This window comes from Alteromonas sp. 4NH20-0104 (genome assembly GCF_057547795.1).
In genome coordinates this window covers 1-57,671 of record NZ_BAAJLP010000018.1, presented here as the reverse complement: position 1 = coordinate 57,671, position 57,671 = coordinate 1, and the positions used below count along the sequence as shown (strand labels likewise).

The 57,671-nt window shown below is 49.7% G+C and carries 52 protein-coding genes, 1 pseudogene and 1 riboswitch (1 of these 54 running past the window's edge); of the genes and pseudogenes, 35 read left to right on the top strand and 18 right to left on the bottom strand.

The features are described 5' to 3' along the window. From AC27IB_RS13815 to AC27IB_RS13770, 10 genes are all read left to right on the top strand, one after another. Positions 1-235 carry the end of an EAL domain-containing protein gene (locus tag AC27IB_RS13815; RefSeq protein ID WP_487121605.1) on the top strand. 1,457 nt of this gene lie to the left of the window's left edge, so 235 of the gene's 1,692 nt are visible here — the last part of the coding sequence; its start codon lies beyond the left edge, outside the window; it ends in the stop codon at positions 233-235. Positions 236-416: 181 nt separating this feature from the next. Then, the gene (locus AC27IB_RS13810; protein WP_296043438.1) at positions 417-878 is read left to right on the top strand and encodes an Hsp20/alpha crystallin family protein; all 462 of its coding nucleotides are present in this window, start codon (positions 417-419) and stop codon (positions 876-878) included. Between the two features lie 186 nt (positions 879-1,064). After that, positions 1,065-3,110, top strand: a complete 2,046-nt coding sequence (prlC, locus tag AC27IB_RS13805) for an oligopeptidase A (protein ID WP_487121603.1) — start codon at positions 1,065-1,067, stop codon at positions 3,108-3,110. Then, a complete protein-coding gene (locus AC27IB_RS13800; RefSeq protein WP_487121601.1) occupies positions 3,110-3,796 on the top strand; it encodes a DNA-3-methyladenine glycosylase I in 687 nt (228 codons plus the stop codon). The genes prlC and AC27IB_RS13800 overlap by 1 nt, the downstream gene beginning before the upstream one ends. Positions 3,797-3,827: 31 nt before the next feature. Continuing rightward, positions 3,828-4,508, top strand: coding sequence for a phosphoglycolate phosphatase (locus AC27IB_RS13795; protein ID WP_487121599.1), 681 nt, complete (start codon positions 3,828-3,830; stop codon positions 4,506-4,508). A 139-nt stretch (positions 4,509-4,647) separates the two neighbouring features. After that, a complete protein-coding gene (ubiE, locus tag AC27IB_RS13790) occupies positions 4,648-5,433 on the top strand; it encodes a bifunctional demethylmenaquinone methyltransferase/2-methoxy-6-polyprenyl-1,4-benzoquinol methylase UbiE (protein WP_296043449.1) in 786 nt (261 codons plus the stop codon). Continuing rightward, positions 5,433-6,056, top strand: a complete 624-nt coding sequence (locus AC27IB_RS13785) for a ubiquinone biosynthesis accessory factor UbiJ (protein WP_487121597.1) — start codon at positions 5,433-5,435, stop codon at positions 6,054-6,056. Before ubiE ends, AC27IB_RS13785 begins: the two co-directional genes overlap by 1 nt. Before the next feature lie 5 nt (positions 6,057-6,061). Continuing rightward, positions 6,062-7,693 (top strand): ubiquinone biosynthesis regulatory protein kinase UbiB, encoded by a 1,632-nt coding sequence (gene ubiB / locus AC27IB_RS13780; RefSeq protein WP_487121595.1) that lies wholly within the window; start codon positions 6,062-6,064, stop codon positions 7,691-7,693. Positions 7,694-8,008: 315 nt separating this feature from the next. Further along, positions 8,009-8,218, top strand: coding sequence for a transcription antiterminator/RNA stability regulator CspE (gene cspE, locus AC27IB_RS13775; protein ID WP_296043460.1), 210 nt, complete (start codon positions 8,009-8,011; stop codon positions 8,216-8,218). A gap of 145 nt (positions 8,219-8,363) precedes the next feature. Then, positions 8,364-8,972 carry a hypothetical protein gene (locus AC27IB_RS13770; protein ID WP_487121593.1) on the top strand — a complete coding sequence of 203 codons (609 nt, stop codon included), beginning with the start codon at positions 8,364-8,366 and terminating at the stop codon, positions 8,970-8,972. Positions 8,973-8,974: 2 nt separating this feature from the next. Here AC27IB_RS13770 and cysK read toward each other — a convergent pair whose 3' ends face one another. Continuing rightward, on the bottom strand, positions 8,975-9,931 hold the full coding sequence (cysK, locus tag AC27IB_RS13765) for a cysteine synthase A (protein WP_487121591.1): 957 nt from the start codon (positions 9,929-9,931) through the stop codon (positions 8,975-8,977). A 139-nt stretch (positions 9,932-10,070) separates the two neighbouring features. Between cysK and AC27IB_RS13760 the strand changes: the two genes are divergently transcribed. The 4 genes from AC27IB_RS13760 to AC27IB_RS13745 all read left to right on the top strand — a co-directional run bounded on the left by AC27IB_RS13760 (position 10,071) and on the right by AC27IB_RS13745 (position 12,955). Then, complete coding sequence (locus tag AC27IB_RS13760; RefSeq protein ID WP_487121660.1) at positions 10,071-10,529, top strand: Lrp/AsnC family transcriptional regulator; 459 nt, start codon at positions 10,071-10,073, stop codon at positions 10,527-10,529. 100 nt (positions 10,530-10,629) lie between these two features. After that, positions 10,630-11,808 carry an acyl-CoA dehydrogenase gene (locus tag AC27IB_RS13755; protein WP_487121589.1) on the top strand — a complete coding sequence of 393 codons (1,179 nt, stop codon included), beginning with the start codon at positions 10,630-10,632 and terminating at the stop codon, positions 11,806-11,808. A 63-nt stretch (positions 11,809-11,871) separates the two neighbouring features. Next, positions 11,872-12,087: a hypothetical protein gene (locus tag AC27IB_RS13750; RefSeq protein ID WP_296043475.1), complete on the top strand. Its 216-nt coding sequence runs from the start codon at positions 11,872-11,874 to the stop codon at positions 12,085-12,087. Positions 12,088-12,196: 109 nt separating this feature from the next. Then, positions 12,197-12,955, top strand: coding sequence for a hypothetical protein (locus tag AC27IB_RS13745; RefSeq protein ID WP_487121587.1), 759 nt, complete (start codon positions 12,197-12,199; stop codon positions 12,953-12,955). 71 nt (positions 12,956-13,026) lie between these two features. On the opposite strand, the gene AC27IB_RS13740 is transcribed toward AC27IB_RS13745, so the two are convergent. From AC27IB_RS13740 to ubiD, 5 genes are all read right to left on the bottom strand, one after another. Further along, on the bottom strand, positions 13,027-14,439 hold the full coding sequence (locus tag AC27IB_RS13740; RefSeq protein ID WP_296043480.1) for a diguanylate cyclase: 1,413 nt from the start codon (positions 14,437-14,439) through the stop codon (positions 13,027-13,029). A gap of 138 nt (positions 14,440-14,577) precedes the next feature. Then, positions 14,578-15,579, bottom strand: a complete 1,002-nt coding sequence (locus AC27IB_RS13735) for a substrate-binding periplasmic protein (protein WP_296043482.1) — start codon at positions 15,577-15,579, stop codon at positions 14,578-14,580. A 22-nt stretch (positions 15,580-15,601) separates the two neighbouring features. Then, the gene (locus AC27IB_RS13730; protein ID WP_487121658.1) at positions 15,602-16,927 is read right to left on the bottom strand and encodes a M28 family metallopeptidase; all 1,326 of its coding nucleotides are present in this window, start codon (positions 16,925-16,927) and stop codon (positions 15,602-15,604) included. A 69-nt stretch (positions 16,928-16,996) separates the two neighbouring features. Further along, complete coding sequence (gene fre / locus AC27IB_RS13725; RefSeq protein ID WP_296043485.1) at positions 16,997-17,692, bottom strand: NAD(P)H-flavin reductase; 696 nt, start codon at positions 17,690-17,692, stop codon at positions 16,997-16,999. 34 nt (positions 17,693-17,726) lie between these two features. Further along, positions 17,727-19,214 (bottom strand): 4-hydroxy-3-polyprenylbenzoate decarboxylase, encoded by a 1,488-nt coding sequence (ubiD, locus tag AC27IB_RS13720; RefSeq protein ID WP_487121584.1) that lies wholly within the window; start codon positions 19,212-19,214, stop codon positions 17,727-17,729. 296 nt (positions 19,215-19,510) lie between these two features. On the opposite strand from ubiD, the gene AC27IB_RS13715 reads away from it, so the two are divergent. From AC27IB_RS13715 to AC27IB_RS13705, 3 genes are all read left to right on the top strand, one after another. Beyond that, positions 19,511-19,753 carry a TIGR02647 family protein gene (locus tag AC27IB_RS13715; RefSeq protein WP_105932794.1) on the top strand — a complete coding sequence of 81 codons (243 nt, stop codon included), beginning with the start codon at positions 19,511-19,513 and terminating at the stop codon, positions 19,751-19,753. 61 nt (positions 19,754-19,814) lie between these two features. Next, positions 19,815-20,447 (top strand): tetratricopeptide repeat protein, encoded by a 633-nt coding sequence (locus tag AC27IB_RS13710; RefSeq protein WP_296043494.1) that lies wholly within the window; start codon positions 19,815-19,817, stop codon positions 20,445-20,447. A 111-nt stretch (positions 20,448-20,558) separates the two neighbouring features. Beyond that, positions 20,559-21,629, top strand: a complete 1,071-nt coding sequence (locus AC27IB_RS13705; protein ID WP_487121582.1) for a hypothetical protein — start codon at positions 20,559-20,561, stop codon at positions 21,627-21,629. 49 nt (positions 21,630-21,678) lie between these two features. Here AC27IB_RS13705 and AC27IB_RS13700 read toward each other — a convergent pair whose 3' ends face one another. Beyond that, on the bottom strand, positions 21,679-23,358 hold the full coding sequence (locus AC27IB_RS13700) for an alkaline phosphatase D family protein (RefSeq protein WP_487121580.1): 1,680 nt from the start codon (positions 23,356-23,358) through the stop codon (positions 21,679-21,681). Positions 23,359-23,507: 149 nt separating this feature from the next. Here AC27IB_RS13700 and AC27IB_RS13695 point away from each other — a divergent pair, with 149 nt between their 5' ends. From AC27IB_RS13695 to AC27IB_RS13665, 7 genes are all read left to right on the top strand, one after another. After that, positions 23,508-23,879 carry a VOC family protein gene (locus AC27IB_RS13695; protein ID WP_487121578.1) on the top strand — a complete coding sequence of 124 codons (372 nt, stop codon included), beginning with the start codon at positions 23,508-23,510 and terminating at the stop codon, positions 23,877-23,879. Positions 23,880-24,086: 207 nt separating this feature from the next. Continuing rightward, on the top strand, positions 24,087-26,957 hold the full coding sequence (locus tag AC27IB_RS13690) for an insulinase family protein (protein ID WP_487121576.1): 2,871 nt from the start codon (positions 24,087-24,089) through the stop codon (positions 26,955-26,957). A 168-nt stretch (positions 26,958-27,125) separates the two neighbouring features. Further along, positions 27,126-29,513 carry a ribonuclease R gene (gene rnr / locus AC27IB_RS13685; protein ID WP_487121574.1) on the top strand — a complete coding sequence of 796 codons (2,388 nt, stop codon included), beginning with the start codon at positions 27,126-27,128 and terminating at the stop codon, positions 29,511-29,513. Beyond that, positions 29,513-30,253, top strand: coding sequence for a 23S rRNA (guanosine(2251)-2'-O)-methyltransferase RlmB (gene rlmB / locus AC27IB_RS13680; protein WP_487121572.1), 741 nt, complete (start codon positions 29,513-29,515; stop codon positions 30,251-30,253). Before rnr ends, rlmB begins: the two co-directional genes overlap by 1 nt. Positions 30,254-30,264: 11 nt before the next feature. Beyond that, positions 30,265-30,894 (top strand): gamma-glutamylcyclotransferase, encoded by a 630-nt coding sequence (locus AC27IB_RS13675; RefSeq protein WP_296045567.1) that lies wholly within the window; start codon positions 30,265-30,267, stop codon positions 30,892-30,894. Continuing rightward, positions 30,894-31,415 (top strand): GNAT family N-acetyltransferase, encoded by a 522-nt coding sequence (locus AC27IB_RS13670; RefSeq protein WP_296045570.1) that lies wholly within the window; start codon positions 30,894-30,896, stop codon positions 31,413-31,415. The genes AC27IB_RS13675 and AC27IB_RS13670 overlap by 1 nt, the downstream gene beginning before the upstream one ends. Before the next feature lie 116 nt (positions 31,416-31,531). Beyond that, a complete protein-coding gene (locus AC27IB_RS13665; protein WP_296045575.1) occupies positions 31,532-33,070 on the top strand; it encodes a diguanylate cyclase domain-containing protein in 1,539 nt (512 codons plus the stop codon). Here the strand turns inward: AC27IB_RS13665 and AC27IB_RS13660 are convergent. After that, entirely contained in the window at positions 33,061-33,663 is a 603-nt protein-coding gene (locus tag AC27IB_RS13660) for a peptidylprolyl isomerase (RefSeq protein WP_296045579.1), read from the bottom strand. The genes AC27IB_RS13665 and AC27IB_RS13660 overlap by 10 nt on opposite strands. Before the next feature lie 9 nt (positions 33,664-33,672). Then, a complete protein-coding gene (locus tag AC27IB_RS13655) occupies positions 33,673-34,836 on the bottom strand; it encodes a methyltransferase (protein WP_487121569.1) in 1,164 nt (387 codons plus the stop codon). A 29-nt stretch (positions 34,837-34,865) separates the two neighbouring features. Between AC27IB_RS13655 and AC27IB_RS13650 the strand changes: the two genes are divergently transcribed. Together AC27IB_RS13650 and AC27IB_RS13645 are read left to right on the top strand one after the other, a co-directional pair. Then, positions 34,866-35,507, top strand: coding sequence for an alpha-ketoglutarate-dependent dioxygenase AlkB family protein (locus AC27IB_RS13650; RefSeq protein ID WP_487121567.1), 642 nt, complete (start codon positions 34,866-34,868; stop codon positions 35,505-35,507). A 3-nt stretch (positions 35,508-35,510) separates the two neighbouring features. Then, positions 35,511-35,828 (top strand): BolA family protein, encoded by a 318-nt coding sequence (locus AC27IB_RS13645; RefSeq protein ID WP_487121656.1) that lies wholly within the window; start codon positions 35,511-35,513, stop codon positions 35,826-35,828. A gap of 13 nt (positions 35,829-35,841) precedes the next feature. Here the strand turns inward: AC27IB_RS13645 and AC27IB_RS13640 are convergent, their stop codons facing one another. After that, complete coding sequence (locus AC27IB_RS13640; RefSeq protein WP_487121565.1) at positions 35,842-36,786, bottom strand: AEC family transporter; 945 nt, start codon at positions 36,784-36,786, stop codon at positions 35,842-35,844. Between the two features lie 211 nt (positions 36,787-36,997). Between AC27IB_RS13640 and AC27IB_RS13635 the strand changes: the two are divergent. Both AC27IB_RS13635 and AC27IB_RS13630 read left to right on the top strand, forming a co-directional pair. Then, positions 36,998-37,690 (top strand): annotated as a pseudogene (locus AC27IB_RS13635) (methyl-accepting chemotaxis protein); the annotation flags it as partial. Between the two features lie 6 nt (positions 37,691-37,696). Further along, positions 37,697-38,092 carry a CZB domain-containing protein gene (locus AC27IB_RS13630; RefSeq protein WP_487121654.1) on the top strand — a complete coding sequence of 132 codons (396 nt, stop codon included), beginning with the start codon at positions 37,697-37,699 and terminating at the stop codon, positions 38,090-38,092. Here AC27IB_RS13630 and AC27IB_RS13625 read toward each other — a convergent pair. Beyond that, a complete protein-coding gene (locus AC27IB_RS13625; RefSeq protein ID WP_296045594.1) occupies positions 38,079-38,417 on the bottom strand; it encodes a MerC domain-containing protein in 339 nt (112 codons plus the stop codon). The genes AC27IB_RS13630 and AC27IB_RS13625 overlap by 14 nt on opposite strands. A 62-nt stretch (positions 38,418-38,479) precedes the next feature. Further along, positions 38,480-39,094, bottom strand: a complete 615-nt coding sequence (locus AC27IB_RS13620; protein ID WP_296045596.1) for a TetR/AcrR family transcriptional regulator — start codon at positions 39,092-39,094, stop codon at positions 38,480-38,482. Between the two features lie 191 nt (positions 39,095-39,285). Between AC27IB_RS13620 and AC27IB_RS13615 the strand changes: the two genes are divergently transcribed. Beyond that, the gene (locus tag AC27IB_RS13615; RefSeq protein ID WP_296045599.1) at positions 39,286-40,851 is read left to right on the top strand and encodes a SulP family inorganic anion transporter; all 1,566 of its coding nucleotides are present in this window, start codon (positions 39,286-39,288) and stop codon (positions 40,849-40,851) included. Between the two features lie 103 nt (positions 40,852-40,954). On the opposite strand, the gene AC27IB_RS13610 is transcribed toward AC27IB_RS13615, so the two are convergent. From AC27IB_RS13610 to AC27IB_RS13600, 3 genes are all read right to left on the bottom strand, one after another. After that, positions 40,955-41,581 carry a thiol:disulfide interchange protein DsbA/DsbL gene (locus AC27IB_RS13610; protein WP_296045603.1) on the bottom strand — a complete coding sequence of 209 codons (627 nt, stop codon included), beginning with the start codon at positions 41,579-41,581 and terminating at the stop codon, positions 40,955-40,957. Positions 41,582-41,683: 102 nt separating this feature from the next. Next, positions 41,684-43,582 carry a TonB-dependent receptor plug domain-containing protein gene (locus AC27IB_RS13605; RefSeq protein WP_487121562.1) on the bottom strand — a complete coding sequence of 633 codons (1,899 nt, stop codon included), beginning with the start codon at positions 43,580-43,582 and terminating at the stop codon, positions 41,684-41,686. 73 nt (positions 43,583-43,655) lie between these two features. Next, positions 43,656-43,859, bottom strand: a riboswitch (cobalamin riboswitch). A gap of 80 nt (positions 43,860-43,939) precedes the next feature. Next, a complete protein-coding gene (locus AC27IB_RS13600; protein ID WP_487121560.1) occupies positions 43,940-46,264 on the bottom strand; it encodes a CocE/NonD family hydrolase in 2,325 nt (774 codons plus the stop codon). Positions 46,265-46,424: 160 nt separating this feature from the next. Here AC27IB_RS13600 and AC27IB_RS13595 point away from each other — a divergent pair, with 160 nt between their 5' ends. Next, positions 46,425-48,491, top strand: a complete 2,067-nt coding sequence (locus AC27IB_RS13595; RefSeq protein WP_487121558.1) for a winged helix-turn-helix domain-containing protein — start codon at positions 46,425-46,427, stop codon at positions 48,489-48,491. Between the two features lie 76 nt (positions 48,492-48,567). Here the strand turns inward: AC27IB_RS13595 and fucP are convergent, their stop codons facing one another. After that, on the bottom strand, positions 48,568-49,887 hold the full coding sequence (fucP, locus tag AC27IB_RS13590; RefSeq protein WP_487121556.1) for an L-fucose:H+ symporter permease: 1,320 nt from the start codon (positions 49,885-49,887) through the stop codon (positions 48,568-48,570). 199 nt (positions 49,888-50,086) lie between these two features. On the opposite strand from fucP, the gene AC27IB_RS13585 reads away from it, so the two are divergent. The 3 genes from AC27IB_RS13585 to AC27IB_RS13575 all read left to right on the top strand — a co-directional run bounded on the left by AC27IB_RS13585 (position 50,087) and on the right by AC27IB_RS13575 (position 53,756). Continuing rightward, a complete protein-coding gene (locus AC27IB_RS13585; protein WP_296045611.1) occupies positions 50,087-51,286 on the top strand; it encodes an ROK family transcriptional regulator in 1,200 nt (399 codons plus the stop codon). Between the two features lie 121 nt (positions 51,287-51,407). Beyond that, positions 51,408-52,736, top strand: coding sequence for a carbohydrate porin (locus AC27IB_RS13580; protein WP_487121554.1), 1,329 nt, complete (start codon positions 51,408-51,410; stop codon positions 52,734-52,736). A gap of 36 nt (positions 52,737-52,772) precedes the next feature. Further along, complete coding sequence (locus AC27IB_RS13575; protein WP_487121552.1) at positions 52,773-53,756, top strand: carbohydrate kinase family protein; 984 nt, start codon at positions 52,773-52,775, stop codon at positions 53,754-53,756. Between the two features lie 53 nt (positions 53,757-53,809). On the opposite strand, the gene AC27IB_RS13570 is transcribed toward AC27IB_RS13575, so the two are convergent. Together AC27IB_RS13570 and ccoG are read right to left on the bottom strand one after the other, a co-directional pair. Continuing rightward, positions 53,810-54,784 carry a serine/threonine protein kinase gene (locus AC27IB_RS13570; protein ID WP_487121550.1) on the bottom strand — a complete coding sequence of 325 codons (975 nt, stop codon included), beginning with the start codon at positions 54,782-54,784 and terminating at the stop codon, positions 53,810-53,812. Positions 54,785-54,796: 12 nt separating this feature from the next. Beyond that, the gene (gene ccoG, locus AC27IB_RS13565) at positions 54,797-56,230 is read right to left on the bottom strand and encodes a cytochrome c oxidase accessory protein CcoG (RefSeq protein ID WP_296045619.1); all 1,434 of its coding nucleotides are present in this window, start codon (positions 56,228-56,230) and stop codon (positions 54,797-54,799) included. A 285-nt stretch (positions 56,231-56,515) separates the two neighbouring features. Here ccoG and AC27IB_RS13560 point away from each other — a divergent pair, with 285 nt between their 5' ends. Together AC27IB_RS13560 and AC27IB_RS13555 are read left to right on the top strand one after the other, a co-directional pair. Next, on the top strand, positions 56,516-56,890 hold the full coding sequence (locus AC27IB_RS13560; RefSeq protein WP_487121548.1) for a hypothetical protein: 375 nt from the start codon (positions 56,516-56,518) through the stop codon (positions 56,888-56,890). Between the two features lie 146 nt (positions 56,891-57,036). Beyond that, on the top strand, positions 57,037-57,579 hold the full coding sequence (locus AC27IB_RS13555; protein ID WP_487121547.1) for a DUF3016 domain-containing protein: 543 nt from the start codon (positions 57,037-57,039) through the stop codon (positions 57,577-57,579). Positions 57,580-57,671 lie beyond the last annotated feature (92 nt).

Below are 57,671 nucleotides of genomic sequence, written 5' to 3'. Positions count from 1 at the left end.
TGACAGTCACCGACAGGAGTTTATTCATAACCTGATTGTCAGTTGTAAAAAACTGGGGATTGAAGTGGTTGCCGAGGGCGTTGAGGAAGAGGCTGACCTACGCTGTCTTGAAGCCATGCGTTGCGACAAAGTTCAGGGCTATATTTACAGCCCGGCGGTCTCCCGTCAGGAGTTTGAGAAACTCATGATTCGCCAACCCTTCTATGCCAGGTTCAAGCATCAGCAAATGAGCTGAACAGGCGGGTTAAAAAAACTTGATGTAGCGCAATAATTGACCTGCAGATGGCTTGAAACTACGCAGTTGGTTAACCATATTTAGGATGCAGGGAGCAAGAAATTTCGCCATCACGTAAAGATGACGGAATGGTACCTGAGGACAGGTTAGCCAACTATCGGTATCGATTAAGGAGGGGGTTATGAGTTTATTCCCAAGTGTGTTTGGTCGTAATCACCCTGGTGCATTAAAAGGCGAAATTGATCGTGTTTTTGATGATTTCTTTGCGGGCTTCCCGGCCATGACAGGTTGGTCATCCGGTGATACTGGCTATATGCCGGCGCTGGATCTGAAAGAAACTAAAGAAGGGCTTGAGTTAACCGCAGACTTGCCAGCTATGAAAAGAGACGATATTCATCTTGAAATCCGGCAAGACCGATTAATGCTCTCAGGTATGCGTAATCAGGAACAAGAGTCCAGAACAGACGAAGGCTTTCATGTCAGAGAACGTCACAGCGGCAGTTTCAGGCGGGTTATCGCCTTACCTTTCGCCGTTAATGACAATGCTGATGTGGTAGCACGGTATGACAACGGTGTGCTACGGGTTCTTATCCCTCGTCCGGCAACCCCGGCACAAAATACGCAGCGTGTCATAATCAGTTAGGCCGGCCCCAAGGGCATTTATTTTCGCGCGAATGTCAGCGCCATAAACCGAGATGCCAGCGACTGAACCAAATTGATAAAATCACGTAAAAAGTACAGGCCCCCGCTAGCTGCGGGGCTTGTTTTTTTAGCCGGTGAACCCCATCACTACTGCAATAATAAACTGGCAACGGATCCTAAAACCACTATGACTACACTTGCACTCGAACAGGTAGACAGCCTGCCTCTTTTTTCTCAAATAACCCCTGATCAGATAAAGCCTGCCGTCACTAAAGCGATAGATGATTGTAAGCAAACCATCGAGGCGGTAGTCGCCAGTGGCGATTATTCTTATGCCAATGTGGTTAGCAAAATTGATGAGGCGGATGATGTGCTGGGCAAAATATGGTCACCGGTTTCGCACATGAACTCGGTTGTCAGCAGTGATGAATTGCGAGAGGCTCACGATGCCTGCCTGCCGCTGTTATCGGAATACGGGACCTGGGTGGGTCAGCATGAAGGTTTATTCCAGGCTTATAAAGCGCTACGCGACAGTGAAGAATACCTCCAGCTAGAGGAGTCCGAGCGTAAGGTAATTGATAACACGCTGCGCGATTTCACCTTGTCAGGCGTGGCTCTGCCGGGTGACAAGAAACAGCGCTTTGCTGAGATCCAGGCCCGATTATCTGAACTGTCTTCAACGTTCAGTAACAACGTGATGGACGCCACCATGGGGTGGACCAAACACATCACTGATGAGGCGGAGTTGGCCGGGTTACCCGAATCGGCGCTGGACGCAGCCCAACAAGCGGCTCATCAAAAAGATCTGCAGGGCTGGCTGTTTACACTGGATATCCCCAGTTACCTGCCGGTGATGTTATATGCCGATAACCGCGAACTGCGCGAAGAAATGTATCGTGCCTACGCAACCCGCGCGTCCGATCAGGGGCCTAATGCAGGGCAGTGGGATAACACCTCGATTATTAACGAGACGCTGGCATTGCGCTCAGAAATTGCCACATTGCTGGGATTTGCGAGCTACGCAGAGCGTTCTCTGGCCACCAAGATGGCCACGTCTACCGGTCAGGTAGTCGGGTTCCTGCGCGATCTCGCCGCAAAATCCAAACCGCAAGCCGAAAAAGAATTGGCGGAAGTGCGAGCCTATGCTGCCCAGAAGCATCAGATGGATGAACTTGAATCCTGGGATGTGCCGTACTACAGCGAAAAGCTTAAGCAGGAGCGCTACAGTATTTCTGACGAAATACTGCGCCCTTATTTCCCCGAGAGTAAAGCCCTGGCCGGATTGTTTAGCGTAGTGGAAAAGCTCTACGGGCTGAATATTACGGAAGTCGAAAACGCCGATACGTGGCATAAAGATGTACGCCTGTTCTCCATTACCGACCGGGATGGCACCCTGCGTGGCCAGTTCTATCTTGATTTGTACGCCCGCCCTAAAAAGCGTGGTGGCGCGTGGATGGACGAATGCCGAGTGCGCCGTTTTCAGGCTTCTGGCGAGTTACAAACGCCGGTGGCTTACCTTACCTGTAACTTTAACGGGCCGGTAGGCAACAAGCCGGCGTTGTTTACACACGACGAAGTCGTAACGTTATTCCATGAGTTTGGCCATGGTATTCACCATATGCTTACTCAAATGTCGGTGCCGGGTGTGTCGGGTATTAACGGTGTACCCTGGGATGCCGTTGAGTTGCCCAGCCAGTTTCTGGAAAACTGGTGCTGGCAGGAAGAAGCGCTGGGCTTTATTTCCGGTCACTACGAAAGCGGTGAGCCCTTACCTAAAGAGCTCTTGGATAAAATGTTGGCGGCCCGCGACTATCAGGCTGCGATGCAGATGATTCGTCAGCTCGAATTCAGCTTATTTGACTTCCTGCTGCACATGGAAAACACCGGACAGGTAGACGTTCAGCAGGTACTTTCTCAGGTACGTGATGAAGTCGCGGTGATTCAGCCGCCCTCGTTTAACCGTTTCCAGCACAGTTTCGGACACATATTTGCCGGCGGTTATGCTGCGGGTTATTACAGCTATAAATGGGCTGAAGTGTTGTCGGCTGATGCATTTAGCCGATTCGAAGAGGAAGGGATCTTCAACCCACAAACCGGTGCCGATTTCCTGCACAACATTCTTGAAATGGGCGGCAGTCGCGAGCCGATGGATTTATTCGTGGCGTTCAGAGGACGAGAGCCCAAAGTCGATGCGCTGCTGCGCCATAACGGTATTGTGGCAACGGAGGCCTGATGGCAGCGGAAACCTTTGCCGCTATCTACGCTCGTGCGGCTGAAAGAAAAGGCGGCGAGCGAGGCCTCGAATCGATTGTCAGTCAGCCTTTGCCGGCGGCTGGCGTTAAGGCGCTGAGCGACGACCGGGTGTTGTCGGCGGTGACTAAAAAAGTATTCCAGTCGGGATTTGTCTGGCGGGTTATCGAACAAAAATGGCCGGAGTTTGAAGCGTTGTTTTTCAACTTCGACGTTGAGAAAGTACTGTTGATGTCAGACGAAATGCTAGAACAACGGGCTACCGATAAACGCATTGTCCGAAATCTTAAAAAAGTCATGACAATCCGTGATAATGCTTTGATGCTTAACGATATCCGGATCTCCCACGGGAGCTTCGGGCAGTTTGCCTGTCAGTTTACCGGTGCCGGTATCATTGACCTGTGGGCTCACCTCAAAAAACACGGGGCAAGACTGGGAGGCAATACCGGGCCTTATGCGCTGCGTGCGCTGGGGATAGATACGTTTTTGCTCAGCCGGGACGTAGAAGGGTACTTTCGCGCCTATGACCTGATCAGTGGTGGTCTCACCTCCAAACAAAGTCTGACTACCATTGCCACCACATTTGCCGACTGGCAGGCGCAAAGCGGTCGGAGTTTGCAGGAGTTGAGTCAAATACTCGCTTATAGCTGTGGCGACAACCGGGTTTAAACAACGCAAATACGCAAACAAGGCTATATCCATGGAAGACAAGCAATATCCTTATGTGTTATTCGACCTCGACGGTACGCTGGTAGACAGCGTGCCCGATCTCGCTTACTGCGTTGATGAGGCTATGCTGGCGGCGGGGCTGCCTGCACGAGGCATCGAAGCGGTTCGATGTTGGGTTGGCAATGGCATTGAAAAGCTCATGAAGCGGGCCGTGACGGGAACCATGGAGGATGAGCCTGAACCCCATTTGTTTAACCAGGCTTATCAGGCTTTCCTGACTGCTTATAAAGCCCATAACGCTAAACGCAGCACGGTTTACGAGGGCGTGCAGCCAACCCTTGAATGGCTCTGTGCGAACGGTTATCAGCTTGCGTGCGTAACCAATAAAGCCGAAGCGTTTACACTACCGTTGCTAGCCGAAAAAGGCCTCGCCGGTTATTTTTCTGTGGTGGTCAGTGGCGATACCTGTACCCATAAAAAACCTCACCCACAACCACTACTGTTTGCCCTCGATAAACTGGGCGGAGAACCTTCCAAGGCGCTGATGATCGGTGATTCTAAATCCGATATTTATGCCGCCAGAGCCGCCGGTTGTGCGGTATTTGCCCTGCCTTACGGTTATAATCACGGTGAAGATATTGAGGATTATCATCCGGACCGGGTGTTAGATTCGCTGGCCGAACTACCGGCTGTGTTTGTCACCGGTCAATAACACTGGCAGTGACATTATGAACAGGATGGTAAGCGCCCACGGTTTTGGTTACACTTGCCGCATTGCATCAGCCGGCTCATCATTCTCTCTCACGCAATAAAGAAGTGAGAACCCGGACTCTAAAAAGAAGAACTTACCCATGTCAGAACAACAAACACCAAACAGTGATGAAACCCGCCCATCTGAACAGTCGACCCATTTCGGGTTTAAAACTGTTGAGCGCACCCAAAAGGCGTCAATGGTGGCAGGTGTCTTTGATTCCGTAGCGGCTAAATACGATGTAATGAACGACTTTATGTCGATGGGGATTCATCGGTTATGGAAACGCTATACCATTGACTGTAGTGGTATTAAAAGCGGTCAAAAGGTCCTCGATCTGGCAGGTGGAACTGGCGATTTGGCTGCCCGGTTTTCTCGTCTGGTCGGCCCGTCCGGTCAGGTGGTTCTGGCCGATATCAACCATTCCATGCTGTCGGTAGGCCGCGACAAACTTCGCGACAAAGGCGTAGTGGGGAACGTGGATTATGTGCAGGCCAACGCCGAAGCCCTGCCATTCCCGGATAATCACTTTGATTTAGTCACCATGGCTTTTGGCCTGCGCAACGTGACCGACAAAGACAAAGCGCTGGCGTCTATATTCAGAATTCTGAAGCCGGGCGGACGTTTGCTGGTGCTGGAATTTTCTAAGCCAACCAATGAGATGGTTTCGAAAACCTATGACTGGTATTCGTTTAATGTACTACCAACCATGGGGCAACTGGTGGCTAATGATCGCGAGAGTTATCAGTACCTGGCTGAGTCTATTCGCATGCACCCGGATCAGGAAACCCTGAAATCCATGTTTGAAAACGCCGGTTTCGAGCGCTGCGACTACCAAAACCTGACCGGCGGGATTGTCGCTCTGCACCGGGGTTATAAATTTTAATGCCAGCGGCTCCTCTTTTTACGGCCACCATCGAAGCGGCGCTGAACAAAGTACTGTCGCTGGATCCTGATGCGACAGCAAAACTGAGTCGCCTGCAGGGCAAACGCCTGGTTGTCGAACTTGAAGACCTCAAACAGCGCTATGCGTTGGTTTTTTCAAGCAAGGTGGATGTGCTGGCGCTGACCGACGTTGAGGATGAGGTGAATCAGGATGAATGCCTGATAAAGACTCGTCTGAGCGTTCTGCCTCAGTTGCGGGACACCAGTCAGTTAACCCGTTTAATTAAAAGCGGTGAGCTGGAAGTGAAGGGTGAGCTGGCCATCGCCCAGGCGTTTTCCGGACTATTACAGTCGTTGAACATTGATTTGGAAGAGCAACTGGCAGTGCGAACCAATGACGTTGTGGCTCATGAGGTATTTTCTCTTGCTGCAAAAGTGCAGGCACAGCTAAAAAAAGCCGGTCTCAAAGCCGAGGCCATTCTGGGCAGTACATTAACTGATGAGAAGCAACTGGCAGCCCATAAGCTGGCGGTGATGCATTTTTCTGATCAGGTCAGCAGTCTGCGCGATGACAGCGAACGTTTTGAGGCGCGTCTTGAGCGGCTGGAACGGAGTAAACAGTAGGGACTATGCAGTTACTGAGGATTTACCATATTAATCGGGTCATGCTGGAGCATGGTCTGGACGAATTGATCCCTGCTAAATGGTTGCCCTGGTATGTGCGCCTGATGCGGACGAGTATCTTTTGGATACGTAACCAGCATAAAGAGAAAAATGCTGGTGCCCGTTTAACCCTGGCTTTGCAGGCTCTGGGGCCGGTATTTATTAAATTCGGCCAGATGCTTTCCACCCGCCGCGATTTACTGCCACCGGAAATAGCCAACGAGCTGGCCATGTTGCAGGACCGGGTCAAACCTTTCGACAGCCAGCGAGCCCAGGCCATTATTCTCAAAGCGCTGAATGTCCCGTCTCTCGATAAGGTATTCAGCGAATTCAGTGAAACACCGCTGGCCTCGGCAAGTATCGCCCAGGTGCACGCGGCCAGATTGAAAGACTGCAATACCGACGTGGTCGTGAAAGTATTACGGCCGGATATTCGTAAAACCATTAAAGCCGATACGGAACTGATGCTCACCTTTGCCAAAGTGCTGCAGAAGTGGTTACCCGACGGTAAGCGTTTACGCCCGGTTGAGGTGGTGAAAGAATACGAAAAAACCATCGTTGATGAACTGGATCTCAACCGGGAAGCGGCCAATGGCATGCAACTCGGACGCAATTTTGAAGGCTCCGAAGCGCTTTATGTACCGAAAATCTACAGTGATTTTTGTACTAAAAATGTGCTGGTGATGGAACGTATTTACGGCATCCCCATCTCCAATATTGAAGCTTTGATTGAGCAGGATACAAATTTACGCATTCTGGCAGAGCGTGGTGTAGAGGTATTCTTTACGCAGGTTTTCCGCGACAGCTTTTTTCATGCCGATATGCACCCTGGCAACATTTTTGTGTCACGGGAAAACCCACAAAACCCGCAGTATATTGCCATTGATTTTGGCATAGTCGGCACGCTGAACCAGGAAGACAAGCGGTACCTGGCCGAGAACTTTATTGCGTTTTTCAATCGTGACTATCGAAAAGTCGCGCAATTACATGCCGATTCTGGCTGGGTACCCTCGGATACCAATATCGATGAATTCGAGGTGGCTATCCGTACAGTTTGCGAACCGATTTTCCAAAAGCCGCTGGCCGAAATTTCGTTTGGCAATGTGCTGGTGCAGCTGTTTAATACTGCACGGCGTTTTAATATGGTGGTGCAGCCACAACTGGTACTGTTGCAAAAAACACTGCTCTATATAGAAGGCCTGGGCCGCCAGTTATACCCCCAGCTGGACTTATGGCAGACCGCCAAACCTTTCCTGGAAAACTGGATGCGCGAGCAAATAGGCGTGCGGGCGATGTTTTCTAAGGTGAAGTCTAACCTGCCTTACTGGAGTGAAAAGCTGCCGGATATGCCGGACTTGCTTTACGACACACTGAAACAGGTTAAACACTTTCCGGAAAAACAGCAGCAGGCTAATGCCGCGCTGTTGCAGCAACAAAAACGTGCGCAAAAAGCATTGCACTTTAGCATTGTGGGCGCCACGTTAATTATTGTAGCGGCCATTTTGCCATTATATCCGGCTCACTGGAGCTTGTCGGCGGGGCTTACCTTGCTCGGTTCCGGCTGTTGGTTTGTTGCCTGGTGGAAGGGCCGGCGCTGAGCTCTCGCGCTGACTGACAGGCCTTTTTTTGTAGGCGAATCAGTTATTTCAATATGAGCTTAAAATTAATTTTTAATGAAATTATAAGAGTTTGGATGATTTTTAGTATCAATTTACTCAGCGTGTGGTTATAGTGGTATTGTTCTTTAAATAGTTGTGCTTTCGTTCGTTACTAACGTCGCGCAGTTATAAACGCTAACGAAAGTTAGCGCTGTATGACCTGTTTGATAGTTTTGCCGTGAGTCACCCCTAGTTAAAGAAGCAAGTTCGTGTCACATGGCACAAAGGTTTTACAGAGTTTTTTTTGAGGTTTTCATGTCTAAAGTAACTGGTACCGTTAAGTGGTTTAATGCTGAAAAAGGGTATGGCTTTTTAACGCAGGACGACGGCGGTAAAGACGTATTTGTTCATTTTCGTGCGATCGTCTCTGATGGGTACAAAACCCTGGTAGAAGGTCAGAAAGTTCAATTTGAAGTTGAACAAGGACAAAAAGGTCTGCAGGCGGCTAACGTACAAGCCATCTAAATGATTTGTGAGGCCCCTGCTGAAAGGTAGGGGCCTTCTCTATTCAAAATCACTTTTCTGGTGATTTACTAGTAACCAATCACACTTGCGGTGAGCGGTACGCTTACGTCCGGCATGGCGAATGTGGCTAAAGAGCATACTGACCATGAAGCGCGTTTTACAATTTTTCCTGTTTCTTACCTGTTTTTTTCAGCTAACCCAGTCTTTGGCAAACGATGATCCCGTTGTATCTATCGCTTCTCATACGCTAACTGAAAGCGACTTTGAACCCACTCCCGAAGAGTTGAAAAATCTGCAGGATGATCCCATGGGCTCAGAGCGCCGTGAGATGCAAAATTTTTCGACTATTGTGGAGTTTGTTCAGCATCATTTCGTGCTCGACTTCGCCAAAGAAAATAACCTGACGGCGGCGCCTGAATTTGTCGCTTCGTTTAAAGCCGCTTTTGGCAATGAGTCGCTAAGCAGCGAAAAGCTCGACGAACTAGCCCACTTTGCCGCGCTGCAGTTTGCTGTGGATGCCTATTTGTACCAAACTTATGGTGGCCGTGTGGTGTTCGATCAGAGCCATCCTATGTTTCCGATTGAAGCTTATTTTAATGCCTACAAAGCTTACACGGAAAGCCAGCAACTGGTGTTTTACGATGACGAGCTAGCCAATATCTGGTGGCTTGGGTTTGTAAGGCCCAATGCCATTGAAATTGCTGCCGACGAGATTGATTTTAGCGTTCCATGGTGGCACTCACTCGGCTCGTAGCCCTATTCAAACAGAGCGGTTGAATAATACCGTTCAGCACCATCTGCGAGTATAGCGACAATAGTTTTGCCCTGAAATTCCGGCCGGCTGGCCAGTGCCAGAGCCGCCGTCACAGTGGCTCCCGATGATATGCCCGCAGCGATTCCTTCCTTACGGGCGAGTAATCTGGCCGTCTCTATAGCCTGTTGGCAATCAACGGTCAGCACTTCGTCAATCAGGCTGCGATCGAGTCCTTTAGGGATGTGTCCCGGATTAATCCCCTGAATAGCGTGTTCACCACCTTGCCCTTGACTTAATAACGGACAGGCACTCGGTTCCGCCGCAATAATGTTAACCGCGGGGTGGTGTGCTTTCAGGAAGCGGGCCATGCCGGTAAGGGTGCCCCCGGTGCCCATACAGGCGACGAGCGCATCGATGTGACCGCCGGTTTGCTGCCAAACCTCACTTGCCGTTGTGTGTTGGTGCGCGGCTGCGTTAGCCGGGTTTTCAAACTGATTCATCGACACTGCGCCGTCTATCTTGTGCAGCAGAGCTTCAGCATGAGCGATTGCGCCGGGCATGCCTTTGGCACGTTCAGTGGTTATCAGCTGGGCACCATAATGACGAATCATCAGCTGTCTTTCCTTCGACATATGCTCGGGCATCACAATAGTCACCGGTATACCATACACCGCACCCAGCCAGGCGCAGGCTACGCCGCTGTTACCGGAAGTGGCTTCAATAACATGCGTGATGTGACCATTATGCTGACGCAGTAAATCCTCAAGCATCGATAAAGCCGCTCGGTCTTTAATTGACCCCGCCGGATTAAAATACTCCAGTTTGAGCAGTACCCTGGCTTTCGTCGCCGGCGCGTCTGCCAGGCGGTTAAGCTGAACCATCGGCGTATTGCCGATGGTTTGAGTGATACAGTGATGAAAGGTTGCAGGCTGAGCAAAGACCGGGGCTGAATCAAACATATTAATGGCGACCTGGAGTAACAATAAGAGGCTAAAGTATGTTCTGAAAGCCATAGAATACGTTGCTAAAATTTTCGATAAATGCCATTTTAGTAGAATTATAAACCTCAAATTTATTGGTATTGTGAAAAATAATTCTATGGATGAGACGGATAAAAAAATTCTGGCGCTTTTGCAACGTGACTGTGAAATAGCCGTACAGGATATCGCCGAACAGGTTGGACTGACGACCACACCCTGTTGGCGACGTATTCAGCGTTTGCAGCAACAGGGGCCTATAACGCGTAAAGTGGCATTGTTGGATGCTCAGACTCTGGGATTAAAACTAACCGTGTTTGTACAGGTCAAGGCCGGTCGGCATGATGAGAAGTGGTTAACGGAATTTGCCCGGCATTGCAGCGCCTTTGATGAAGTTGTGGAGTTTTACCGAATGTCCGGTGAGTATGATTACTTACTCAAAGTCATGGTAGCCGATATGCAAAGCTTTGATCACTTTTATAAAAGGTTGATCAAAAACATGCCTATGGGCGATGTCACCTCAAGTTTTGCGATGGAACAAATAAAGTACACAACTTCGCTGCCTTTAAACGGGATTTAATCAGGCTACAGGCAGTAAAGTGTATAATGTTACCCACAAAAGCTAACAATAAAAGCTTATTAGAAAGCTACCCTACAAACACAATAAACAGGAGATGAGGATGTCGGTTAACCCTTATTGGCAGGATATGTTAATGCTGGATACTCAGCTGAGTGATGAGGAGCGTATGCTACGCGATGCAGCCCATCAGTTTTGTCAGGAAACCTTGCAGCCGGGGATTTTACAGGCTAACCGCCAGGGCCGTTTTGACCCGCAAATCATGCGTCAGTTTGGCGAGATGGGCTTATTGGGCGCCACTATAAAGGGTTATGGTTGTGCCGGTGTCAGCTATATTGGATACGGCTTAATAGCCCGTGAAGTTGAACGCGTGGACAGCAGTTACCGCAGCGCTATGAGCGTGCAATCGTCGTTGGTGATGCATCCTATTTATCAGTTTGGTAGCCAAGAGCAAAAGCAACAGTATCTGCCAAAGCTGGCCACTGGCGAGATGATAGGGTGTTTTGGTTTAACCGAACCTAACGCCGGCTCGGATCCGGCCAGCATGGAAACCCGGGCTGAACCGGTTGACGGCGGCTATCGTATAAGTGGCAGCAAGATGTGGATCACGAACTCACCCATTGCTGATATTTGTGTGGTGTGGGCGAAGAATAGCGCTATGGATAACGCGATTTGTGGTTTTATTCTGGAGCGGGGAATGCCGGGTCTGTCAACACCTGAAATTAGCGGCAAGTTGTCGCTTAAAGCTTCGATCACCGGCGAAATAGTCATGGATGAGGTATTTGTTCCTGAGCAAAATAGGCTACCCGGGGTAAGCGGTCTGAAAGGGCCTTTCAGCTGTTTGAATATGGCCCGTTATGGCATCGCCTGGGGAGCCATGGGGGCGGCAGAGTTTTGCTGGCATGCAGCACGACAATACGGGCTTGACCGAAAGCAGTTTGGCAAGCCGCTGGCGCAAACCCAGTTGTTTCAAACTAAACTGGCGGATATGCAAACGGAGATCACATTAGGTTTACAGGCGGCGTTTCGGGTAGGACAATTGATCGATGCAGGGCAGTTTGATCCGGCAATGATCTCCCTGATAAAGCGCAATAACTGCAGTAAAGCGCTGGAAATTGCCAGAAAATCACGGGATATGCACGGTGGTAATGGGATCTCTGACGAATACCACATTATGCGCCACATGCTGAATCTGGAAACAGTGAATACCTACGAAGGGACTTACGATATTCATGGCCTGATACTCGGCCGTGCGCAAACTGGCTTACAGTCATTTTTTTAACGTTGAAAGTAAATGGCAGTCAGCACGGTCTGTTAAAATGAACCAATCATAAAGGCAAGCACCATGTCACAAACGTACTCACAAGGTACAGTGCAACAAAGCGTATCAACCCGACTAAAACTTATTGCCGGCCCCGACACCAAAGGGACCTACGTGTTTGAAGACAGTCGCGGCGAGTACCGGTTGTTTATGGCTACCACTACTGCGCCCTTCAGCAGTGTGGAAGAAATCCTGCAAAATGGCGAGTGGGTGGGTCAGTGGCGTGGCTCGCAGTGGTAAACCTTCTTTCTAACTTTTTTGAAGTACTGCTTTCAAATTGCTAATCGATTGACAAATAGCTCCTTTTGCCGATACTGGCGTTTAAACTTCATAATAAAAAGGAATTCTTGTGAAGCAATTAGGGGCATTTATCCTGTCAGCGTATCTGGCCACAGCCAGTGTTGCTAATGCTATCTCGCTTACCAGCGAGCACGCAAACAGCGAAGAGAGTGCTTGCGGACAGCATCCTACCGAGTTACTTAATTCATTAGAGAGGCGGCAAACCGTTTTCCAGCAAATTACTCAGGGCATTCTGGTCAGAATGGATGGCAGGAGCTGGAGCAGGTTTGTTGATAAAGCCTTTGCCCACCAACCGTCATTTGAGCTTTCGCTGGCTGATGGCTCGTTTTTTATTAGTCCTGATCCAACCAGACAAACGCTAAGAGCGACCAGAATCTATGGGAAAGGAAATGCTATCACCTTTGAAGTCTCTGCTGCGGGCGGGTTTAATCCCTCGAGCCAAAATCCTGAATTAGATTTTAAGATACATCCCTTGCTTTCCAGCATTGATGGTGTTCAGTTTTCTCACCTGCTGGTAGCAAACAGAGTCAAGTCTCTTGACGACACATTGATGTCGAACTGCTGGCGGTCGTTCATTGAGACAAAAGGTGCCTTAGTGGCACCCCACCCATCCGATCCATCAGAAGGTGACGGGTCATTTACCGATCCGTTCAAAGGCCCGCACAGAACAGCGAAAACCGCAGGGTGGTGTGTGAATACTTATAAACTTTGTTTATCTTTAGATGATGTAAATTCAAATTCAACGTCTTTAGCTTGCGAGCCACCGTTTTATATTACTGCAAAGGCACAGTGTGGGAGCGACTTTTAAGTGCTTTGGTTTATCATTGACTATACTCATTTAGCAATGTAAAGAATATTCATCGCAACGAGTGGATAGAACTAGTCGATGTAGTACCGGTTTTTACCGGTTTGCTTGGCTTTATACATTAAAGAGTCTGCGTTTCTGTAAAGTTCATGCTCGTTCTCGATATTTTCTGCTAACGTCGTAAACACGCCAATACTGGCGGTAATCGTGATATTTGATTCTTCTAGTTGGTATTGGGTACCTCTGATTGCCTGAAGAAGACGATCACAAGCTTGTTCGGCCTGGTCTTTTTGATTGATAATGATAGAGAAAGCAAATTCCTCTCCGCCGTAGCGGCAGATAGCATCTTCATGTCGGAATAGGTCGCTGATGATCTCTGCCAACTCCTTTAATACTTTGTCTCCTGCACTATGTCCGAATGTATCGTTAATCGACTTGAAATTGTCGATATCTATCAGGCCAAGCGCTACCATTTCCTTGCGACGTTTTGCTGCAGCAATGAGCTTACTCAAATGTATGCTGAAAAAGCGTCGGTTTGGTATCTGGGTAAGTGGATCGAAGTAAGCCATACTCTCTAATTGGGTTTTCGCCTGCTGGTGTGATAGCGTTCTTTCCCGCACTCTTTTTTCTAAGTTGGCTTTTAAAGCTTTTAGATCGTTGTTTCTGTTGGCTAGCTGCTCCTGATGAAACTTAATTTGTGATATATCTCGTTCAATAGCTGCGAAATGGGTAACCTGGCCAGAGTTATTCTTTAAAGGGATAATGTTCATATCTATCCAGTACGGGCGGCCGGATTTATCATAATTCAGTAGAGTTTGACTGACGCACTGTTTGTTTTTGAGCGCTTGATGAATAGACTTTCTGGCTTCTTTATCAGTGAGTGAGCCTTGCAGTATACGTGGTGACTCGCCAATAACTTCATCTTTAGTGTAACCCGTAAGTTTTTCGAATGCCCGGTTTACGTATACTATCTTGGGGCCTTCCGGGTACTCGATATTGTCAGCTTCTGTGACAATTATAATGTCCTGAGCATTCTCCAGTATGTCCTCTGCTGAAAAGGGTTTTACCCGTTCGGTAATGTCCGAAAAGGTGACTACGATAAAGCAGTTCTTTGCCCCCACATGCCCTTCCATGTAAGCGTTCACCATAAACCAGGCAATGTCTTTACTGGTATGGTCAATTAAGCCAATCGTCTTGTTCTCGATCCGCTGTTTAGAATTTAGCACCTGGTTTACAGGGTATTTACTGAGCTCCAGTGGTAAGCCATTTTCATCAACAAAAGCCCACTGCGGATCATAAGAATCTTTGCCTATTAACTGATCGTAAGATAGATTAAGTAGTTGAATTGCAGCTGGGTTTGCATAAACAACAGACGTATCGGCGCGATGAATAATCACGCCGATATGAGCATGTTCCAGTATATTTTTTATGTTTAAGTTGTCGATATCTATTATTGCGCTGTTCATCACAATATCCCGAATAGTCATTAATTAAACTTTAGTTTAAATTTCGGAATTTGAGAGGATTTTATTATTGCAGCTATTTAGCGCTTAGCTAACAAAGCAAGGGGAGAGTCTTTCATCGTGGTATTAAGTTGTAGATTAGGTGCGATAATGACTCCAGGTTTACCAACGCTGCAGCATACGCTTGTAGATTTCGCGATCCAATAGAGTGGGGCGGGGCAGAACCGGTTGGTCGTTAAGCTTTGCCTGGGCATCAGGCCAGCTAGTGAATTGCTCACCATCGATTACAAACAAAGAGGCTTCACCCGGTTGGGTTTTATCCAGTGGCAGCACACCCTTTTGCGACATGGGCGGTACATCGTCATGGTGCATTTGCGCACTGGTTATCCAGTCTGCTGTGCCGTCACCATTGATATCCATGCTGGTCCAGCCAACTGCCATAGCTTGGTTAAACCGGCCATCACGCTGGATATCACGAATGTAACTGTCAAAGCTATCCAGCACTTGCTGAGCGTTGGGATAGTCTTTGCGCAGACTGAGCACCATCGCTGATGACACCAGTGGATTAGGCGAAACAAACAGCGGTTTTTCACCATCATTGGTGAGCATGCGGTTAAATTCAGTAAGCACCAGCCAATCTTCAAAAACATAGTCAGCCCGTTTTTCCGAAAGCTGACTGAACATGTCATAGAGAGTCGGGTTACGTACCCATGAGACGGCCTTTATATTACGCATAGCCGGTGTATTGGCAATTCGGTTGGTCGTTGCAACCCGGCTGTTACGGATATGAGAAAATTGGGTAACGTCGTCGAGTGGATATTTCCGACTGGCAACGTAGAGCAGTGCTGGCAGGTAGGCTTTGCTGTAGAGCAGGTTATTGCGACGTTCCTGCAAACCAAAATGGGCAAACTCACCGTCGTATTTACCTGTCAGCAGGCCACTGCCGGAAAAGGCGGGGCGATCGACGGCCAATTCAACGTTTACTCCCAGTTCGATAAATGCCTGCTCAACCAGTTGATTGAGCCTGGCATTTTCGGACCCTTCGCTAACCAGGGTGGGTAACGGATTAGCGACCAGCGTGATAGGGGATTGTGCCCCGGCAGAAAAGGTTAGCAACACTAACCCAACTGAAACGAGGCTTCTCACCACACCACTAATTTGCATACTTACTAAACCCCATTATTGATTACTCACCAAATGCACCTGCTGCACCAGGGAAAACGACCGGGCTTTCAAAGCCATCCTTACTGACACTGGCTACACCGAAGAAGTAATTATCAATCACTACGTTTTCTAAGGTGAATTCGGTCACATCGCCGACAAAACGGCTAAATTGCCACTGCGGGGCATCGGTGTACCGCCAGTATATTTTGTAACCGGCCAGGTGTGGGTTCTGGGTTTTATCCAATGCCTGCCAGCTCAAAGTGGTTGAAGGCTCTACTGCCCCTTTAATACTAACGTCAACAGGCGGGTTCGGTGCCCATGCCATGCTTGCCAGGCTGACAGCATTCAGTGCAGTGAGCTTAGCGGCATAATCAAAGTTTACGCCATCAATGGTATCGCCATAGGTAATGCCGTTTTCGGTACGTAGATCCTGATGCTGGCGCACGTAATTCTCGTTGGTTTCCATGATGCGTACACCGGGAAAGCCAAGATCGTTAAAGGGTCGGTGATGACCCCCGCGCCCGAATCTGTCGAGACGGTATACCACCATGGTATCCAGGTTAGGAATGTAGCGATCAGCGACTAAATCAATGTAGCGGGCCAGGTTTCGACTCGGCGAGTCCACCTCACCGCCGGTGAAACGGCGTATAGTACCTTCGCGGTCAGTTTCTGTCTGACGCGTGCCTTCGGCAAAAATACGTGCCGTGGTGTTGTTAATAACCCCGTTGATCCCTTCGATGTTGCCAATCATGTCGTTATTCAGCACGGCCTTTAAACGCCAGCCATCTTTAACCGCTTGCTCGGCCAGAATTTTACCGCCAAACAACCCCTGTTCTTCGCCAGACAGGGCGGCATAAACAATGCTGCCATTAAAACGATACTGACTGAGCACCCGGGCGGCTTCCAGTGTACCGGCAACCCCTGAAGCATTGTCGTTGGCACCAGGCGAATCTGAGGTAGCATCCATCACATCAGACACCCGGGAATCTATATCACCCGACATTAATACATATCGGCCAGGATCGCTCACGCCGCGCTGTACTGCGATAACGCTGACCACTTCAACCGGATCGGGAATTCGTTTTTCACCACTGATGGTGGCTGAGCTGTAATACACCTCCAGGCAGTTGCCACAGGCGGCAGAGATGCGTTCAAACTCGGCTTTTATCCAGCGTCGCGCGGCTCCGATGCCACGAGTATCCGATTCTGTTTCAGACAGGGTGTGGCGGGTACCGAAACCCACAAGCTTTTCAATATCCTGCTCGATTCGCTCGGCAGAAATAGTGGCTGCAATGTCGTGTAACTGGGGTTGATCAACATACTCAAGCTGAGCGGCCTGCAATGACATGCAGCCGCTTAGCGCCAGTAAGGTAAGTGGACGTATTATTTTCATTATAACCACCGTTAGTGCGTAAATTTAAATAAAGGCGTAGGCGTCGCCAAACAGATTTTCTTTGCTCAGACCGCGTTCGAAGAAGTCGTCGCGTGCCACTTTAGCCATGTCGAAACGGCCGGCAATATAGACCTGGACGCCTGATAGGTCTGCGTAATCTGCGAGCACCGCATGGTGGACCCAGCCTTTGCGGCCTTCCCAGTCATCTCCGGCGTTTTCGACCACCGGAATATAAGTCATGTGAGGGTGATGCGCTGCCAGCGAAATCAGTTCTTTATGATAATACAGGTCTTCCAGGTGCTTACCGCCCCAGTACAGCGTGATTTCGCGGTTTGGATTGACCTTCAGTGATTGCATCAAAATGGAATAGGTGTACGAAAAGCCGGTCCCACCTGCCACCAGGATCATTGGCGTATCACCATCCTGCAAGGTTGCCTGACCATGGCCGCCAGAGATAAATATGGCTTTTTCCTGACGCATACGCTCAAGCACTTCACCGGCATAACTGTTGCCGGGCTCTGCACCAATGTGCAATTCCAGGCGATTGTTATCGTGCGCCGCGTTGGCGATAGAAAAAGGCCGTTTATCATCTTCAGCCATGTGTACTAAAACGTACTGGCCTGATTGAAAGTCGAGAGAAACATCGGGGGTCAGGTCGACCCGATAAACCGTCTTGGTCAGTGGTGCTATACCTTCAACCTGGCATCTAATTTGTGACATGTATACAGAATCTCTTAATGTTTGTAGGTTTACTTTATTGTCCGGAATTTGCGCCGTTCATGATACCGAGTTCATCCCAGATTGCATCCACCCGGTCTTTTACCGCTTGCTCCATTACGATGGGTTCACCCCATTCGCGGTCGGTCTCGCCGGGCATTTTATTGGTGGCATCCAAGCCCATTTTTGACCCCAGTCCTGATACCGGCGAGGCGAAATCAAGATAGTCGATGGGCGTGTTTTCTATCATTACTGTATCACGGGCGGGATCCATTCGGGTAGTGATCGCCCAAATCACATCCTGCCAGTCGCGAGCGTTGACGTCGTCATCGCAGACCACCACAAATTTTGTGTACATAAACTGACGTAAAAACGACCAAACGCCCATCATTACGCGTTTAGCGTGTCCGGGATATTGTTTTTTCATAGTGACCACCGCCATGCGATAGGAGCAGCCTTCGGGGGGCAGATAAAAATCTACAATCTCCGGAAATTGTTTTTGCAAAATGGGCACAAAAACTTCATTCAGCGCCACGCCCAGTACCGCAGGTTCATCCGGTGGCCGGCCGGTATACGTGGAATGATAAATCGGCTCTTTGCGATGGGTGATGTGAGTCACCGTAAAGACCGGGAATTCATCAACCTCATTATAGTAACCCGTGTGGTCGCCATAAGGGCCTTCCGGCGCCGTTTCGTCCTGGGCTATATAGCCTTCCAACACGAATTCTGTACTGGCCGGTACCTGCAGATCATTACTGATTGATTTTACCACTTCGGTTTTATCGCCCCGCAACAGCCCGGCGAAAGCATATTCAGACAGGGTATCCGGCACTGGGGTTACTGCCCCCAAAATGGTTGCCGGATCCGCGCCTAAAGCAACGGAAACCGGATAGGGTTCGCCCGGGTGCGTTTGACACCATTCACGAAAATCCAGCGCCCCGCCACGGTGCGACAACCAGCGCATAATCAGCTTGTTCTTACCCAGTACCTGTTGGCGATAAATGCCCAGGTTTTGACGCTTCTTGTGCGGGCCTCTGGTAACAGTCAGGCCCCAGGTAATCAAAGGCGCAGCATCGCCCGGCCAGCAGTGCTGCACCGGCAGGCGTGTGAGATCTACCTCATCGCCGCTTAAGATGATTTCCTGGCAGGGGGCTTTGCGGACTTCTTTCGCCGGCATATTGAGTACTTGCTTGAAGACCGGTAGCTTTTCCCAGAGATCTTTAAGCCCTTTAGGCGGTTCGGGTTCTTTCAGGTAAGCCAGTAACTTGCCGACTTCGCGCAACGCCGAAACGGAGCTTTGTCCCATGCCTAAGGCAACACGTTCGGGGGTTCCAAACAGATTCATTAATACCGGGATATCAAAATCAACCGGATTTTCAAATAACAGGGCGGGCCCGCCGGCGCGTAGGGTGCGGTCGGCAATTTCTGTCATTTCCAGTTTCGTACTGACTGGCTTTGTGATGCGGACCAAATCGCCGTTTTTTTCTAACTGACTGATAAAGTCGCGTAAATCTTTATATTTCATACCGCGTGGCTACCCCAACAGCGTGCTATGGGTTATTTGATACCCAACAAAACAGGATTATTATCAGAAGTATACCATTAAAGAGACTGAGCCGATCACTCCTGGACGTGGATTCAACGCATTCTGGCAGGCACAGTCACGACCCGGTTGCGTTTTGGTGCATAAGGGTATTATATAAACACTGAATGGATGGTTCTAAAAACCGGTCGGTGAGCGCTAAATATCATCATGACTTGTTGGCTAAACAAGCGCATACTGGCTATATAAATAAAAGAGAATAGTTGCCTGGAGTCCCTATGGCTTTTTCACATGACGTCATCGAAGAGCTAAACCTGTTATTAAAATTTCCTGCTGAAAGCCTGATGCAGGGGTTAAAAATTCATCACGATGCGACGCAGTCCATTGTTGAAGCTGCCGCAAGGTTGTATTCCAAAGGGTTGATAACCCAGGTAGACGGAGGATACCTCACCGACCTGGGGATTGATGTGGTAGAGCATACCCGTCGTATCAACAGCGCCATGAACATTAAATTTAATTAGGTTTTCGCCCCACTGGCCGATAAAACGCCTAGAGGCGGAGAGTTAGCTGGAAGAATGTGATATGCAAATCAAAGGTGGTTTTTTACTGTTACTGTCGGTCCTGTGGTTGAATGGCGGCCAGACCACACAGGCGCAGGAGATAAAAGCGGTACAGCTTTATACTCAGGACGAGTTGATCAATATGATCAATCGTAATGAGCATCTCGACAGAGTCGTGATGGATCGATGCCAGTTAAATCAGGACATTGAAGCCAGAGCGGAAGTCTTAAAAGTACCAGCCTATCAGTTTTTATGGGGCGATATGCTTGCCTGGGGAGTCTGCGTTGATGCCGACCCGGAACGGGGCATCGATTTTATGCGTCAGGCGGCAGACCAGGGAATGCCTGCGGCTCTTGAGCAATTAGGCCGTTATTACAGCAAGGGCACGCTGGTGCAGCAAGATCGCAAACGTGCCGTTATATTTCTACGTGAAGCCTCGGCGCTGGGGAATCTTAAAGCCCAGATGCAACTGGCCAGACTGTTTATCGACGGTTATGGCTCTCCCTATGATTATCAGGATGCTTACCAGTGGTTGTATAACGCGGTAACCGCCGATAAACAAACCCACCAAACCATCGCGAACTACCTTGAACAGCTCGAGAAACTCATGCATCCAAGGGCTGTCAGAGCTGCGCGGAAGCCGTTGGACTCTTAAGCACGAGGCGGCAAACTGCCTTGCAGAAGAAATTACTTCAGCCCCTTCTATATCCTGTATACTTTTGTAAAATCATAGGATTAGCTGATATTTGCAGCAAGGGATGAGGCAATGCAGGTACAACAACAAGAAATCGACGCCGTTGAAGCGAAACTTGACGGACAAAATGGTTTTAAAGCGGCGCTGGCGACTGTTTTTTGGTCTGTCCCCTTGCTGGTGTTGTGGTATTGGTTATATCTGTTTGACGATCGCTTTGCACCCGTCATGCTTGCCCTCAGCGGGGCGATGGTCGGTATTGTGGTGCGTCTGTATGGCCGCGGTTATTTACTTTCCTTTGCTATCATCGCTTTCCTGGCGCACCTGTTGGTGGTTATTGCGGCCTTTATGTTTGGCCTGAGCCTTGGCGAGGGGCAGTCAGTGCGGGCATTTATTCTGGTTGGTTTGTATGGCATAGGGGCCTGGTCGGCGGCATATTTGGGCCGGGTCACCATTCCATTTGAGCAGCACAGAGTGTTTTATCTGCTCACCGAACAAGCCTCACATAAAAGCAGTCAGCGGCTGAAGAACCGATGGTTTTTGATTGTCCCTGTAGCGGTTCTTGGCGGCTGCCTGAGCCTGTCTGCAACCTTATTCGGGTTAACTGGTTTTGAGATGTTCAGAGCATCACAGTCTCACCACGAGAACCGCATGGCAGAGCGCGAAGCTTATGAAGCCCGCGCCATAGACGTTTCCTCTCCCTACCTTAACACCCTGTCGACAGAAGACGCCCTGCGCCATGCTTTTGCTTTTTTTTCCGGGCATCTGCCAAATAAAAGTGGTAACCGCTACACCCGTTACCCTAAGTCTGACTACAAGGCAAAGCGCGTGCTGTCTTACCTCAGCGAAGAGCGCGGTAACGTAAGAGCGAAGTTTATTCTGGGCCGGCTTACCTATAACGAAAATGGCTTATCCCTGATTCAGCAAGCCGCCAACGAAGGCGATATCTATGCAAAGATTCACGTGGCGACTGAGTTTGGTTGTTATGGCGAGCCTGATAAAGCCACACAACTACTTAATATGCTGGCGAAGACTACTGATGAGAAGCGCGCACTGGAGGAGATTTATTCTATTTTAAGTGTCAGCTTTGAGCAGATTTGCGCCGAGTACCGGACTCCGGATTTTGCGCAGATGTACATTCGTTAATACTGGTGAAAGTCAGCAGGCAGGGGCCGCAGCCCCTGGTTGAGAGGGGTTAGTCTACAAAGCGCTCAGTGTGACGGGTATACACTGTATAGTTTTCGTTGGTGATGTTACTCACATAGTGCCATTGGGTGGTTACCATGGAGAGGGTAAATGACATGGTCATGTAGCCGCGTTCGTGCAGGTTGCAATAGCTGAGATCATCAATCAGCAAGGGCAGTGCTTCTGCCAGTCGTCTGGCCTGACTATCATCCATCCCGACATAGTCTTCCATACCCGGCGAGGACACGCTGGGTGTCGCATATTCCATCGCCAGTGTTTCACCGCTGTTATCGGTAAGTGTATTAACCCAGCCATTGTGGGTGTCACCGGCAATCACCAGTAACGATTTCCCCGCTTCGGAAAACAGTTTCAGCACCTTTTCACGTTCTGCAGCATAGCCATCCCAGGCATCCAGGTTATAGGGGAGCCTGGTACTCAGACGGGCCTGTTCTTTGGCGGTTAGTGGTGCACCAGCCTGTTGTTTTTTTAGCAGACCAATCAGCCCTTCAATCGTACTGGCAATGGCCTCGCGCTGGCTGGTTAATACTTCCGCCGGATAGTGCATTTTGCCCATCAGAATCTGCTGGCCCAGTACCTGCCAGCGGGCGCTACTGTGGCTCACTTCCTGACTAAGCCAATTAAACTGATCTTCACCCAGTAGGGTACGACCCGGATCGTTGATCGCCCGCATGAACGCTGCCGCATCAAACTGGCCATTGGCGCGCTTAAAATCGGCCATGTCCAGTTGCTGTTGTCGGCCAATCAGCCGTGTGTCCAGCATAAACAGGTTAACCAGGTTGCCGAACTCAAAAGCGCGGTATATCTGAGGGCTTTCGTTCCCCATTGGCGGCCGAATGGGGAGCCACTCATAATAGGCCTGAACCGCCGCGGCGCGTCGCGCATAAAAATCGCCTTCGTCAGCCGAGTGATTTTGAGCGCCCGACATGTAGGTGTCGTTGGCAATCTCATGGTCATCCCAAATGGCAATAAACGGCTTACGCTGATGGAGCAATTGCAGGCCGTTGTCCTGCCGGTAAGTGGCATAACGCAGGCGGTAGTCGTTCAGGGTTAGCAATTCACCTTCGTTGCCGGGCAGAAAGTTGCGGCCTAATGATTCAGCGTTAGCCGTGGCATAACCACCCTTAGGGTATTCGTAAATGTAGTCACCGAGATGCAAAACCACATCAATTTCACTGTCCTGTGCCGCCGCGTCATAGGCATTAAAATAACCGGCCGGATAGTTAGCGCAGGAGAATACTGCAAATTTAAGCTTATCAATCACGCCAGTGGCTATTGTGCGGGTGGTGCCGGTGGCGGAGCGGTTTTCGCTGGTGAAAAAACGGTAATAGAAGGTTCTGCCTGCAGGTAGGTCCTGCACGTCAATCTTAACGGTAAAGTCGTTGCTGCGCGCTGTTTGGGCCACGCCGTCCCGCAGCGGCGAGGCAAAATCAGGCGTCATGGCTATTTGCCAGCGAACATATCCGCTGCTTTCATTGTCGGCCGGGACCGCTCTGGTCCACAATATAATCGCGCTGGTGGTTGGATCGCCACTGGCAACCCCATGAGTAAACTCAACCGCTGGGAAATAGGCTTCGGTTTTTGGCGCAGAAGCGCAGCCGGTTAATTGAGTCGACAGCGTAAGACTGCCGCCGAATAAAGAAGAAAGTTTGATAAATCGTCGTCTGTCCATGGCGCTTCGTGAACTGTGTAAAAAGAATGCTCACTGTAGCGTAACTCACGCAGCTTGCCTACCTTCTGTCAGCGGCCTTAATGCTTTGCAATTCAGGACGAGCTGAACGATAGTTAAGGTTACTTGTTCGCTTAACTATGAGGCATCACATGGAACTCGGCGCATTTTCAGTCAGTTTAGCAGTTAAAGATATTCATACCTCCAAAGCATTCTACGAGAAGCTTGGGTTCACCGAGTCTGGTGGCGACATTAAGCAAAATTGGCTGATTATGAAAAATGGCAGCAATGTGATTGGCTTATTTCAGGGCATGTTTGAGGGCAATATACTGACCTTTAACCCCGGTTGGGATCAGGACTGCAATACGCTGGAATCGTTTACGCCGGTACAGCATATTGAATCGGCACTGGCCAATGCCGGTGTTACTCTGACCAAGAAAACAGAACCCGGTTCATCGGGACCTGAGAGTATTGCCCTGATTGACCCCGACGGTAACGCCATTTTAATCGATCAGCATGTGTAACTTGCAGTAAACAAAACGGCATATCAGGCCAGTAGCATCGCTGACATATTTGTTTACAATCCTGTTAAACCGGTGACTGGCGACTTGTAGCGCTTTTCTTTATGGTGTGCTGCGTGGAAATTTGTTCCGACTGTCACATTGTTATGGGCCGGGTCGGTTTGGAAGTTTTCAACTCACTATATTAACGCTGCATAAGGTAACATTTTAATGAAAAAGCTTTTGATTGCAGGGGTAGTTTCCGCTGCTCTGCTTGGCGGATGTGCCACAGAAAAAGCTCAGGCGCCGGCCAGCCCGGTAGCTACGCCAGAGAGCGTAATGGTATCGCCTAACGACGACAGACAGTACGATACTTTTACTTTGCCCAACCAATTAGAAGTGATGCTGGTTTCTGACCCGGCAGCCGAAAAATCGGCCGCTTCACTGAGTGTAAGTGTAGGCTTACTGCACGACCCAATGTCACAACAGGGAATGGCTCACTACTTAGAGCATATGCTGTTTTTAGGCACGGAGCGTTACCCGGATACCAAGGGGTATACCGAGTTTATGACCGCCAACGGCGGCCAGCACAACGCTTATACGTGGCTGGATATCACCAACTACATGTTTAAAATCAATAACGATGCCTATGGCGAAGCCCTGGATCGTTTCTCTGATTTCTTCAAAGCGCCTAAACTGTATCCCGAATATACCGACAAAGAGAAAAATGCGGTGAATGCTGAGTGGTCCATGCGTCGCGAGATGGACTACTTTGGCCAGTTCAAGCTGGCGCGTAGCATGATGGGTGAGCACCCGGCTAACCGCTTCCTGATTGGTAACCTGGAAACCCTGGGTGATAAAGAAGGCAGCAAACTGCACACCGAAACGGTGAACTTCTACGAACGTTACTACTCAGCCAACATTATGAAGCTGGCTATGATCAGTAATCGTCCGCTGGACGAAATGAAAGCGCTGGCTGAAGCGTATTTTGGCAATATTGAAAATAAAGATATCGAAAACCCAACGGTAGACGACCAACTGGACTTTTCTAAAGTCGGTGGCAAGCGAATTCACTACGTGCCAAACGAAGATGTGAAAAAGCTGAATATTGATTTTACTATCAGTGATAACAGCGATGAGTTTGCCACTAAGCCTAATCAGTTTTTAACCTACCTGATTGGCTCAGAGATGCCAGGCACGCCGGCTTATCAGTTAAAAGCCATGGGGCTGATTTCAAACTTGTCAGCGTCTGCGTCGCCTGCCATGTACGGCAATTACGGTTCGTTTAGCATCAATATCGACCTGACCGATGCCGGGTTGCAAAATCGCGAAGCCATCGTGGCGGTGGTGATGCAATATATCGACCTGATTCGTGAACAAGGTGTTGATGCGAAATATTTCAGCGAAATTCAGACCAGTCTGAATAACCGCTTCCGTTTCCTGCAGAAAACCGATGAGTTTGGTTATGTGTCGAACCTGGCTGCAGCAATGCAGGAAGTGCCGGCTAAGTTTGCAGTATCCTCACCGTTCTATTACGAGTCCTTTGATGCTGAGGCTATCAAAGACGTATTGGCGCAGTTAACGCCTGAGCGGGTTAAAATCTGGTACATCAGCAAAAATGAGCCAGCAGACAGTCAGCTGCACTTCTATGATGGTAAATACCAGGTGGATTCAATCAGTGCAGAAGAAATTGCCAGTTGGCAACAACCTGCACAAATCGCGCTGAATTTACCGGCCGTCAATACGCTGTTACCAGAACAATTTGCCCTTAAACCGCAAACACCGCAGGAAAAACCTGAACTGGTGATTGACGAAACCGGCGTTAAGGTGTGGTCGTTCCCGAGCCAGGCATTTACCGAGCAGCCACGCGGTGAAATGACCGTGTACATCAATTCAGGTGTGCCGGAGTCTGATGCGAAGGCAACCGTAATGACCGCTCTTTGGCAAGACCTGTACAGCCTGCAACAAAGTGCGCTAATGACCGAGGCAAGCATTGCCGGCATGTCTCTGCGCTTTAACGACGGTAATGGTATTAGTCTGGCCATCGGTGGTTTTACCGACAAACAGCCAGAATTACTGACCAAAGCCCTCGATGCACTGGTCGTGGACGTTAATGAGCAAAACTTTGCCCAGGCGGTCGACCGTTACGTACGTGGTTTGCAAAATGCGGGTAAAAAATTCCCTTTCTATCAGGCTTTTGATGCTTACAACGACCTGATCCGAGAAGGTAATTTTAATACCGATGCCCTCATTAGCGCGGCGCAGTCACTCACGGCAACTGATATGCAGGACTTTATGCAAGCGTTGCTTAGTAAAAATCAACTGCGTATTTTCGCTTTTGGTAACTACGACAAAGCGGATCTGACTAACGCGGTAACGCGGGTGAAGGCAGCCTTGCCTGAAAACCGCACCAGCGTGGCTTACGATATGCGTGAATTCTGGCAGCCTCAGGTGGGTCAAAAACTGGTCTGGCAGCAGGATTTGACCGTTGCCGACGTGTCGGTCATCGACGTGATGGTGCACCCTAAGCCAGGGTTTGATACCCGGGCTGCAGGCACCGTACTGCGTGGTCATTTCAGTAATGTTGCGTTTGACAAGCTGCGTACCGAAGAACAACTGGCCTACGCAGTAGGTGGTATGGCAACCAGCATTGGTGACTACACTGGTTTTGCAATGTTTATTCAGACACCGGTAAAAGATGTAGCCGCTATGCAGGCGCGTTTTGATGCCTTTAAAACTCAGTATAAAGAAGCGCTGGATGCTTTAACGGAAGAAGAGTTTGTTAAGTTGAAGACCAGTGTTTTAGTCTCACTGAACGAAGCTCCAAAAAATATGCGTGACGAAGTGGTACCGTTTATTTCAGACTGGTACCGTGAGAAATACGACTTCAACAGCAAGCAAAAACTGATTGATGCCGTTGAAAAAGTCACTCTGGATGACGTTAAAGCGTTTTATCAACAAACGATGCTGAATGATAACGCCGCACGGGTATCTGTGCAGTTACGTGGTACCAGCTTTGTTGAGCAACCTTTTGCTGAGATCGACAGCGCAACACAGGTTAACGACCTGGCTGATTTTCATCAGTCGATGAAAAAGCAGTAAGCAAACCGCTGCTTAATTAAACCAACGAAAACGGTGGCTCAGGCCACCGTTTTTTTATGTCAGTGACCGGTATATACTGACCGCACTACAATTCTTATACTCAATTGAGTATTTAATGAGCCAGATTAGTATTATACTGGCAGCAATACATCAAACCACAGAGTTTATATGACAGATGATCCGCACTACGAGCGGGAAAAAGCCAAGTACGACAATCCGGTAGCCAGTCGCGAATATTTACTGGAAACCCTCAAAGAGCATGGCAAACCCATGACCTTTATGGACATTTGCCAAAGCGTAAATGCCCAGGACGAAGACAGCCGGATTGGCATTCAACGACGCCTGCGCGCCATGGAGCGTGAGGGGCAAATTCAATTTACCAAACAAAAACGGTATGCCGTTCTGCAACAGGAACAGCTTATCCGTGGGCGCATTATAGGGCACCGTGACGGCTACGGCTTCCTGCGTCCGGATGACAATTCCGGCGATTTGTTTATCAGTGCCGGACAAATGCAAATGTTTATGCACGACGACAGGGTGGAAGCCCGGGAAAGCGGCACTGATCGCCGTGGCCGTCGCGAAGCATACATTAATCAGGTCATCGAGCCGCGTAAGGAACCCATAGTCGGCCGGTATTTTACCGAGCAGGGCATGGGCGTTGTTATTCCCGACGACAGCCGCATTAATTACGAAATTATTATCCCTCCAGAACATTCACACGGCGCCCGACAAGGCAATGTCGTGGTGGTTGAAATAACCCAGCGCCCTCGTCGGCGGGTGAGTCCGGTAGGCCGAATTATCGAAGTGCTCGGTGAACATATGGCACCGGGAATGGAAATCGAAATGGCGCTGCGTACTTTTGATATTCCACATCAGTGGCCGAAAGGGGTAACGCGCCAAATCGAGGGGCTGACCGACAGTGTGAAGGAAGAGGATAAAACGGGGCGGGTCGACCTGCGTCAGTTGCCTCTGGTCACGATTGACGGCGAAGACGCCAGAGACTTTGACGATGCGGTATTTTGTGAACCGCTCGACACGGGTGGCTGGCAGTTGTGGGTAGCCATTGCCGATGTCAGTCAGTATGTGACACCCGGCAGTGCGCTGGATGCCGAAGCATTAGAACGTGGTAACTCCGTCTACTTCCCTGAGCAGGTAATTCCCATGCTGCCGGAAGTGTTGTCTAACGGCTTATGTTCACTGAACCCGGAAGTCGATCGCTTATGTATGGTTTGCGAAATGACCATCAGCCCGACGGGTAAACTGGAAAAATACCAGTTTTACGAAGCGGTGATGAATTCCCATGCCCGTTTTACCTACAGTAAAGTGTGGCAAATCTTAAGCGGTAACAAAGAGCTTCATCAGCGTTATGAAGAATTTGTGCCTCACCTGCGCCATTTACACGACTTGTACCGCGCGCTGAAAAAAGCCCGCGCACAACGCGGTGCCATTGAGTTTGAAACGCAGGAAAGTAAATTTGTCTTCAATGCCCAGCGTAAGATTGAAAACATCGTGCCCATAGAGCGTAACGATGCTCACAAGCTGATTGAAGAATGCATGATCATGGCCAACGTGAGTGCAGCGCTGTACATCGAGGCTAATAAAGCCCATTCGCTGTTTCGGGTCCATGATAAACCCGATGCGGACAGACTGACCGCGTTTACGTCTTACCTCGGTGAAGTGGGGATCCCTCACAGCATTGTGGAAGGCGCGTCGCCGGCAGACTTTACTGCGGTGGTCAGCAAAACCCAGGGCCGCCCGGATCAGGAACTGATCCAGACCATGTTGTTACGCTCCATGAAACAGGCCATTTACGATGGCGATAACATTGGCCACTTTGGCCTGGCGCTGGAGGCTTACGCCCATTTCACTTCGCCGATTCGCCGTTACCCGGATCTGGTGGTGCACCGTACCCTCAAATCGATCCTGAAAAAGCAAGGTCAGACGGTACATGGTGCCAAGTCTTACAGTGCCGAGGAAGTCGAGCAATTAGGCGAACAGTGCTCCATGACTGAGCGCCGGGCCGACGATGCCACCCGTGACGTCAGTGACTGGCTGAAATGCGAATTTATGCAGGACCACGTTGGCGAAACCTTTGAGGGCGTGGTGAGTTCAGTCACCGGATTTGGCATTTTTGTGCGCATTACGGAATACCATATTGATGGTCTGGTTCACATTACCTCGCTGGACGATGACTATTATCGCTATGATGACGTTAAACAAACACTCAGCGGCGACAGTGGTGCTCGTCAGTACCGGTTGGGCGATCAACTGGAGGTAAAAGTGGCGGCAGTGAACCTGGATGAACGTAAAATTGACCTGGTGCTCGACAACAAGTGGTTACGTTCAACCGGCGGCAAAAAGGTGAAGGTTGAAACTAAGCGCAGTGGTGACGAAAGCCCGGCAAGTCGCCAACGCCGCAATGGTAAAAGCGCGGATAAAAGCGGTGCTAAAAACACCGGTAAAACACGACGCAAGCCGACAGGAAAGGCCGGTGGTACAGCAAATAAGCGCGGCAGCACCAAGAAGGGCAAGCCGGCAAAAGGTAAGAAAGGTTAATGGCACAGCAAGAATGGTTATACGGCCTGCACGCCATGCAGGCGGTAATTGAAAACGAACCCGAGCGATTGATTGAAATCTGGGTGTTGAAAGGGCGTGATGATGAGCGGTTGATTAACATTGTTAATCAGGCCCGCCGTTTTGGCGTAGCGGTGCAGTTTTGCAACCGTAAAGTGCTCGACGACAAAGTGAAAGGTGAACAACATCAGGGCATTGTTGCTCGCGCTAAACCGGCGAAAGTGCTGGATGAAAGCGATTTGGACCGGTTACTGGAATCTACCCCTGCGCCTTTATTGCTGGTGCTGGATGGCGTAACGGATCCACATAACATCGGCGCCTGCCTGCGTACCGCCGATGCGGCCGGTGCCCATGCGCTGATAGTGCCTAAAGACAAGTCAGGTGGTTTAACCGGTACAGCCCGGAAAGTCGCCTGTGGGGCGGCCGAAGTGGTGCCGTTTATTCAGGTAACGAACCTGTCACGAACCCTAAAACAACTGCAGGATAAAGGCGTGTGGATAATTGGCACCGCCGGCGAAGCCGAACAGCTGATTTATGACTGTAAACTCAGTGGCCCCATGGCGCTGGTGATGGGGGCCGAGGGCAAAGGTATGCGCCGTTTAACCCGTGAAACCTGTGACGAATTAGTCAAATTGCCCATGGCGGGGAGTGTATCCAGTTTAAACGTATCGGTGGCTACCGGGATCTGTTTATACGAGATTGTCCGCCAACGCGGCCTTTAAGGTAGTAGCCGATGCAGGATCTGGCCCAGCTCGAACGTTGGATGACCGCTATTTCTGAGCCTCACATTGTGCTGGGTTATGGCAGTCTGATGAACGGTGATTCCCGGAGTCGTCACTCCGGCATTCCCCACGACGGCGTTGAAGTCGAGGTCTATGGTTTTGAGCGCGGCTGGATAACCCGCTCTGAGCCTGAACGGCAAACTTATGTAGGGGCTTATCAAAAAAGTAACGGTTGGTTGAATGCCCAACTGGTTCCCACCCACCTGGATCCTGCGCTGCAAAAACGCGAGCAGGATTACCGTTTTACAGCGGTGACTATTGACCAGTTAAATTTTGAGTTAAGTGACGATTTAACAGAACGGTTGATTGAGTGGTTAAAACAGCGGGATATCTGGATTTGTGAGTCGCTGAAAATTGAACCCTCCGAGCCGGACTACCCGGTGCACCAAAGTTACATTGATACCTGTCTGGCCGGTTGCCTGGAATTAGGCGGCGAGGCCGCTGCCAGGCGCTTTATTGCCTCAACGAATGGTTGGGAGCACGATCGGGTTAACGATCGAACTGCGCCCAGATATCCGCGGGCAGCCAGGGTTAACCCGGAAGACTTCGTGGTGATAGACCAGTTGTTGAGTGAACGTTAATGGGATTTGACTCAACCGGTCTTGAGTCTGAGCGTCTGAAATTACGACGCCTGTACCGCGATGATGTGGATTTTATTCTGGCGGTCACCAACGACGAACAATGGCTGACCTACATCGGCGATCGTGGGATCCACGACAACGGACAGGCCAGTCAGTATATTTCAGTGACCAGCGATAGCTTTGCGGCCAAGGGTTATGGCTTATGGTTGGTCGAAGCAAAACAGGCCGATGGCGATCCGCGGATGGGATTGTGTGGCTTTATTCGCCGCCCTTTTCTTAGTTGCCCTGATCTGGGCTATGCCTTCCTGCCCCGTGGCCGCGGCCAGGGCTACGCTGCAGAAGCGGTTAATCTGGTCCTGGCCTGGGCGGCGGACCAGAGTCATGAACGTCAGGTTAGCGCTATCTGCCGGCCAGACAACAGCGCTTCCCTGGCAGTCTTACAGCGAGCCGGTTTCCAGCGTATAGGGAAACTGTTTCAGCCAGAGCAACTTCCCCACGATTTCTTCTTACGTCCCTTGTAAGGTGCGAAGCCAGACACAACCTGCAGCACCATTTCGGCTTTGACTTATGAAGCATATGCTATACTTTAGTAGATATTACTCTATGTAGTTCCATTCAGGCAGGGAGCAGGGACGTCTTGGGCTCGATCGCAGCAATTAAAAACCAGCTTACCCTTATCAGCCAGCGCTACGGCAGAACGCTGACGCTTATGGCCGTCGTGTTGTTTTTGACTTTTGATTTCGTGGCACTGTCGCTCAATGTCTGGTTGTCTTACCGCATTGAGGCGGCGGCTATCAATATTAACCTGTCGGGCAGGCAACGGATGCTGAGTCAGCGCCTGGTTAAAAACCTGCTGATGATGGAAAACGCCTACACCAACGAAGAGGCTTACAGTACAGCGTTGGATGAGCTGAGAGAAACGTTTAAGCGCTTCGATCTCACTCTCGACAGCTTCCATCGCGGCGGACGGACATTTTCGGCCGATCACAATGTAATAGAAGTTGCCCCGCTAACCAGTGACACAACCACGCAAATCGTTCAGCAGGCGTTGTTAGAGTGGTCGCCCTTAAGGCAAAAGGTCAGACAGCTAATTGGTCGGGAATATGACCACCTGTTACTGCAACAGGCTATCGATGTGGCACAGCGAAAAAACCTGATTTTACTTAATTTGATGAATCAGCTTACCGTTGAACTTGAACACGAAACGCAGGCGGAAGCCATGTCGATTCGTTTTTATCAGGGGCTGGCTTTCTTCCTCGCCATTATTAATTTTACCCTGGCTATCGTGATGTACCGCTTACGCGTACGCAAAGCTAATCACTCGGTTGATCTGGTAGATAACATAATGAACCAGGTGGCAACCGGTATTCTGGTGGCCGATGAAAGTGGCAAGATCATCAGGGCGAATAAACTGGTTGAAAGTATGAGTGATTACGCCATGAGCGAGTTGTTGGGTCGTAAAGTCGATACTTTGTGGTATGAGCACGAAGGGGAAATGTACGGTGTACGTAAAATGGGCGATCAGTATCATTGTCAGGTCAAAGTCAGTGAAGTCATGATTGGCAGTCGTCCGGCCACGGTGTACACCATCATTGATGACAGCCAGCAAAAAGCCCAGCAGCAGGAACTCACGCTGCTGGCTTATCACGATCAGTTAACCGATTTACCTAACCGTCATCTCTTTAACGATCGTTTGTCGCTGGAGATGAAGCATGCCTTACGCCGCAACGAAAAAATAGCACTGCTGTTTATCGATCTGAATGGGTTTAAGGGCGTTAATGACCGCTATGGTCACAAGTTTGGTGACTTGCTGCTTGGTCGCGTGGCAGTAAGGATGAAGCAAACGGTTCGTGATTCAGATACGGTCGCCCGCCTTGGCGGTGATGAATTTACGCTGCTGCTCACCGACATACAGTCTTATGCCATGTGTAAGTCGTTAGTGGAAAAAATCATTGATGGCATTTGCAAACCCTATCTCATTCAGGATGTGCTGGTTGAAATTGGCGCCAGCATCGGAGTTGCCTGTTTTCCGGATGATGCAACCAATGAACAGGAATTGTTAAGTCTGGCGGATAAAGCCATGTACCGTTCGAAAGCCACCGGCGAAAGCTGCATTACCTTCGCCAGTGACTGGCTGGTTCATAAGCCTGAGAAGCAACAGTTAGATCAAAACTGAGCCGGCAGCACGACGACTTTATTAATGATAACCGGCTCTACGGGCGCGTCGGCAAAGCCAATGGTGGCTTTGTATTCGGTTTCTACTTCGCCCATGGCGTCGACCACTTCATATCCTTCTACCACAGCACCAAATACCGCGTAGCCCCACGTTCGGCCCGGATCGAGATTGTCGTTTTCATCCAGATTAAAGAAAAACTGGCGGGTTGCAGTATGCGGATCGTTTTGCCGTGCCATTGCGACTGAGTACATGGAGTTTTTGAGTCCATTGCCCGACTCATTAAAGATCTCAGGATAAGAAGACTTTTCTTCATAATCAACAGTATAGCCACCGCCCTGGACAATATAACCGGGGATGATCCGCTGAAAAATCGTCCCTTCATAACTGCGTTTATCCACGTAACGCAGAAAGTTATTGACCGTGATAGGCGCGCGGCGACGGTCGAGTTCTATGATGATATCGCCCATGGAGGTTTCCAGTTTTACCCTGGGATAATAGTTGTCGGGCTGAATTTGTGAACCGTCATCGGCCTTCTTCTCGGCCTGAGCAAACACTGAAAAAATAAGCAGTGAGAATAGCAAAGCTCTGAGCATGGGTTGTCCTTATCTTTTTGCTGCACTAAAAATAACAAACTTGTTTTGACTGGCCAGTGTGGTGACACCGCCAAACAAACGTTTAAGAGTATGGTAATAATCCAGATGCCGGTTGGCTACTACAATCAGATGACCCCCCTTTTCGAGGAGTTCATAAGCATCATGAAACATTTGCCAGGCAATATGATCAGTAATGGTATTTTGCTGGTGGAACGGTGGGTTACACAATACTTTTGAAAACGTAGGGCGAGCCGGCTGCTGAAGCAAGGTTTCAAGACAGTTACTGGCCACAAAGCGGCAGTGCTGCAATTGTTCGGGGAAATTAGTAGTCACATTGAGCTCGGCTGACGCCACCGCCATATACGATTCATCAACAAAGGTGACCTTGCAGCCCGGGGCCATACTCAGTGCATTCAGCCCTAAAACCCCGTTACCGCAACCCAGATCGAGCAAGCGGTCATGGTCACCGACCTGCATATGCTCGAGTAAAAAACGGGCGCCAATATCCAGTGACTGCCGGGAAAAAACATTGGCATGGTTAGCCACCTGAACTGTCCGTCCATCAGGTAAACGGCACGGCCACACCGTGGGGAACGGGTTGTTAATCTCGCGATTAAGCACCTTAGAGTCAGGCTGACAAAATATCAGGCGCGATTTCTTTTTGGCCAGTGAGGTATTGGTTGGCCCGATTAGTCGTTCAAATAAGGAAAGTACTGAGCGTGTAATGGTTTTTACCTTAGCACCGGCAACGATTACCGTCTCGGGACTGACTACCTTGCGCAGCGCCAGCAACTGACTTTCCAACAGTGCCAGGGTACGGGGGATTTTTATCACCACTAACGCCGGTGAGGCAGGTAAAGGTGTCAGGCAATCCTGTTTTTCCACTTCGGGCAGTTGGTTGGCTGTCAGGTTTTCAGCAAACGACAACCAGGCAATTTTGGAATCGGATACCCACACCGGCTGTTCTTCGGCAAACAGACAGCCGAGAGCGCCGAAATCATCGTTAAGGATTAACCAGGGTTTGTCACTGCCGGATAGTTCAGGGAGTGTCAGAATATGCTCGCTGAGCAATTCATCAGCGCTATCCCAGGCCTGCAGGCTTTTATGCTGATGTTTCGCCGGGTAGCGGATCAGCGTAAATTTGCGGTCAAATAGTGTAAACTCGGTGTTCATGGTTTGTGGTTTGCCCGGTGTTATCGATAATGCAATTTAACTTATTTGCCAGTCAGACGTCTGCGCTGGCGCCTGTTTCACTGTCAGATGCTGACATCCGGTATCAGCCTGACTGGTTGTCTCCTGAACAGTCAGAAGACTTATTCCGCCAGCTCCAGCAAGAATTACCCTGGCGGCAGGATACTATCAAATTGTATGGCCGAGAAGTAAACATTCCGCGTCTACAGTCCTGGCACGGTGCGCCGCATTGCGAATATACTTACTCGAATTTACGCATGCTGCCGCATCCCATGCCCACTATTTTAACGCAAATTAAGCACCGGTTAAGCGCTGAACTCAATGCGCCATTCAATTGTGTACTGGCAAACTGGTATCGAGATGGCAATGACGGCATGGGGATGCATGCCGATGATGAGCCGGAGCTTGGCCCCCGTCCGGTGATTGCTTCAATCTCTTTGGGCAGCGTAAGGCGCTTTAGTTTTAAACATTTACACAGCGGCGAGCGCCACGAATTAATGCTTGAGCCCGGCAGCCTGCTGGTAATGGCTGGCGATACACAGCGCAACTACCACCATGGACTGAGCAAGACGCGTAAACCTATCGGTGGTAGAATTAACCTTACTTTTCGTTATATTCCCGGAGATGACAACTCCGATGCAGGTGAACCATAAATGATACAGGTAAAACCCTTTATAGAGCAGCAACTGACGACTGAACTTGGGCCACAATATCTGGAAGTGCTGGATGAAAGTTATATGCACAGTGTACCTGAAGGCGCGCAAAGCCACTTTAAGGTGACCGTAGTCAGTGAGGCCTTTGAAGGATTACGTCTGATTGCCCGCCACCGTCAGGTGAATGCGTTGGTAGCAGAAGCGCTGGCCGGGCCGGTTCATGCTCTGGCCCTGCATACGTATACGCCGGCCGAGTGGCAAAAGCGTAATCAAACCTCAGTCGACTCGCCCGCTTGTCTGGGCGGCAGTAAATTCGATTAAGCTTCGGTTAGGCCTACAACAGTCCCTGCCCGGAGAGAAAGTCGAAAGCGGCGATAGTCAGCGGCAAGGATAAAACCGTAGTAATGGCGATGATACTGGCCGCCAGTCGATAGTCACCGCCGAGTGTACGTACCATCACATAACTGGCCGCTGCCGTGGGCGCTATCGTCATTAGCAGCACAATGCCCAAGGTCATGCCACGCAGACCGGCCGCATAAGCCAGCCCCACCATTACAGCCGGATAAAAAATGCACTTGCTCAATGAGCTGAGACTAATATTAAACCAGTCGGCACTGAATGAACGAAACTGCAGCGAAGCGCCGGTACACAACAGTGCCAACGGTAAGGTTAGTTGGGCGAAGTATTCGCCTGTGGTGGTTAACAATACCGGTAACTGCCAGTCGAAATAAGAAAACGGTAACGCAATAACGATGGCGATTATTAGCGGGTTCTTCACAATGCCTTTTACCTGTGAGGTAAGTGAGCGCTTGCCTTCCTGATAAAAGTTAAGAATGAAAACAGACAGCACATTAAACAGTATAGTCACCATACCAAGGTAAACCGAAGCGGCAGCCAGACCATCATTGCCGTAGGTCTGAGCGCAATAGGCCAGACCAATTATGCCCATGTTGGCCCTGAATCCGCCCTGGGTAACCACGCCGGTTGCTTGGCGGTTCGGTACCATCAGATGGCTGGTTAGCATCAACACCAGAAAATAGCCCAAGGTGCCGATTAGCCCGGTAATAATCAATACCGGATTGGCGGCTTTGCTAAAATCAGCCTGACTGATAGAAATAAACAGCAGCGCCGGCAGTGCTACGGTAAAAACCAGTTTGGAGCCGGTGGCCACGAACTCATCATTTATGAGTTTGGCGCGCAGCAATAGATTACCCATGATAAGTAAAACGAGTACCGGGCCAATAACGGTAATGGCAAAATCAAAGGTGGATGCTTGCATAACGGTTGAGAACCCCGAGAAGGCAGTGAAAGCGTTCTTAAAACAACAGCATACCACCAATTAACGGGAACCGGGCAAGGTTAATGTTGTCACCTGTGCGTCAGACGGTGGAAAAGTGAAATGGAAACCACACCAGCTTATGGATTTTTATATATAAGCTTTTATTAATTAGGCTATATTTTATCTAACCATGGATAAATAGAGTCTCGCGATGATATTCAGACGTAGCCAGCCTGTAGCTGAACTAGCCGAAATAGAACGTTTAAAGGCAGAAAACGCCCGCCTGGAACAGAACCTGTCTAATATGGAGCAGCAACTGCATACCGCCTACGCCGATGCAGAAGTGCTGGCCAGTAAAGTGGCAGTGGAAAGAAAGCTGGTGGAAAACTTCTTCCATTCGCTGGAAATGCTCGACTCAGTGCGTACGGATGTGGCCGCGTCGGCTACCGAGGTGGGGCATGAGAAAGACCGTCTGGAAAGCACGCTCAGCGAGTTTGCACTGATCAGTAGTACCCTGACTCACTGCGTGAATGTACTGCAAACCCTTGCGGGTAAGTCTGAGTCGATGAACCAGTCTATCGAAGAACTGTCTAACTCAGCCAGCGAAATTCAAACCTTTGTAACCCAGATTCAAAGCATCGCTGAGCAAACCAATCTGCTGGCCCTGAACGCAGCTATTGAGGCCGCCCGGGCGGGAGAGCAGGGACGAGGCTTTGCGGTAGTCGCCGATGAGGTCCGGGCTCTGGCGGCGCGCTCGGCAGACGCGTCGAAACAGATTTCTACTCTCACTCAGGCAACCAGTCAGCAAACGGATACCACGAAACAATATATCGCCCAGAGCCATACAGAAACGTTGGATGTGTCGGAGTCGGCCACTAAGATCAATCAGTCTGTACATGAAATATCCGCGATGGCGAGTGGGATGACGAAAGCGATTTCAACCGTGAGTCTGAGCACCTTTGTTCAAACAGTAAAGCTCGATCACCTGGTGTGGAAGGTTAACGTGTACAAAGCTATCCGCACGGAAAATACCCAGCAGGCCGGGCAACTGGCGGACCACCACCAGTGTCGTCTGGGTAAATGGTACTACGAAGGCGATGGTAAGAAACTCTACGCGTCTTTCCCTGAGTTTAAGAAACTGGAAGCCCCCCATGCGCGGGTGCATGAGTCAGGTATTGAAGCGCTAAAGGCCAGTGAACAAGGTGATTCACAAACACTAATCAACAAGCTGCAAAACATGGAAGACGCCAGCGTTGATGTGTTTGACTGCCTGAATTCACTGAAGGCCAGAATTACTCAGATGTAGAACGGGCGGGTTCTTTTGCAAGAACCTGCTGTAACCCTTTTTGCATCAGCGCAGTTCTTCGCTGATTAATCATTTGCCGGGAGACAATCAGTCCCAGCAACAAAGCCGCTATGGGTAACCAACTGCCGTAGCCCAAAAACGAATATAAAATACCACCCAGGCCAAAGACCATAAATACCGGTAACAGCCAGCAGTACATTTGAAACACGCGTTTAGCTGGTGGATTGAAACTGATATCGCGGGCTTTTTCCAGCAAGGTAAACTGCTCATGGCGTTCACGATCGGCGATTTCCGGAAATTGGTCGATGTATTCTTTTATATCCATAACTGGCGGTTCAACGTTATTTTTGCTGCAAAGTGTAGGCGCAGCGAATTCACAATGCAATCCTAGGGCGGGCTAACCTGATTAAGTAAGATATCCACGGCTTCAGAGACCCACTCTGCAATGGTGTTCTGATCGGGAATAAAATCAGGATGCAGTAAACAATACATCTGTGATTTGCCCCGCAAAACAGTAATAAAATCGGTCGCCAGACGCAGCGGTTCGCAACCGTTATCAGCCAGTTCATGCTTTTGCAGAGCGCGGTTAACTGCTTCGGCTATCACCGGCAGGATGCTGGCGGGGCCGGCATCATAGAACGTTTTTGCCAGGCCCGGAAAGCGGGGGGCTTCGGCAACCACTGCCCGAAATAATGCCAGATTTTCTGCGGCCAGTAATAGGGTAAGATAAGCCTCACCAATACGGAACAGCGATGCCGAAAAGTGCGCATCAGGCAGGCCAATGGTTTTGACCTGTTCGATAAAATATTTGCACTGGGTATTCACCACACAAGTAAATAAACTCTCCTTGGTAGGAAAATGATTATACAGGGTGGCCTTAGAAACGCCGGCGGCCTTCTGGATCAGATCCGTGGTGGCGCCGGTATAGCCGTATTGCAGAAAATAATGCGAAGCCGCAGTGATAATAGCCTGAGTTTTTTGTTGTTTCTTACTGAGAGACATGAAGTTTTGATTACCGCAAGTGTTAACTATCATGTTAATGGCTACAGCAGGCTTAGCAATGCCGTACAGAGCAGGTTTGACCGTGTTTATCGCAGCGGGCGGCAGATTTTTACAAACTGTTAAAGGACAAATGATCCTGGTAATGGTAGGATCGCCGACCGATTTTTAACCACCTCAGTGCTGAGATAGTAATGTTTGATATCATCACGAGTAAAGAAAGTAACGTAAAAAATGACGTGCTCTCCGGAATAACCGTTGCCCTGGCTCTGGTGCCCGAAGCCGTTGCTTTTGCATTTGTTGCCGGCGTTGAGCCGATGATAGGCCTGTATGCGGCCTTTATGATGGGGTTGATTACCTCTGCCATTGGTGGCCGTCCGGGTATGATTTCCGGTGCAACGGGAGCTATGGCGGTTGTTATGGTTGCCCTGGTGGCCCAACATGGTGTGCAGTATTTATTTGCCGCTGTGTTACTGGCTGGCTTATTGCAGATAATGTGCGGTGTGTTTCGCTTAGGGAAATTTATTCGCCTGGTACCTTATCCGGTTATGCTGGGCTTTGTGAACGGCCTGGCCATAGTGATTTTCCTTGCCCAACTGGGGCAGTTTAAAGTAACCGGCGCGCTGGGTACCCAGGAGTGGATGAGCGGTACTATGCTCTACATCATGCTGGGATTGGTGGCGTTAACCATGGCAATTATTTATCTACTGCCTAAGCTGACCAAAGCCGTACCCGCGTCATTGGCGGCCATTATCACCATTACCCTGCTGGTACACGGGCTCGATTTGGAAGCCCGTACGGTTATCGACTTCGTGCGCGACATGCTGCCGGCTGACCAACGCGACAGCGCAACCCTTGCAGGCGAGTTGCCAACTTTTGCTATCCCTATGGTGCCATTTACCTGGGATACGCTGATGATCATCTTACCAACCTCCGTTATTTTATGCCTGGTGGGTCTGATTGAGTCATTATTAACCCTCACGCTGATTGATGAAATGACCGATACCCGTGGTCGTGGCAACAAAGAGTGTATTGGTCAGGGTGTTGCTAACACCGTTAACGGTTTCTTTGGCGGTATGGGCGGTTGTGCCATGATTGGTCAGAGTATGATCAACATTAACTCCGGCGGCCGTGGGCGTTTATCCGGGATTACGGCCGCTATCGTCCTGCTGGCGTTTATTCTGTTTGCCGCACCACTGATTGAAATGATCCCACTGGCAGCGCTGGTTGGTGTTATGTTTGTTGTGGTCATCGGTACCTTTGAGTGGGCCTCGTTCCGCATTATTCGCGGGGTTAATAAGGAAGATGCATTTGTATTGTTCCTGGTGACAGCCGTGACCGTTATTGCCGACCTGGCGATTGCCGTGGTGGTTGGGGTAATAGTTTCTGCGCTGGTGTTTGCCTGGAAAGCTGCTCGCTACGTTGATTCGAAAACCCACATCGATGACGATGGCTGGAAGGTCTACGAACTGCGTGGCCCGGTATTCTTTGGTTCAGTAAGTCACTTTAAAGAGCTGTTTGATATCGCCAACGATCCGGATGATGTGGTTATCGACTTTAAGAACAGCCGGATCTGGGATTCATCAGGCATTGATGCGCTGGATGGTCTGGCCGATAAATACGAGCAGGCGGGTAAGAAACTGCATATTCGTCACGTGAGTCAGGAATGCCAGAGCTTGCTTAACAAGGCCGGTAAATTCGTTGAAATAAACGTTAACGAAGACCCTCGCTACCGGATAGCAACCGACAAGCTGGCTTAACCGGTTAGTTTTACAGGCAAAAAAAATAAAGGGGTCAGAGTAGATTATTGCTAAAGCGATAATCTACTCTGACCCCTTTATTATTGCCCGGAGCAAAGTGCTTTTAGTCGCGTTTGGCTGCCAGGTAGTTAAACAGTTCTAAACGTTCTGTTGGGGTTAAATCGCGGCCAATCTGAACTTTGTATTTACCGTTAACAATGAAGGTAGGTACCGAACGTACTTCACGGCGATAATCTTCGACGAGTTTATTGTTTTTGCCCAGCATAGACTTCACACCAAAGCTTTTAGCCAGCTTATCAAATTTTTCAGAATCCACACCGTTGATAATAAAGATGTTGCGGATATCTTTTATGCCGGTAATGGTGGCACGTTGTTTATGAATATAGTTAAAGATTGCGGCGCTCAGCTTGTCTTCCTGCTTTAACGCTTTCGCAATTAACATACCCGTGGTCACTTCATCCTGCACTTCCTGGCTGGCGTAAGGCATAAAGTTAACGTGCGCTTTTTCAAACTTAACGCCTTCATCCAGGGATTTTTTCAGCTCAGCAACAAATGGCTCTGTGCGGTAGCAGTGCGGGCACCAGTAAGAGAAAAACTCAACGACCTGAGGTGAGTCACTTAATGGCTTATCGACTTCTTCATAATGTTTACCTTCCTCCCACTTAACTGCGGCAGAGGCCTGTAATGGAATCAGCAATGCTAGTAAAACCCACAAAGCAAACTTCTTCATTCGAGTGTTTTCCTTTCTAATTCAAATAAACGTTGAGATTATCATACCGGTAAAAATTCGCCTAGTCAGCGACGACCAGGCGAATTTAACGGCGATTAATGGTTAAAAACGATAGCTGGTATGGGCCAGGATACGTCGCTGGGCACCACGATAGCCAATAATATCTTCATAGTCTTCAGACAATGCGTTATCTACTCGGACCCCGAATTGCCACTGTTTGTTCCAGTCGTAGTTCACATTAATACTGGTTAACCAGTACGGTTCCAGGCTCAGGATTTCGCCACTGAATGAGGTCGGCGGATAAAAGACATCCTCACGAACCCCGGTGTAATCGGCTTTGATATAAACAGATAAACCCTGAACCGGCAATGAATGACGATAGGTTACAGAGCCTGTGTGATTGGGACGGCGTAGTTCAACTGCCTGATCGACACCGTCGCCGCTGGTCGCATCCAGGTAACTGTAGTGGGCCGTGATCTGCCAGGTATCAGCAACCCATTGCACCGATGCTTCAAAGCCGTCGCGGCGGGAATCCTGGCTGGCATTGGCCACTGAACTAAGGCCACTGGCGCTGTCCCACACACTGGTAATTTCATTTTCCAGCCGGGTAGTATAAACGCTGAAATCTGCCGTTAGCTGGCGACCAAAGGTGGTTTGCAGGCCAATCTCAAATTCACGGCTTTGCTCTGGCTCAAGCTCAGGATTGCCAATAAATTGCGCCGGGAAATAACCATAAAGCTCAGTAAAATTGGGGGTTTTCACCGCCTGACTGACACTGGCAAACAAGTTAACCTGACGGGAAATGGCGTAATGTGCGCCAGCGCGATAGCTCCAGGCTTTTTCAAACCGCTCGTTATCGTCGTAACGAGCACTGAACTGGGTTGTTAGTTCATCGGTGCCCAGCCCGGTTAATTCAGCAAAGATGCTGGTGGTGCTGTCATCGCCACGGTAGTTAGGATCGCCCCAGTCAGCCGGCCCGCGCTGTTCGAATTCGCGACGGAGCAACTCAGTGCCAATGGCAAACTGGGCCACGTCGGTAGTGATAAACTGAGTCCAGTTCAGCTGCTTGCGCTCGCCGGTGGTACCGCCTGCATTCACCGCACCGGTCAGGTTATCGTTATCATCTTTGTGATACTGCGCCTTGAGTTCGCTGGTATAGCCTAATGAGGGAATGGCATAGTTCCATTGTAAATAACTGGTCAACTGGTCGCCATCGGTAACGTTATCGGCATCGGCTGGCAGGCCGGTGGTGAAGTCAGTAGCGTCATAGTCGTTGCGATAATCGACCATGCGCGCACCGGCCATAAAGGCGTTGCTGGGAGTTGCCTGCCAGTTCAGCCCAAAACCGGCTGTGGTATTGCGATAGCCATCATCTTCGCCGCCGGTACGCGACACATTATCGCCATCGGTATTGAAATGATTAGCGTAAAGTGACACGTTCAGGTTTTTCAGCGACTGCTGTGTAGAGACAGAAGCTCGATAGGTGCTGGCATTACCCATGCCTGCACTCAGTGATGTGCTGTCATTACTTTCACTGCCCGCTTTGGTGGTAATACTCAGTACGCCCGAAACGGCGCCGCTGCCCCACAGTGCACTTTGCGCGCCGCGAAGTAATTCTACTCTGGCAATATTATCAGCAGTGAGATGCGCAAAATCTACCAGGCCGCCCTGGCTGAGGTCGTTCACAATCACGCCGTCGATCAATACCAACAGGTGATTGGTTTCGCTGCCACGCAGGCGCAGTTCGGTTAATGAACCGGGGCTGCCGGACTGACTCAGGCTAACGCCGGGCATGCCGCGTAATAAATCGGTTAACTGGGTAGCGCCGGCTGCCTGAATATCTTCTTCGGTAAGCACTGATACGGAGGCCGCCAGTTTGTCGAGGCTAACCGGTAAGCGAGAACCGGTAACGGTAATGGTTTCTACCGAAGATTGCTGGGCGCAGGCAAGGTTTGCAGTGCACGCAAGGGCTACCGCATAAGAAAGGGATCGAATTGTCATAAAAGGCTCTTTTAACAGCACTCCCGCCGAGTGCCAAGATGGGTTAGAAGTGGCAACCAGCCCGTTGTGAGCAGTTGCCGACGCAGCACAGGCCGGTCTCCGGGCTTTCAGTCATGCCGGGGCATGAATTCCCGCCTTCCCGATAGTCGGTGGCATAGGGGAATCGTATTGAAAACAACAATACGTGATTACCGTTGCGGGGGCAGCGTAAGCTTTTCACTTACTTCCCGATTATCCTGATGAATCTTCAACAGGCACCTGAGCGGGCGGGATTATAACGGTACCAACACCGGATAAATACCCCTGAGGCTAAAAATGCCCGCTGATCCGCGCTGTGCCCCCATGTTTTTCAGGCCTTTACTGATTCTCCCAGCGTTTTAAGGGCAGCATGATTTGTGTGTCGTTATGCCAGTTAAGGCGCAATGGCTCACCGGCATCCGCACTGCTTTCGGTATTCACCGGTTTGCCTGAACCATGATTAACCTGAGCATCCTGATTTTTGTTCACGTTGAGCACTATTGCCAGCCGGCTGCCCGTTTCCAGCAACTTAGCTGTTACCCGCGCATTAACAATAGGCAGCGACGTTTTCTGGCCTGGGACAAGTAGCTGACGTTGCTGCATAGAGTGAGCGTAGCTGGCCCGGCTGCGATAAGTATTCAAATGAAACACTTTCCCCTCTGGCGATAGGGCATAAAAGTTATACCCAATATCAACGTCTTGTTTGTTGGTGCTGATCACAATATTACCGGTAATGGCCCCGGCCAGTTCCATAGGTGATGAAAAAGGGTCGGTGACATAAACTAATCCGTTTTCATCGCTAATTTTATCCTGAATCAGCGGCCAGGGGCTGACATTCCTTTGGGTGGTACGGTCGGCCATATCAACCGTCATTTCGATACTGGCTGGCAGATGCTCCTGACTGGTGAGTAAGCGGTATTGCCCGTTCGCCTCGGCAGTGGTACTCAGATAATACGGTGTGCCCTGAGTAGTTAGCGCGCTGAGCGATTGGGCATGCCGCCACTGATTGCTGCCCATCAACTGATAGTTCACCGGGTGGCTCACCAGTTTGGGCACATCCTTATCGAACAACAGGTGATCAAACCAGCCAAATACTACCTCTTCGGTGTCTTTGTCGAGCGCCACCGGATCGAGTGTGTAATTACTGAAGCTTTCCCACACCTTACCCTGTGCAGTGCCGTGGGAGTATGGGCCAATCAGTAATCGGTGATCGGCATCAGGGTTAAACTGCTGATGACGTTTCATGTAATCCAGTGCGGATATCTGACCGCCGTCAAAGTAGCCGGTAACAGTGAGTACCGGGATGGTGATACGGCGATATTCCTCGCCAACCGGGACCATAGACTGATAATAGCTGTCGAAGCTGGGGTGAGACATCCATTGTTGCCACCACGGGTTCGGCTTGCCGTCGATTTCCGGCAGTTTGGTTATCGGCAGTCCGCTTTCATAAAAACGGCTGAGCAGCTCATTGCGTTTGGCCCAGTCGGCATACACGGTGTCATCCATGGTGTTGTTATTGGTTACATGAAAGGCCCACTCATAGTTGCCGGTTAGCACAATATTGTTTTCGTAAGGCAGACCGGTGATCAGGCTGGCCGCTGTATAGGGGGCGATGGCTTTTAATGCTGCGGGCATATGTTTAGCCGCAGCCCACTGAGTAAAGCCATTATAGCTGCCGCCATACATCACCACCTCACCGTTACTCCAGGGTTGGTTGCTAATCCACTCGATCACCGCTGCGGCGTCTTCACCTTCGTGCTCCCAGGGGATAATCGCGTTGCTACTGAGCCGTTTGCCCCGGGAGTTCGCCACCACGCCAATGTAACCGTGGGCCGCAGCGTGAATTGCCGTAGTAAGGTGTGAGCGCTCGTCGGCATAGATAGTAAATTGCATGGCGGTGGGTAAGGTAGCCGCAGATTGTTTGGGCTTAACAATGGTGAGCGTGAGCTCAACGCCATCGTCAAACGTGATCAGCCGAGCGGGTTCAATGTGATAACGCTGGCGGTTTTCAGCGGCAATTATCTCACTGCTTACCGGGATAACAGACTTTAGAACATGATAGAGGTGAACATTGGTCACCAGGGATATCACCTGTTCCTCATCCAGCGAGGGGAGCGTCTGATAGTGCTTTAACAGGTTGATGACATAGTCGAGTGCTCGTTGTACTGACCAGCCAAGTGCCCCTTGTAGCTGATATAAATCTTCGTTACTGAGTTCACTGACCCGCTGTTTCAGATGCGCAGTGAGCTTACCGGTCAAGGCCGTTTGCTCCGCAGTGGAAGGTAGGAGCAGGACTTCGTGATATAAGCGATAATGGCTGTACGATAAGCCATTTTTTTCCGTTTCCAGCAGCGTTAACAGTGCCTGATGCCGGTTTAATACTGAGAGCAGGGCAACACGGTTAAATAATGTCTGGGTATTGATGGTGTCATCAGACAAATTCACAGTAAACTTCACAAGCTGTTGCTGAAAAGCCTCATTATTCAGCAGGCTTAATGCCGCGCTTTGGCTGGTGAGCTGGCTTTCAGCTAACAGTAAAGGAACCGGCGTTTTTCCTTCATCTGCCACACACACCTGATGCAGACTCATCAGCAGTAAAAAGTAAAAACACGGTAGAATAGGCCACCGTTTGGTCAATTTATGGATACAGCAAGCTAATGTCATGACGCTTTTCTCCTTCGTGGTAATTGCCGTCAAATGATGGCTAACAGCCTAAAGAGAATGGGAAAAAAGACATGACCGGGCGATGATTTCTGATGATTTATGATGATCTCATGCAAACCAACATGGTATTTTTAGCGAAACCGCAGAGCAGGGCACATCCATGCGCTGGCAAATAGCCGACTTCCAATTTTGTGAACAACAACAGACCTTATCGTCGCCCACTGAGCAATTACAGCTTGAGCCGATGATGGTCGAGCTATTGGCGTATTTTTGTCGTCACCCTAATGAAATCGTCAGTGTTGATCAGTTGATTGCACAAGTCTGGCAGGGCCGGATTGTAACGGATAACGCTGTAAGCCGGTTGATTACCAAATTGCGCCGGGCTTTTGCTGATGATGCCAGACAGCCAAGGTTTATTGCCACGTTTCCTAAAAAAGGCTACAAATTTGTGGCACCGGTAGCGACGATTGATGAATATGATGCTCAATCTTTAATGCCTGATGGCGCGCAGGTGACGCGACCTGAGACCGACGAAAAGCCTGCTGAGTCCGGTTGGTCCTTTCTGAAATTCCCCTTCATTGCTGTGCTTCTTGTTTTAATAGTGGTATTGGTCTTCTGGCAAATGTGGCAAACGCCTCAACCCGCTGCCCGCTTCGCTCGCGCGCTCACCTCTATGGATGGCAACGAAGTATTCCCATCTTTCAGTGCAGATGGCAATCGCATGGCATTTATGTCGGTTAAAGAGCAGCGTTTACGCCTGGTGATCAAAGATTTGGCCAGCGGTAAAACCACAGAAATTGCCCATCCTGACGGGCTCAATACCGGGCCAGGCGACTGGAGCAAACAGAGTGATAAGCTGGTTTACCTGGCGGCTTCAGCGCAGCGCTGTGAATACTATATTATCGATATTAAAGGTTTAACTCCGGGCGAACCCCGCCTTATTCACCGTTGCCCGGCGGGCAGTTACGGTAAAGTATTGTTTACCCATAATGATCAGCGTGTGGTGTTCAGTGAGAATGCTGGTCCGGGAACGCCTTACTCTATCTATGAGCTGGATTTAATGACCCAGCGTAAACGTCGGCTAAATCAGCCGGACCTTTATTTATCTGGCAACAGCCAGTTTGATTTGCACCCCCATAAAGATAAATTGCTTATTTCCTCGCCAGATAAGCAACAATGGGAGGGCTTTTATGCGCTGGATTTAACAACCAACAAACTCGATCTGTTATTTAAACAGGATGCGTATATTTGTTGTGGAATTTGGGACCATACGGGAGAAAATGTCATCCTCATGGGTGAGCATCCTGCTTATCAATTACTTAGTTATGATTTAGCGGGAAAAAATAAGCAGGTTATCTTTTCAGGTAGTCGCCGCATAAGTTTACCCCGGCGTTTTAACAACCAAACTGACTACGTATTTTTGTCTGGCGATAAGCATACAGACATTCAAGTTCTTGACATAGAGAGTGGTGAAGTGGGCAGTATCGCTAACGATACAGTGGATGAGCTACTGGCCACTTTCGCTTCCAATCATCGGGCCATCGCCTACATCAGCATGGCCTCTGGTAAAGAGCAGGTCTGGAAATACGATCTGGCCTCGGGAGAACGCAGAAAAATCACCGCGTTTACCGAGAGTCGCCATTACCTGGATTTACACTGGTCTCCGGATGACCGTTATATAGCCGGGCTTACCTTTAACGAGTTGCACTTGATTGACTCTACTACCGGCGAGGTAACCATTGTTGATTTTCCGCAAACTGAAATTCGCGGTGTGTCGTTTAAATCTGCTTCTGAGCTGAGCTTCAGTGCTAAAGAAGGCGAGCGCTGGCGCGTTTACACCTATCACCTAAGTTCGCAGAGTGTGACAGCAGAATCTCCTGAGTGGGCGTTTATTCAGTTTACCCCTGACCGCGACAACACCTTGTGGTTATCTGCCGACCACACTCTTTACTATTCCGCGCAGCAAATAAAGGCCGATATTCCTGGTACTTCTTCAGCCATGTTGTTAAACGGCAGGCAATGGAATCTGCGCAAACAAGACAGTTTATGGTACTGGTATGACCGTGAAGGCCCTGGACATATCAAACGCTTCCATGCACAAAACGGTAGTATCGAGAGCCTTGCTGAATCCGGCGTGGGTCATTTTGATGTTCATGGCAGGTCACTGCTGTTTATTAACAGCAGTGAGTCACAATCAAACCTGTTCAGAACTATTAGTCAGAACTAAAGCCGTTGGCGTAAATGCCGTCATCTGAGAGTTCATTTGTTTATGTTCTCAGATGACTGGCAAGTAAGCGGCAGAATTACTTCACCGTTACCGGAGCGGAGTTTGAGTTATTCGCTGTAGTGGTTCGGGTAGCCTTGTTTTTGATATCAAACAGGCCATAACCGGCGACTAGCAGGAAGCATAGGGCTGGCACTACATAGGACACGATTACGCTCCATGAGTCGATGATTGCAGCCTGAAATAATGGCAGGATTGCGCCGCCCAGAATCGCCATCACCAGACCCGCCGCGCCCAGTTTGGTATCTTCTCCCAGACCTTCCAGCGCAATACCGTAGATAGTGGGGAACATCAGTGACAGGCAGGCAGAAATTGCTACCAGTGATACCACACCAACCATGTTTGGCGCCTGGGTCATAACAATACACAATCCGGCTGCTATCAGTGACATGATCATCAGCAGTTTTGCCGGATACAAATACTGCATTAACCAGGTCATCACAAAGCGTGAGATAAGAAACACAATCATGCTGTACTGCAACACCTGGCCGCCATCTACTTCATTACCGCCAATCGCCGTCATGGCGTACTGGATGGTAAAAGTCCATACACAGGTTTGCGCCCCAACGTTAAAAAACTGCGCAAGGACGCCAAAACGATAGTGGCGGTTAAGCATTAAACGCTTAAGTGAGGCCCCAAACTGAATATTCTCGGCGCGCTGTTCTGTGGACTCATTCACCGGGGTTTTAATACAGGCAATGGCAATCCATACCACAACCAGCACAAAGGCCATCCCCACATAAGGCACCATAACCGCATCCAGTTCGGCGCCGATTACAGACTTGAGCTCGGCCGCAGACATGCTGGCGCGCTGTTCGGCAGAGGCCTGATTAAGGTTAGGCAGAATAAGCGTTGCGGCCAGAAATACCCCAAGGTTGGTACCCACCGGGTTAAATGCCTGAGCCAGGTTCAACCGGCGGGTGGCACTTTGTTCACAGCCCATAGCCATCACATAGGGATTGGCTGAAGTTTCCAGGATAGAGAGTCCGCCGGCCAGTACAAATAGCGCCAGCAGGAAGAAGCCGTAAGTCATGGTCTGACTGGCCGGATAAAACAAGAATGCACCGGCTGCGGCGCAACCCAGCCCGGTTAGAACCCCGGTTTTGTATGAAAATCGTTTATTGATAAAGGCCGCGGGAATCGCCAGGCAAAAATAGGCACCGTAGTAAGCAAATTGAACCAAAGCCGATTGCAGCGATGACATTGTAAAGATTTTACTAAACACTTTAACCAGAGGGTCCGTCATATTGGCGGCAACACCCCAGGCAGCAAAACAGATGGTGAGCAGAATAAAAGGGAGCAGTGTTTCTCTGGAAACCAATGGCGCGCGTTTTTGCACGATAAGCCTCGTTATGTAAAAAATTAGTTAAGTGATTTAAGCAACAAAAATTTTTCGTGTCAATAAATCAACAAAATTTATTTAATTTGTTTTCTTTTGATTCAAGGGGGTTTTAAGCCTGATGTTCAGCAGGGCTTTGCACCGGGCTTCTGAAGGACTACTATACATTGTTGATTTAAGGAAAAATAAGAGAAGTGTTATGTCTGAAACCATTCAAGCAACATCGAATGAGCCTCTGCCGGTATGGCAAAGAAGTGCTGTACCCAAGGGCCAGTCAGGTTTGCGAGCGCTGAATGAAAGACGAATTCTGACTCTTATCCGCCAGCACCAACAACTCCCTAAAGCACAGATTGCCAAACAAACAGGGCTGTCAGCCCAGGCTGCCACGGTGATCATCAACCGGCTCGAACACGATGGCTTGTTGCAGCGCGGTGAACCCCATCGAGGCAAGCGTGGTCAGCCCAGCGTGCCGTTCTCGCTGCGAGCCAACGGCGCTTTCGGGCTGGGTATTAAAATTGGCCGTCGCAGTATGCAGATATCGCTGATTGATTTTCTGGGCAATGTGCGAGCTTCACTGTGTGAGCACTGGGATTTCCCGGCTATTGAAGCGATGCAGCGCTTTACCCAAAAAGGGTTACGAGCCATTTTGTCGGCCCTCGATGAAGAGGAAGTCAGCAGAGTCAGTGGTGTCGGGGTGGCCATGCCTTTTGAGATATGGCGCTGGAGTGAGCAGGCCGGCGCGCCGGAAGATGAACTTACGCGCTGGAAAGAGTTTGATGTATTGGCCGCGGTGCAGGAGTTTACCGAGCTGCCGGTGTATCTGTGCAACGATGATATTGCCGCCTGTGCTGCAGAGCTTTGGTTTGGGCAGCACCGCGAGCTTAGCGACTATTTGTATTGCTTTGTGGGCACCTTTATCGGTGGTGGAATGGTGCTTAACCGCAAGCTCCATGTTGGCCGAAGCGGCAATGCCGGCGCGGTGGGTTCTCTGCCGGTACTGGCTGGTTCAGGCAACGCTCAGTTACTCGATAGTGCTTCACTTCACCGACTGGAAAAAACGCTTAAACAAACGGGTGTTGATACCGCTTTTTTACACGGCCGGCATCCCATCTGGCCGGAGAATTTGCCCGAGGTGGCCGATTGGCTGGACGTGGCGGCCGAGGGAATTGTGCAGGCTGCCATCAGTGCTCATGCATTTCTTGACCTGGATGCAGTGGTGATTGAAGGCGCTGTCCCCGATGCTGTTAAGCAGGCGTTGTTACATAAATGTGAGCAATTACTGGCGAAAGCAGATTGCCGCGGATTATCGCCACTACGGCTATTGTCGGGCTCTGTGGGCGCCGATGCAAGGGCCCTTGGCTGTGCAAATCTCCCCTTACTGGCCCAATACAGTTTGTAAATTTAATAAATAAATAAAGTTGATTTAATATTTAAGCTGCATTAAATTGCGATCCCCTGACTTACTGTTAACAGGGTGTGATCGTGGTGTTTGTAAAATCTCACCCCCATGAGGGACATAAATGCGCTTAAAAAATATCGACTTATCCTGGTCCTTACCGCGCGGCGGGATCGCCAAATCGGTTTATGGTGCCATCACCAGTGGGCTCCTGGCATGGTGTATCTCTGTGCCAGCACAGGCCGCACAAAAGGATTATATCGACTGGCTGGCCAGTTATACCGGCGAAGCGGCGGCTAATGTGAAAGGCGGCAAGCAGCGCGGAAGCGCTTATGCCGGTCAAATATTTGTTGGCGCAGATATCGATATGGACAAAGCGGTCGGGTGGGACAACACCCGCATTCACGTTGCTTTTACTAACCGACATGGCCAGAACCTGGCGCAGAATTACATTGGTAACAGTACCTCCGTGCAGGAAATCTACGGTGGCCAGAATTCTCGCTTGGCCCGCTTTACCATTGAGACGTCTTTCTTTGACGGACAGTTGCAGGTAGAAGCCGGCAGAACGGTAGCCAACATCTCGTTTTTAGGCTCCGAGCTTTGCCAGTACTTCCAGACTAACTCCGCCTGTGGCAACCCCACTTTTGTGTTTCGTACCAGTAATTTTACCTGGTGGCCGGTGTCGAGCTGGGGCGGGCACGCCAAGTTCTGGTTCAATGATAAAGTGTATTTACATGCCGGCGTCTATGAAGAGAATACCGCTCATCAGCGTGATGGCGATCACGGCTTTGACTGGGGTATTGCAGACTCCACCGGCGTAGTGGTGCCCGTAACGCTGGGTTATAAAACCTCCTGGGATAATGACGACTATCCACGCCGATATGAAGTGGGTGGTTGGTACGATGGTGCTGACTACGCGGATCCGTCCCGTGATGCTGAGGGCAACCTCGCAGCCATTAGTGGCGAGAACTATGTCACTCAAAACGGCCGCTCTGGTGTATTTGCCCGGTTTGAGCAAACCGTCCTGCGCCCGGATTTAAATTCCCGTCGCCGCCTGACGCTATTTGGCGCGGTACTAACTGGTATTGAGGGCGAGCTAACTCAGGATTATTACCTGAAAGCCGGTTTTGTTAAACATGGTACCTTTGCCGGTCGCGATACCGATACCATTGGCTTTGTGATCACCCGTCAGGACTACAGTGATGAAGCACTAGAGGACCAGACACTGCTGAGACAGAGCAACGGCGGCAACGGTCTGCCAGCGGGGTATCAGCTTATGATGGAGCTGAGCTATGGTATGCAGTTTGGCGATCACATTCGCGTGCAGCCGAATATCCACTACATTGTAAATCCGGACCAGTTTAATGAAAGAGGGCGTGTTGAAGACTTAGACAATGCCTGGGTGGCTGGTTTACGCTTCGACGTGGATCTCGCCGGGTTACTTTTTGACTAATTTCATACTTCTCTGACATCCAACAGGAGAAAACAAATGCAGGTTTTATGTATGGGCGAAGCATTAATAGATATGCTTTCAACTAAAGAGCTGGATGCTACAGGCGCTACCGAGAGTTTTAAAAAATTCGCCGGTGGGGCACCTGCCAATGTAGCGGTTGCCGTCGCCAAGCTGGGGGGCAACAGCGGGTTATTCGGTAAGCTCGGCAAGGATCAATTTGGCGAATACCTGTATCGCACGCTGGCAGAGTTGGGTGTTAGTACCCGGTTTACCGGCTTTTCTGAACAGGGTAAAACGGCGCTGGCTTTTGTTGGGCTGGATGATAGCGGAGAACGTTCTTTCGATTTCTATATTGATAACGCTGCTCATACTGATTTATCCGAGGCCGACCTGGAGCCCTCGCTGTTTGCCGAGCCTCGTATTATCAGTTTTTGTTCAGGCTCGATAAGTACGCCGGGATTGCGTAAGGTAACCGAAAATGCGCTGAGCCAGTTTCGTGATGCCGGCAGTATTTTATGTCTGGATATCAATCTGCGCCCGGCTTTCTGGGACGATGCCGCCCTGGCGCCGGCACTCATTAGTGAGACGGCTGCCAAAGTAGATATGATTAAAGCCAGTCATGAAGAGCTGGTGGAGTTATATGGCGAAGCCAATGTAGAGGCGAGCATACAAAGCTGGCTGGATAATGGCGTATCGCTGATCCTGGTTACCGACGGTGCTAACCCGGTAGCGTTTTATACCCGGGACACTGATGGTACCTATCCCACACCGAAAACGCTGGTGGTCGATACTACTGCGGCAGGTGATGCTTTTGTGGGAGGCTTTTTATTTACTTTGGCCGGCGAACTACAAGATAAAGCATCGTTTACTCACTGGGTGGCAAACTTTGAGAATATTCTGGCGTCTTTGCGCTTTGCTACGCAGTGTGGTGCTATTGCGGTGTCTCGCTACGGCGCTTTCGATGCGCTGGCGGATAAACAGCAAATTGAAGCGCTCAGCAATAAAAAAGCCGGGGAATAATTCTCCGGCTTGTGTATTTCGAGCTTATTGATTGCGCCTTGTTGGTAGTGTGCTCAGTAAGGCACCAAGGACAATGGCGGTTCCTGCAACGTAGCAAACTGCTCTTTCAGAGCCAGGATCTGCTGCTCCCAGTAACGATGTTCCGCAAACCAGGGAAAAGCCCGGGGAAATGCCGGGTCCTGCCAGCGATCGGACAACCACGCCATATAATGCACCATTCGCATAGCGCGTAAGGGCTCCATGAGCGCCAGTTCTTTGTTGTCGAACTCACAAAACTCCTCATAGGATTCAATCAGTGTTTCTAGCTGCATCTGCTGCTGCGCACGATCGCCGTTTAACATCATCCACAAGTCCTGCACAGCCGGGCCCATGCGGCTGTCGTCCAGGTCGACGAACATCGGGCCATCGCGCCACAGAATATTCCCGGCATGGCAATCGCCGTGCAGCCGAATGAGCTTACCCGGCTTGTATTGCTCCTTGGTTAGCTCAATGACCCGGTCGAGTATGGTGAAAAATGCGGTGTGCAGTGATTCGGGTAACAGTGAACTGTTGGCCAGAGTTTGGCGGGGTTTGTCGAGAAAACTTTCAATATCCATGGTGGGACGATGCGTGAAGGGCGCACTACTGGCCACCTTGTGCATCCGGCCGATAAACCGGCCCATCCATTCCAGGTGGTCGAGGTTATCGAGTTCAAACTGGCGGCCGCCCACCGAATTGAACAGGGCAAAGCGATACTGTCCGGCAAAATGCAGGGTTTCGCCTTGCTGCGCAAGGGGGGCGACAACCGGGATTTCTGCATCGGCCAGCGCCTGACTGAATGCATGTTCTTCGAGGATTTGCTCGTTAGTCCATCGTTGCGGGCGATAGAACTTCACTACGTAACGCTTTTGTTCGTCACTTAAAAACTGGTAAACCCGGTTTTCGTAGCTATTTAAGGCAAGGAGTCCTGACTGAGGAAAAATGCCGCACTGTTCTAGTGCGGCAAGGATCATATCGGGTGACAGTTCGGCAAAGGTAAAGTCACTCACATTAAGGCCTGTTTATCGATAAAGGAATTTCGATGGCTCGCTAACCTCTACAACAGTGCCGTCTGCTTCGGTGGTGGAAACATTAAAGTATATTTCAGTGACCCGGCCAGACAGGTTGTAGGGATCAGTTGCGACAGATACAGGTAAGCTGTATACCTCGCCGCCACCCACGGTAACAACTTGTTCGCCAATGTACTCGTATTCAGGCAAACCTTCTACCTTAATTGTATAAGTGTGCTCACTTTGTGACTTATTGAGTACCTTGAGGGTATAGACATTTTCAATATCGCCGTTCATATTTTCGCGATACAGCGAGTTACGGTCGCGAATAATATCCACTTCCAGGGGCACCCGGGTCACGATATCGGCTACCAACAGACCGCACATTACCAGCAGTACCACCAGGTAGCCTACCAGTTTGGGACGCACGATATGGGTGGTACCGCCGGCCAGTTCATGCTCTGAGGTAAAGCTGATAAGGCCTTTGGGGTAATCCATTTTTTCCATCACGCCGTTGCAGGCATCGACACAGGCACCACAGTTGATGCACTCGTACTGTAAACCATTGCGGATGTCGATACCGGTAGGGCATACCTGTACACACAGGTTACAGTCGATACACTCACCCAGGCCTTTGTCAGCCAGATTTTCATGGGCCAGTTTACGAGAACGTGGCCCGCGCTGCTCGCCGCGGCTGGCATCGTAGGATACGGTGAAAGTATCTTTGTCGAACATGGCCGACTGAAAGCGGGCGTAAGGGCACATGTGAGTACACATGATTTCGCGCATCCACCCGGCGTTACCATAAGTACATACAGTGAAGAAAATAATGGTGAAGCCAGCCCAGAAACTGGTATTCAGGGTGAAAACGTCAATGTAAAGCTGCGCAACCGGCGTAAAGTAACCAACAAAGGTCATTGCGGTGAGTAATGCAACCAGTACCCAGGCCGTATGTTTAGCAGTTTTGCGCCAGAACTTGTCGAAGTCCATCGGGCGCTCGTCCAGTTTGATGCGCTTGTTGCGGTTGCCTTCGAAAAACTCTTCAAACCACACATATATGTAGGTCCAGGTGGTTTGCGGACACATAAACCCACACCACACACGGCCGGCAAAGGTGGTGATAAAAAACAGCGCAAAGGCAGAAACAATAAAAATGTACGCCAGCAGGGTTAAATCCTGGGGCCACAGGGTCAGTGAGAAAATGGTAAAGCGCTGATCGACGATATTCAGTAGTACAGCCTGATGACCGTCATACTGGATCCACGGAATGGCGACGAACAAGGCAATAAAAAAGAATCCGAAAAAACGGCGGAAATTTTCCAGCGGGCCTTTTACCGAACGCACATAAATTCGGTCCCGTGCCGTGTAGCGTTTCGACTCATCGAGTTTTTCGGGTTTGTGAACTTTGACCGGAGTAACATTTTTCACCGGGATCTGATCGTTCATGGGACTACCTTCATTGAAGCTAAACATGATTACGGCAGCAGTATACCTGTCATATATTAATTTTACTTAATATAGATCAATCGCAGTCTGATTCGCCGCGGCGACAGTGTAACGCATTTTTTCGGTGTACACACTTGGTGCCATGGAAGCGATAACGGGTTTAGATTAAAAATTGAACTACTTTGTACAGCTATAACTCTTAATAACCAGGTATAAAACACATACCTTATTAACCGGTTAGACGTGGGGTAAACTTAGCTCAATAGTTTGGGAGAAGTATAAAGCATGTTTCGTTCAATCGCTGTTATCATTGAAATCGCTATTTTGGTAGTGGTATTACAGCTACCTTTTGTTCAGTATTTGCTATCTGACGTTCAGGTTACCCTGAGCGACTGGATGGAAGAGATAGCTACGCGTGAAGAGCGCCAGCAGCTGGCTGAAATTAAAGACAGCCTGGCAGTTCAGTACTCGGCAATGCGTCCGTACCAGAAAGAGTACCTCGATACGGTATTGTCTTCGCGGGTTCGCACGTTGCAATTTTACGATGCTTATTGTGAAAACTCAGACCGAAATCCGTACATCCATGGTGTAACGTTACACTCGTTTTGCTCTGAAATTCGCCGCTCACCGGTTTTGTATTCAGACACGCAAAATAGTTGATACCCCTGTTCACCCCCGGTTCAGGTAAAGATTGCTAGGTTGTTACACAGGACATACGGTTAAACTTTTTGCGGTTTAGTTGTTCTAATCAGTCTAACAGTACGTATATACTTTGATTTCGAACTAAATCCTCGGGGGATTCTGTAATGCGAAATAAATCAGTGTCGTGGTTGCTTGTACCTGCGCTAATGGCGTTTTCTGGCGTCAGCATGGCACAGAAAAGCACCGTCGAGTCGGCTGAAGCGCCGGCGAAAGTCGAAATTACCTGGCAAGATCCCAAGTCGTATACCGATGTCAGACCCAGTAACGAATCACGCAAAGGTTTTCGTAATCGTGTCTTTAACTCGCTGGACAAATACTTCAACAAATTGGCTGAAGCGCTGCCGGAAGGGCAAACTCTACAAGTAACCGTTACCGATCTGGATTTGGCCGGAGAAGTGTGGCCGACCATGCGCGCGGGGGCTTTTGATATTCGTATTATTGATACGGTGTATATCCCGCGGATGGAATTTAGTTATCAGCTGAAAGAAGGTAACAAAGTGGTGAAGTCTGCCGAGGTTAACATTAAGGAAATGGCTTTTATGAACCGTATCAGCCGCGCACGCAGCAGCGATCCTTTCCGTTATGAGAAAGACATGATCAAGCGCTGGTTTGATGACGAGTTTGAAGACTCTATTGCCAGAAATTAATCGCTGAAGGCCGCATAAAGCGGCCTTTTTTGTGGTGTGGTGCGCCGGGCATGGCGCGTGGTGTTTCGACACCGTTTAACTCACTGTGGTGG

Excerpts from the sequence above, each read along its gene's own strand:
- AC27IB_RS13810 (WP_296043438.1), top strand. The coding sequence starts at position 417 with ATGAGTTTATTCCCAAGTGTGTTTGGTCGTAATCACCCTGGTGCATTA.
- prlC (WP_487121603.1), top strand. The coding sequence starts at position 1,065 with ATGACTACACTTGCACTCGAACAGGTAGACAGCCTGCCTCTTTTTTCT.
- AC27IB_RS13800 (WP_487121601.1), top strand. The coding sequence starts at position 3,110 with ATGGCAGCGGAAACCTTTGCCGCTATCTACGCTCGTGCGGCTGAAAGA.
- AC27IB_RS13795 (WP_487121599.1), top strand. The coding sequence starts at position 3,828 with ATGGAAGACAAGCAATATCCTTATGTGTTATTCGACCTCGACGGTACG.
- ubiE (WP_296043449.1), top strand. The coding sequence starts at position 4,648 with ATGTCAGAACAACAAACACCAAACAGTGATGAAACCCGCCCATCTGAA.
- AC27IB_RS13785 (WP_487121597.1), top strand. The coding sequence starts at position 5,433 with ATGCCAGCGGCTCCTCTTTTTACGGCCACCATCGAAGCGGCGCTGAAC.
- ubiB (WP_487121595.1), top strand. The coding sequence starts at position 6,062 with ATGCAGTTACTGAGGATTTACCATATTAATCGGGTCATGCTGGAGCAT.
- cspE (WP_296043460.1), top strand. The coding sequence starts at position 8,009 with ATGTCTAAAGTAACTGGTACCGTTAAGTGGTTTAATGCTGAAAAAGGG.
- AC27IB_RS13770 (WP_487121593.1), top strand. The coding sequence starts at position 8,364 with ATGAAGCGCGTTTTACAATTTTTCCTGTTTCTTACCTGTTTTTTTCAG.
- cysK (WP_487121591.1), bottom strand. The coding sequence starts at position 9,931 with ATGTTTGATTCAGCCCCGGTCTTTGCTCAGCCTGCAACCTTTCATCAC.
- AC27IB_RS13760 (WP_487121660.1), top strand. The coding sequence starts at position 10,071 with ATGGATGAGACGGATAAAAAAATTCTGGCGCTTTTGCAACGTGACTGT.
- AC27IB_RS13755 (WP_487121589.1), top strand. The coding sequence starts at position 10,630 with ATGTCGGTTAACCCTTATTGGCAGGATATGTTAATGCTGGATACTCAG.
- AC27IB_RS13750 (WP_296043475.1), top strand. The coding sequence starts at position 11,872 with ATGTCACAAACGTACTCACAAGGTACAGTGCAACAAAGCGTATCAACC.
- AC27IB_RS13740 (WP_296043480.1), bottom strand. The coding sequence starts at position 14,439 with ATGACTATTCGGGATATTGTGATGAACAGCGCAATAATAGATATCGAC.
- AC27IB_RS13735 (WP_296043482.1), bottom strand. The coding sequence starts at position 15,579 with ATGCAAATTAGTGGTGTGGTGAGAAGCCTCGTTTCAGTTGGGTTAGTG.
- AC27IB_RS13730 (WP_487121658.1), bottom strand. The coding sequence starts at position 16,927 with ATGTCATTGCAGGCCGCTCAGCTTGAGTATGTTGATCAACCCCAGTTA.
- fre (WP_296043485.1), bottom strand. The coding sequence starts at position 17,692 with ATGTCACAAATTAGATGCCAGGTTGAAGGTATAGCACCACTGACCAAG.
- ubiD (WP_487121584.1), bottom strand. The coding sequence starts at position 19,214 with ATGAAATATAAAGATTTACGCGACTTTATCAGTCAGTTAGAAAAAAAC.
- AC27IB_RS13715 (WP_105932794.1), top strand. The coding sequence starts at position 19,511 with ATGGCTTTTTCACATGACGTCATCGAAGAGCTAAACCTGTTATTAAAA.
- AC27IB_RS13710 (WP_296043494.1), top strand. The coding sequence starts at position 19,815 with ATGCAAATCAAAGGTGGTTTTTTACTGTTACTGTCGGTCCTGTGGTTG.
- AC27IB_RS13705 (WP_487121582.1), top strand. The coding sequence starts at position 20,559 with ATGCAGGTACAACAACAAGAAATCGACGCCGTTGAAGCGAAACTTGAC.
- AC27IB_RS13700 (WP_487121580.1), bottom strand. The coding sequence starts at position 23,358 with ATGGACAGACGACGATTTATCAAACTTTCTTCTTTATTCGGCGGCAGT.
- AC27IB_RS13695 (WP_487121578.1), top strand. The coding sequence starts at position 23,508 with ATGGAACTCGGCGCATTTTCAGTCAGTTTAGCAGTTAAAGATATTCAT.
- AC27IB_RS13690 (WP_487121576.1), top strand. The coding sequence starts at position 24,087 with ATGAAAAAGCTTTTGATTGCAGGGGTAGTTTCCGCTGCTCTGCTTGGC.
- rnr (WP_487121574.1), top strand. The coding sequence starts at position 27,126 with ATGACAGATGATCCGCACTACGAGCGGGAAAAAGCCAAGTACGACAAT.
- rlmB (WP_487121572.1), top strand. The coding sequence starts at position 29,513 with ATGGCACAGCAAGAATGGTTATACGGCCTGCACGCCATGCAGGCGGTA.
- AC27IB_RS13675 (WP_296045567.1), top strand. The coding sequence starts at position 30,265 with ATGCAGGATCTGGCCCAGCTCGAACGTTGGATGACCGCTATTTCTGAG.
- AC27IB_RS13670 (WP_296045570.1), top strand. The coding sequence starts at position 30,894 with ATGGGATTTGACTCAACCGGTCTTGAGTCTGAGCGTCTGAAATTACGA.
- AC27IB_RS13660 (WP_296045579.1), bottom strand. The coding sequence starts at position 33,663 with ATGCTCAGAGCTTTGCTATTCTCACTGCTTATTTTTTCAGTGTTTGCT.
- AC27IB_RS13655 (WP_487121569.1), bottom strand. The coding sequence starts at position 34,836 with ATGAACACCGAGTTTACACTATTTGACCGCAAATTTACGCTGATCCGC.
- AC27IB_RS13650 (WP_487121567.1), top strand. The coding sequence starts at position 34,866 with ATGCAATTTAACTTATTTGCCAGTCAGACGTCTGCGCTGGCGCCTGTT.
- AC27IB_RS13640 (WP_487121565.1), bottom strand. The coding sequence starts at position 36,786 with ATGCAAGCATCCACCTTTGATTTTGCCATTACCGTTATTGGCCCGGTA.
- AC27IB_RS13630 (WP_487121654.1), top strand. The coding sequence starts at position 37,697 with ATGGCGAGTGGGATGACGAAAGCGATTTCAACCGTGAGTCTGAGCACC.
- AC27IB_RS13625 (WP_296045594.1), bottom strand. The coding sequence starts at position 38,417 with ATGGATATAAAAGAATACATCGACCAATTTCCGGAAATCGCCGATCGT.
- AC27IB_RS13620 (WP_296045596.1), bottom strand. The coding sequence starts at position 39,094 with ATGTCTCTCAGTAAGAAACAACAAAAAACTCAGGCTATTATCACTGCG.
- AC27IB_RS13615 (WP_296045599.1), top strand. The coding sequence starts at position 39,286 with ATGTTTGATATCATCACGAGTAAAGAAAGTAACGTAAAAAATGACGTG.
- AC27IB_RS13610 (WP_296045603.1), bottom strand. The coding sequence starts at position 41,581 with ATGAAGAAGTTTGCTTTGTGGGTTTTACTAGCATTGCTGATTCCATTA.
- AC27IB_RS13605 (WP_487121562.1), bottom strand. The coding sequence starts at position 43,582 with ATGACAATTCGATCCCTTTCTTATGCGGTAGCCCTTGCGTGCACTGCA.
- AC27IB_RS13600 (WP_487121560.1), bottom strand. The coding sequence starts at position 46,264 with ATGACATTAGCTTGCTGTATCCATAAATTGACCAAACGGTGGCCTATT.
- AC27IB_RS13595 (WP_487121558.1), top strand. The coding sequence starts at position 46,425 with ATGCGCTGGCAAATAGCCGACTTCCAATTTTGTGAACAACAACAGACC.
- AC27IB_RS13585 (WP_296045611.1), top strand. The coding sequence starts at position 50,087 with ATGTCTGAAACCATTCAAGCAACATCGAATGAGCCTCTGCCGGTATGG.
- AC27IB_RS13580 (WP_487121554.1), top strand. The coding sequence starts at position 51,408 with ATGCGCTTAAAAAATATCGACTTATCCTGGTCCTTACCGCGCGGCGGG.
- AC27IB_RS13575 (WP_487121552.1), top strand. The coding sequence starts at position 52,773 with ATGCAGGTTTTATGTATGGGCGAAGCATTAATAGATATGCTTTCAACT.
- ccoG (WP_296045619.1), bottom strand. The coding sequence starts at position 56,230 with ATGAACGATCAGATCCCGGTGAAAAATGTTACTCCGGTCAAAGTTCAC.
- AC27IB_RS13560 (WP_487121548.1), top strand. The coding sequence starts at position 56,516 with ATGTTTCGTTCAATCGCTGTTATCATTGAAATCGCTATTTTGGTAGTG.
- AC27IB_RS13555 (WP_487121547.1), top strand. The coding sequence starts at position 57,037 with ATGCGAAATAAATCAGTGTCGTGGTTGCTTGTACCTGCGCTAATGGCG.